The organism is Luteimonas qiangzhengi, from assembly GCF_039548515.1.
In the GTDB taxonomy this organism is placed as follows: Bacteria; Pseudomonadota; Gammaproteobacteria; order Xanthomonadales; family Xanthomonadaceae; genus Luteimonas.
Map to the genome: position 1 here is coordinate 221652 of NZ_JBCLVE010000005.1, position 47957 is coordinate 269608.

Annotated in this window: 43 protein-coding genes and 1 riboswitch (1 of these 44 only partly in view); of the genes, 20 read left to right on the forward strand and 23 right to left on the reverse strand. The window is 67.0% G+C overall.

What is annotated here, in order from left to right; all coding sequences use genetic code 11:
• The 6 genes from ruvX to WCE59_RS05125 all read right to left on the reverse strand — a co-directional run.
• Positions 1 to 125, reverse strand: partial view of a Holliday junction resolvase RuvX gene (ruvX, locus tag WCE59_RS05100; protein ID WP_449284113.1) — the 5' portion only. Its footprint begins 331 nt before the window's first position; only the first 125 of its 456 coding nucleotides appear in the window; the start codon lies at positions 123 to 125; its stop codon lies beyond the left edge, outside the window.
• A 5-nt stretch (positions 126 to 130) separates the two neighbouring features.
• On the reverse strand, positions 131 to 697 hold the full coding sequence (locus WCE59_RS05105) for a YqgE/AlgH family protein (protein WP_343257636.1): 567 nt from the start codon (positions 695 to 697) through the stop codon (positions 131 to 133).
• 62 nt (positions 698 to 759) lie between these two features.
• Complete coding sequence (locus WCE59_RS05110; protein ID WP_343257637.1) at positions 760 to 1218, reverse strand: FKBP-type peptidyl-prolyl cis-trans isomerase; 459 nt, start codon at positions 1216 to 1218, stop codon at positions 760 to 762.
• 145 nt (positions 1219 to 1363) lie between these two features.
• Positions 1364 to 1987 carry a superoxide dismutase gene (locus WCE59_RS05115; protein ID WP_343257638.1) on the reverse strand — a complete coding sequence of 208 codons (624 nt, stop codon included), beginning with the start codon at positions 1985 to 1987 and terminating at the stop codon, positions 1364 to 1366.
• A 114-nt stretch (positions 1988 to 2101) separates the two neighbouring features.
• The gene (locus tag WCE59_RS05120; protein WP_343257639.1) at positions 2102 to 3232 is read right to left on the reverse strand and encodes a PilT/PilU family type 4a pilus ATPase; all 1131 of its coding nucleotides are present in this window, start codon (positions 3230 to 3232) and stop codon (positions 2102 to 2104) included.
• A 12-nt stretch (positions 3233 to 3244) separates the two neighbouring features.
• Positions 3245 to 4282: a type IV pilus twitching motility protein PilT gene (locus WCE59_RS05125; RefSeq protein WP_343257641.1), complete on the reverse strand. Its 1038-nt coding sequence runs from the start codon at positions 4280 to 4282 to the stop codon at positions 3245 to 3247.
• Between the two features lie 217 nt (positions 4283 to 4499).
• Between WCE59_RS05125 and proC the strand changes: the two genes are divergently transcribed.
• Both proC and WCE59_RS05135 read left to right on the forward strand, forming a co-directional pair.
• Positions 4500 to 5345, forward strand: coding sequence for a pyrroline-5-carboxylate reductase (gene proC, locus WCE59_RS05130; RefSeq protein WP_343257642.1), 846 nt, complete (start codon positions 4500 to 4502; stop codon positions 5343 to 5345).
• A gap of 5 nt (positions 5346 to 5350) precedes the next feature.
• Positions 5351 to 5830 (forward strand): DUF4426 domain-containing protein, encoded by a 480-nt coding sequence (locus WCE59_RS05135; protein ID WP_343257643.1) that lies wholly within the window; start codon positions 5351 to 5353, stop codon positions 5828 to 5830.
• On the opposite strand, the gene WCE59_RS05140 is transcribed toward WCE59_RS05135, so the two are convergent.
• The 3 genes from WCE59_RS05140 to WCE59_RS05150 form a co-directional block, all read right to left on the reverse strand.
• A complete protein-coding gene (locus WCE59_RS05140) occupies positions 5827 to 6621 on the reverse strand; it encodes an ABC transporter substrate-binding protein (RefSeq protein ID WP_343257644.1) in 795 nt (264 codons plus the stop codon). The genes WCE59_RS05135 and WCE59_RS05140 overlap by 4 nt on opposite strands.
• Before the next feature lie 8 nt (positions 6622 to 6629).
• A complete protein-coding gene (gene pdxH / locus WCE59_RS05145; RefSeq protein ID WP_343257645.1) occupies positions 6630 to 7232 on the reverse strand; it encodes a pyridoxamine 5'-phosphate oxidase in 603 nt (200 codons plus the stop codon).
• Between the two features lie 118 nt (positions 7233 to 7350).
• Entirely contained in the window at positions 7351 to 7554 is a 204-nt protein-coding gene (locus WCE59_RS05150; RefSeq protein ID WP_343257646.1) for a dodecin family protein, read from the reverse strand.
• A 155-nt stretch (positions 7555 to 7709) separates the two neighbouring features.
• On the opposite strand from WCE59_RS05150, the gene WCE59_RS05155 reads away from it, so the two are divergent.
• The 4 genes from WCE59_RS05155 to hemE are packed head-to-tail and all read left to right on the forward strand — an operon-like array spanning position 7710 to position 10793.
• Complete coding sequence (locus tag WCE59_RS05155) at positions 7710 to 8279, forward strand: shikimate kinase (RefSeq protein ID WP_343257647.1); 570 nt, start codon at positions 7710 to 7712, stop codon at positions 8277 to 8279.
• Entirely contained in the window at positions 8276 to 9376 is a 1101-nt protein-coding gene (gene aroB / locus WCE59_RS05160) for a 3-dehydroquinate synthase (RefSeq protein ID WP_343257648.1), read from the forward strand. The genes WCE59_RS05155 and aroB overlap by 4 nt, the downstream gene beginning before the upstream one ends.
• Positions 9377 to 9433: 57 nt before the next feature.
• The gene (locus WCE59_RS05165; protein WP_343257649.1) at positions 9434 to 9691 is read left to right on the forward strand and encodes a WGR domain-containing protein; all 258 of its coding nucleotides are present in this window, start codon (positions 9434 to 9436) and stop codon (positions 9689 to 9691) included.
• Positions 9692 to 9719: 28 nt separating this feature from the next.
• Positions 9720 to 10793, forward strand: coding sequence for a uroporphyrinogen decarboxylase (gene hemE / locus WCE59_RS05170; protein ID WP_343257650.1), 1074 nt, complete (start codon positions 9720 to 9722; stop codon positions 10791 to 10793).
• A gap of 81 nt (positions 10794 to 10874) precedes the next feature.
• Here hemE and WCE59_RS05175 read toward each other — a convergent pair whose 3' ends face one another.
• Together WCE59_RS05175 and WCE59_RS05180 are read right to left on the reverse strand one after the other, a co-directional pair.
• Positions 10875 to 14399, reverse strand: coding sequence for a hybrid sensor histidine kinase/response regulator (locus WCE59_RS05175; protein WP_343257651.1), 3525 nt, complete (start codon positions 14397 to 14399; stop codon positions 10875 to 10877).
• A complete protein-coding gene (locus WCE59_RS05180) occupies positions 14396 to 17968 on the reverse strand; it encodes a hybrid sensor histidine kinase/response regulator (RefSeq protein ID WP_343257652.1) in 3573 nt (1190 codons plus the stop codon). Before WCE59_RS05180 ends, WCE59_RS05175 begins: the two co-directional genes overlap by 4 nt.
• An 82-nt stretch (positions 17969 to 18050) precedes the next feature.
• Between WCE59_RS05180 and WCE59_RS05185 the strand changes: the two genes are divergently transcribed.
• The 3 genes from WCE59_RS05185 to WCE59_RS05195 are packed head-to-tail and all read left to right on the forward strand — an operon-like array spanning position 18051 to position 19814.
• Positions 18051 to 18668 (forward strand): YceI family protein, encoded by a 618-nt coding sequence (locus WCE59_RS05185; protein WP_449284114.1) that lies wholly within the window; start codon positions 18051 to 18053, stop codon positions 18666 to 18668.
• Positions 18665 to 19273 (forward strand): cytochrome b, encoded by a 609-nt coding sequence (locus WCE59_RS05190; RefSeq protein WP_343257653.1) that lies wholly within the window; start codon positions 18665 to 18667, stop codon positions 19271 to 19273. Before WCE59_RS05185 ends, WCE59_RS05190 begins: the two co-directional genes overlap by 4 nt.
• Positions 19266 to 19814 carry a YceI family protein gene (locus WCE59_RS05195; RefSeq protein WP_343257654.1) on the forward strand — a complete coding sequence of 183 codons (549 nt, stop codon included), beginning with the start codon at positions 19266 to 19268 and terminating at the stop codon, positions 19812 to 19814. The genes WCE59_RS05190 and WCE59_RS05195 overlap by 8 nt, the downstream gene beginning before the upstream one ends.
• Before the next feature lie 7 nt (positions 19815 to 19821).
• On the opposite strand, the gene WCE59_RS05200 is transcribed toward WCE59_RS05195, so the two are convergent.
• A complete protein-coding gene (locus WCE59_RS05200) occupies positions 19822 to 20064 on the reverse strand; it encodes a glutaredoxin family protein (RefSeq protein ID WP_343257655.1) in 243 nt (80 codons plus the stop codon).
• Between the two features lie 44 nt (positions 20065 to 20108).
• Here WCE59_RS05200 and WCE59_RS05205 point away from each other — a divergent pair, with 44 nt between their 5' ends.
• A complete protein-coding gene (locus tag WCE59_RS05205; RefSeq protein ID WP_343257656.1) occupies positions 20109 to 21491 on the forward strand; it encodes an L-serine ammonia-lyase in 1383 nt (460 codons plus the stop codon).
• Here WCE59_RS05205 and WCE59_RS05210 read toward each other — a convergent pair.
• Genes WCE59_RS05210 through metX form a run of 3 tightly spaced genes read right to left on the reverse strand, consistent with a single transcriptional unit; the run spans position 21478 to position 24850 of the window.
• Positions 21478 to 22587: a homoserine dehydrogenase gene (locus tag WCE59_RS05210; protein ID WP_343257657.1), complete on the reverse strand. Its 1110-nt coding sequence runs from the start codon at positions 22585 to 22587 to the stop codon at positions 21478 to 21480. The genes WCE59_RS05205 and WCE59_RS05210 overlap by 14 nt on opposite strands.
• Positions 22584 to 23819, reverse strand: a complete 1236-nt coding sequence (metB, locus tag WCE59_RS05215; protein ID WP_343257658.1) for a cystathionine gamma-synthase — start codon at positions 23817 to 23819, stop codon at positions 22584 to 22586. Before metB ends, WCE59_RS05210 begins: the two co-directional genes overlap by 4 nt.
• Complete coding sequence (gene metX / locus WCE59_RS05220) at positions 23816 to 24850, reverse strand: homoserine O-succinyltransferase MetX (RefSeq protein WP_449284106.1); 1035 nt, start codon at positions 24848 to 24850, stop codon at positions 23816 to 23818. The genes metB and metX overlap by 4 nt, the downstream gene beginning before the upstream one ends.
• Before the next feature lie 93 nt (positions 24851 to 24943).
• Positions 24944 to 25072, reverse strand: a riboswitch (SAM riboswitch).
• A gap of 115 nt (positions 25073 to 25187) precedes the next feature.
• Here metX and WCE59_RS05225 point away from each other — a divergent pair.
• The 6 genes from WCE59_RS05225 (at position 25188) to WCE59_RS05250 (ending at position 31979) form a co-directional block, all read left to right on the forward strand.
• Positions 25188 to 26294 carry a phytase gene (locus WCE59_RS05225; RefSeq protein WP_343257659.1) on the forward strand — a complete coding sequence of 369 codons (1107 nt, stop codon included), beginning with the start codon at positions 25188 to 25190 and terminating at the stop codon, positions 26292 to 26294.
• Between the two features lie 3 nt (positions 26295 to 26297).
• Positions 26298 to 27122 (forward strand): M23 family metallopeptidase, encoded by an 825-nt coding sequence (locus tag WCE59_RS05230; protein WP_343257660.1) that lies wholly within the window; start codon positions 26298 to 26300, stop codon positions 27120 to 27122.
• A gap of 61 nt (positions 27123 to 27183) precedes the next feature.
• Entirely contained in the window at positions 27184 to 28785 is a 1602-nt protein-coding gene (locus tag WCE59_RS05235) for a peptide chain release factor 3 (protein WP_343257661.1), read from the forward strand.
• Between the two features lie 75 nt (positions 28786 to 28860).
• Positions 28861 to 29511 carry a PAQR family membrane homeostasis protein TrhA gene (gene trhA, locus WCE59_RS05240; protein WP_449284115.1) on the forward strand — a complete coding sequence of 217 codons (651 nt, stop codon included), beginning with the start codon at positions 28861 to 28863 and terminating at the stop codon, positions 29509 to 29511.
• 32 nt (positions 29512 to 29543) lie between these two features.
• Positions 29544 to 29936 (forward strand): hypothetical protein, encoded by a 393-nt coding sequence (locus tag WCE59_RS05245; protein WP_343257663.1) that lies wholly within the window; start codon positions 29544 to 29546, stop codon positions 29934 to 29936.
• A gap of 90 nt (positions 29937 to 30026) precedes the next feature.
• Complete coding sequence (locus tag WCE59_RS05250; RefSeq protein ID WP_343257664.1) at positions 30027 to 31979, forward strand: AsmA family protein; 1953 nt, start codon at positions 30027 to 30029, stop codon at positions 31977 to 31979.
• 1 nt (position 31980) lies between these two features.
• On the opposite strand, the gene WCE59_RS05255 is transcribed toward WCE59_RS05250, so the two are convergent.
• The 3 genes from WCE59_RS05255 to mtgA all read right to left on the reverse strand — a co-directional run bounded on the left by WCE59_RS05255 (position 31981) and on the right by mtgA (position 34235).
• Positions 31981 to 32412 carry a CBS domain-containing protein gene (locus WCE59_RS05255; RefSeq protein WP_343257665.1) on the reverse strand — a complete coding sequence of 144 codons (432 nt, stop codon included), beginning with the start codon at positions 32410 to 32412 and terminating at the stop codon, positions 31981 to 31983.
• Entirely contained in the window at positions 32372 to 33403 is a 1032-nt protein-coding gene (locus WCE59_RS05260) for a glycosyltransferase family 2 protein (protein WP_343257666.1), read from the reverse strand. Before WCE59_RS05260 ends, WCE59_RS05255 begins: the two co-directional genes overlap by 41 nt.
• Positions 33404 to 33521: 118 nt before the next feature.
• Positions 33522 to 34235, reverse strand: coding sequence for a monofunctional biosynthetic peptidoglycan transglycosylase (mtgA, locus tag WCE59_RS05265; RefSeq protein WP_343257667.1), 714 nt, complete (start codon positions 34233 to 34235; stop codon positions 33522 to 33524).
• Between the two features lie 125 nt (positions 34236 to 34360).
• Here mtgA and hslO point away from each other — a divergent pair, with 125 nt between their 5' ends.
• From hslO to WCE59_RS05280, 3 genes are all read left to right on the forward strand, one after another.
• Positions 34361 to 35263: an Hsp33 family molecular chaperone HslO gene (hslO, locus tag WCE59_RS05270; RefSeq protein WP_343257668.1), complete on the forward strand. Its 903-nt coding sequence runs from the start codon at positions 34361 to 34363 to the stop codon at positions 35261 to 35263.
• A gap of 139 nt (positions 35264 to 35402) precedes the next feature.
• The gene (locus WCE59_RS05275; protein ID WP_343257689.1) at positions 35403 to 36227 is read left to right on the forward strand and encodes an XOO1806 family protein; all 825 of its coding nucleotides are present in this window, start codon (positions 35403 to 35405) and stop codon (positions 36225 to 36227) included.
• A gap of 172 nt (positions 36228 to 36399) precedes the next feature.
• The gene (locus tag WCE59_RS05280; protein ID WP_343257669.1) at positions 36400 to 39048 is read left to right on the forward strand and encodes a TonB-dependent receptor plug domain-containing protein; all 2649 of its coding nucleotides are present in this window, start codon (positions 36400 to 36402) and stop codon (positions 39046 to 39048) included.
• A 106-nt stretch (positions 39049 to 39154) separates the two neighbouring features.
• Here WCE59_RS05280 and WCE59_RS05285 read toward each other — a convergent pair whose 3' ends face one another.
• From WCE59_RS05285 to WCE59_RS05305, 5 genes are all read right to left on the reverse strand, one after another.
• Complete coding sequence (locus tag WCE59_RS05285; protein WP_343257670.1) at positions 39155 to 39814, reverse strand: TIGR02466 family protein; 660 nt, start codon at positions 39812 to 39814, stop codon at positions 39155 to 39157.
• A 25-nt stretch (positions 39815 to 39839) separates the two neighbouring features.
• Positions 39840 to 41771, reverse strand: coding sequence for an O-linked N-acetylglucosamine transferase, SPINDLY family protein (locus WCE59_RS05290; RefSeq protein WP_343257671.1), 1932 nt, complete (start codon positions 41769 to 41771; stop codon positions 39840 to 39842).
• Positions 41768 to 42709 carry a class I SAM-dependent methyltransferase gene (locus WCE59_RS05295; RefSeq protein ID WP_343257672.1) on the reverse strand — a complete coding sequence of 314 codons (942 nt, stop codon included), beginning with the start codon at positions 42707 to 42709 and terminating at the stop codon, positions 41768 to 41770. Before WCE59_RS05295 ends, WCE59_RS05290 begins: the two co-directional genes overlap by 4 nt.
• A 59-nt stretch (positions 42710 to 42768) precedes the next feature.
• Complete coding sequence (locus tag WCE59_RS05300; protein WP_343257673.1) at positions 42769 to 44568, reverse strand: phosphoenolpyruvate carboxykinase (GTP); 1800 nt, start codon at positions 44566 to 44568, stop codon at positions 42769 to 42771.
• A 131-nt stretch (positions 44569 to 44699) separates the two neighbouring features.
• Complete coding sequence (locus WCE59_RS05305; protein WP_343257674.1) at positions 44700 to 45305, reverse strand: TetR/AcrR family transcriptional regulator; 606 nt, start codon at positions 45303 to 45305, stop codon at positions 44700 to 44702.
• A 153-nt stretch (positions 45306 to 45458) separates the two neighbouring features.
• Here WCE59_RS05305 and WCE59_RS05310 point away from each other — a divergent pair, with 153 nt between their 5' ends.
• The gene (locus WCE59_RS05310; RefSeq protein ID WP_343257675.1) at positions 45459 to 47903 is read left to right on the forward strand and encodes an acyl-CoA dehydrogenase; all 2445 of its coding nucleotides are present in this window, start codon (positions 45459 to 45461) and stop codon (positions 47901 to 47903) included.
• Positions 47904 to 47957: the final 54 nt, after the last annotated feature.

Here is a 47957-nt window from a genome sequence, read left to right on the forward strand (position 1 = left end):
CCGGAATGGACCTGGACCACCGCCACGGCACGCCCGCCCATGCCGAAGCTGCTGCCTGCAGCCACGCCAATCCGTCGGCTGCCCACGTCAAAGCCCAGCACCGTGGCACCGCTGGCCGGGTCCAGGCCGGTCACGCCCGCCCCATGTAGCCGGCCATCTGCAGCATGTCCACGCCGATGCGTCCCGCCGCGGCCTGCCAGCGCGCTTCCAGCGGCATGGCAAACAGCAGTTCGACATCGGCCGGGGCCGTCAGCCAGGTGTTCTCGGCCAGCTCGTGCTCAAGCTGCCCCGCTCCCCAACCGGCACAACCCAGTGCCACCACCACCCGCTCGGGGCCTTCGCCGCGTGCGATCGCATCGAGCACATCGCGCGAAGTGGTCACGTGCAGGTCCGGATGCACCTGCATGCTCGACTCCCAGCGGCGCTCGCCGTCGTGCAGCACAAACCCGCGCTCTGGATGCACCGGCCCGCCTGCCAGCACCGGCTGCGCGGTGACCAGGGGGTTGTCGCACTTGATATCCATCTGCCCGAGCACGTCGCCCAGGGTGTATTCGGAGACGCGGTTGACCACCACGCCCATCGCCCCATCGGGATTGTGCTGACAGATGAGGGTGACCGAACGGGCGAAGTTCGGATCGTCCAATACCGGCAGCGCGATCAGCAACTGGCCGGCGAGTGGGGTGGCTTCAACAGACATGCGGCCATTCTACCGGCATGACCACCCGGTGCAGGCCGCGCTCTGCGGCAGACCGCCGGGGACTACGCGAGCCCGAACTGGATCTCGTCGGGGGTGGCCACCCGCACATCCACCACTTCAAGCCCGGCCTGGAAAGTCCGTCCGGCCAGCGGGTGATTGCCGTCCACCGTCACCGTGTCGCCATCGACCGCAATCACCTTCACTTCCAGCGGCCCGTTGGCGGTCTGCGCGTTGAGCCGGTCGCCCACCTCGGGCGTGGCGCCGTCGCTGATGATGCTGAGCGGGTGACTCTGCACCAGCGATTCAAAGCGCGGCCCAAAGCCTTTTTCAGGCGGCACCGTCACCTCAAACCGATCTCCCGTGCTGCGGCCTTCCAGCGCCTCTTCCAGTCCCTTGGCAATGCTGTCAGTACCGTGCATGTACACCAGCGGATCATGGCCACGGGTGGTGGTGATCGGGCTGCCGTCCTGATCGGTCAGAGTGAAGTGGACGGTGGCGATGCGACGGTAGGCGATTTCCATACGAAGAACATTCCGGTGCTGGCAGGGCTGCCGATCTTGGCGTGCGGGCGCAGGGCACGCAACTGCCACTACGGCCAGCCACTGCCGGAAACAGGAAAACCGGGCAATGCCCGGCTTCCGCTGGTGAAACGATTGCAGGTGAAACTCAGCCTTCGGCAGCCTTCAGGCGACGCTCCACTTCGGCCCAGTCGATCACGTCGAAGAACGCGGAGATGTAATCCGGGCGACGGTTCTGGAACTTCAGGTAGTACGCGTGTTCCCACACGTCCAGGCCCAGGATCGGGGTGTTGCCCGAGCCGATGCTCTTCATCAGCGGGCTGTCCTGGTTGGCGGTGTCTTCAACGGCCAGCTTGCCTTCGCTATCAACGGTCAGCCATGCCCAGCCGCTGCCGAAACGGCCCTTGGCGGCGTTGGCGAACTTTTCCTTGAAGGCGTCAAAGCCGCCCAGGTCGCGGTCGATGCGCTCGCCCACAACGCCCTGCGGCTTGCCGCCGCCGTTGGGCGACATCACGGTCCAGAACAGCGAATGGTTGGCGTGGCCACCACCGTTGTTGCGCACCGCGTTGCGGATCGATTCGGGCAGCGAGATGACCTCGGCCACCAGCGCTTCGATCGCCTTGCCCTCGTGGCCGCTGTCCTTCAGCGCGGCGTTGAGGTTGGTGACGTAGGCGTTGTGGTGCTTGCTGTGATGGATTTCCATCGTCTGCGCGTCGATGTGCGGCTCGAGCGCGTCATAGGCGTAGGGAAGATCGGGGAGGGTGTAGGTCATGGGATCTCCGTGCAAAGTGACAGGACCTCCATTGTCGCCTCCGGGGAGTAAAAAAGGGATCAACCGGGCGCAACGCAACATCCTGTCGCGCCGGAAGCTCGCCAGCGGCGGGGCTCAGTTGGCCTCCGCCACCTCCACACCGTCCAGGCCCTGGCTGAGGGTGCGCGCATCGCCGCCCTGGGCCAGCTTGATCCGCAGCCGCACCTCGTTGGCCGAGTCGGCATGACGCAGCGCGTCCTCGTAGGAGATCTCGCCGGCCTGGTAGAGCTCGAACAGGCTCTGGTCGAAGGTCTTCATGCCCAGGTTGGTGGATTCCTTCATCACTTCCTTGAGCTTGTGGATCTCGCCGTCGCGGATGTAGTCCTGCACCAGCGGCGTGCCGAGCATGATTTCCATCGCCACCCGGCGCGACTTGCCATCCGGCGTGGGGATCAGCTGCTGCGCCACCACGCCCTTGAGGTTCAGCGACAGGTCCATCAACAGCTGGCCGCGGCGGTCCTCGGGGAAGAAGTTGATGATCCGGTCCATCGCCTGGTTGGCGTTGTTGGCGTGCAGCGTGCACAGCACCAGATGGCCGGTCTCGGCGAAGGCGATGGCATGGTCCATGCCCTCGCGGGTACGCACCTCGCCGATCATGATCACGTCCGGCGCCTGACGCAGGGTGTTCTTGAGCGCGTTCTCCCAGCTGTCGGTATCAATGCCGACTTCGCGCTGGGTGATGATGCAGCCATCGTGCTTGTGCACGAACTCGATCGGGTCTTCGATGGTGATGATGTGCCCGGTCGAGTTGGCGTTGCGATAGCCGATCATCGACGCCATCGACGTCGATTTACCGGTGCCCGTGGCGCCAACGAAAATGATGATCCCGCGCTTGGTCATCGCCAGGGTCTTGACGATCGGCGGCAGGTTCAGCTCCTCGATGGTCGGGATCCGGGTCTCGATCCGGCGCAGCACCATGCCTACCTGGTTGCGCTGGTAGAAGCAGCTCACGCGGAAGCGCCCTACCCCGGACACGCCGATGGCGAAGTTGCACTCGTGGGTTTTTTCAAACTCCTCACGCTGCGCCGGGGTCATCACGTTGAGCACCAGGTCGCGCGACTGCTGCGGCGTGAGCGGGTTCTGGGTGATGGGCGAAATCTTGCCGTGGACTTTGATCGACGGCGGCATGCCGGCGGTGATGAACAGGTCCGACGCCTTCTGGTGCGCCATCAGCTTGAGGAACGAGGTGAAATCGATGCTGCTCATAGTGTGCTCCGGTTACTCGAACAGCCGCTTATCCCTGGCGTAGTCCTTCGCCTGGGCACGGGTGACCATGCCGCGCTTGACCAGGTCCTGCAGATGCTGGTCGAGGGTCATCATGCCCAGCGACTGGCCGGTCTGGATGGCTGAATACATCTGCGCCACCTTGTCCTCGCGGATCAGGTTGCGGATGGCCGGGGTGCCCACCATGATTTCCCACGCTGCGGTACGCCCGCCGCCAACTTTCTTCAACAGCGCCTGACTGATCACCGCGCGCAGGGACTCGGACAGCATCGAGCGCACCATCGGCTTTTCGCCGGCGGGGAACACGTCGATGATGCGGTCGATGGTCTTGGCCGCGCTGGACGTATGCAGGGTGGCAAACACCAGGTGACCGGTCTCGGCCGCGGTCAGCGCAAGGCGGATGGTTTCCACGTCGCGCATTTCGCCGACCAGGATGTAGTCGGGGTCTTCGCGCAGCGCCGAGCGCAGGGCCTCGTTGAAGCCGTGGGTATCGCGATGCACTTCGCGCTGGTTGATCAGGCATTTCTGCGCGGTGTGCACGAACTCGATCGGGTCCTCGATGGTGAGGATGTGCCCGTATTCGGTCTTGTTGATGTGATCGACCATCGCCGCCAGCGTGGTCGACTTGCCCGAGCCGGTTGGCCCGGTCACCAGGATCAGGCCCTGCGGCTGGTCGATCAGCTGCCGGAACACCGCCGGCGTGCCCAGGTCTTCCAGGGTGAGCACCTCGGAGGGAACGGTACGGAACACCGCGCCCGCGCCGCGGTTCTGGTTGAAGGCGTTGACACGGAAGCGTGCCAGGCCAGGGATCTCGAACGAGAAGTCGACCTCGAGGAATTCCTCGTAGTCGCGCCGCTGCTTGTCCGACATGATGTCGTAAACCAGCGCGTGGACCTGCTTGTGGTCCAGCGCCGGAATGTTGATCCGGCGTACGTCGCCATCGACCCGGATCATCGGCGGGAGTCCCGCGGACAGATGAAGGTCGGAAGCCTTGTTCTTGACCGAGAAGGCCAACAGTTCGGCGATATCCATGCATGTCCCCTGCGCAGCAGCTGTAGTGATGCGGGCCCGGGCAGCCCCAAGCCTGGCCCAAGCGTACTCCCCGGCCGCAGTATAGCGCCCTACTTGCGTCACATAACCAGCCTCCGCCCCAGGTTGAACGCGGCCCGCCCGCCACACCGGCCACCCGCGGCTTCGCGTGCACGGCGCTCCTACAATGGGGGGCCATGCACTTTGGAAGGATCGAGCCATGACTGCCGACGCCACTGAATCCGACACGTCTGCCATCACCACCTTCATCGGCGGGGGCAACATGGCCCGCAGCCTGATCGGCGGCATGATCGCCAACGGCACCGCGCCCGGATCGATCCGCGTCGTAGCTCCCAGCGAATCGACCCGCCAGCGGCTTGAGCAGGAATTCGGCGTGGCCACGTTTGCGTCCGCCGCTGCGGGTGTCGAGGGCGCCGCAGTGTGGATGTTCGCGGTCAAGCCGCAGGTGATGCGCGAGGTCTGCCAGGAACTGGCCGCAATCGCCCAGACCACCCGTCCGGTGGCGGTCTCGGTCGCCGCGGGCATCACTTCCACCCAGATGGATCGCTGGCTTGGCGGCGACGCGGCAGTAGTGCGGGCCATGCCCAATACACCCTCACTGCTGGGTGCTGGCGTCACCGGCATGTACGCCAATGCACGGGTGGACGCGGACGGACGGGCGCTGGCGGATGCGGTCCTGTCCACGGCCGGGCCCACCGTATGGATCGATGATGAAAGCAGGATGGACGCGGTGACCGCGGTCTCCGGCAGCGGTCCGGCCTATGTGTTCCTGCTGGCCGAAGCGATGGAAGAGGCCGCCCTGGCCCAGGGCCTGCCCGCGCCAGCCGCGCGCACCCTGGTGCTGCAGACCATTCTGGGGGCAGCCCGCATGCTGACTGAATCCGACGAAGCGCCGGCCGAACTGCGCCGCCGGGTCACCTCCCCGGGCGGCACCACCCACGCTGCCATCCAGACGTTCGAGGAAGGCGGCCTGCGCGAACTGGTGGCACGCGCCATTGCCCGGGCCACCGAGCGCGGCGGTGAACTGTCCGCCGCCAACGACTGATGTCCATGCGCGCCCCAATCTTCGCCCTGTTGCTCTGGACCCTGCTGACTGCCTGCGGCGGCGGATCCGACCCCGGTACGGGCGGCCAGCCGCAGGTCGACGCAACGGCGGAAGAGCTGCTGGGCCACGACATGCTGATCCAGGCCAGCGTGACGCATACCGGCTCCCTGCCGGAGGCCATCGCCGCAAGATACGGCGTGCGGCGACACCGCCACGGTTTCATGCTGGTGGTCAGGCTGACCCCGCCGGACGGGGGTGAGCTGGCATCGCCGCCGTCCCACGTCAGCGCCAGCGTGCGCGACCTGCGCGGAGTGGAGCAATCGGTCACCCTGGAACAGGCTGCCCCGCCTTCCAGCGCTGAGTACGTCGGCACCTTCCAGGTACAGCCGCCGGACACGCTGACACTGCAGGTAGACGTGGCCTCCGCGGAAGGTCACACCTCCACGCTGCGTTTCAGCAGGGAAATCATGCCGGCCCAGCGCTAGCGCTGGTTGACGCCCCAGGCGCGGATGATCCGGGCCAGCTCATGTACGCCGTCGGTCAGCGCCGCCGGCCCCGGCTGCAGGATCAGCGGCGACTTGATCTCGTGCAGTTCGCCGTCGCGTACTGCGGGAATCACGTCCCATCCGGGTCGCGCCGCGACTTTCTCCGGGCGGAACTTCTTGCCACACCAGGAGCCCAGGATGATGTCGGGCGCCCTGCGCACCACTTCCTGCGGCTCTGCAAGGATCCGACCGCGGGCCAGCGGCTCAGGCGCGCGTTCGGGGAAGATATCGTCGCCGCCGGCAATCCCAACCAGCTCTGAAACCCAGCGGATGCCGGTGATCTGCGGGTCATCCCATTCTTCGAAATACACCTTCGGCCGGCGCGGCAGCGACGCCGCCTCGTTGGCAATGGCGTCCAGCCCGCGCTGCAATTGATCGGCATAGGTGTTGGCGCGCTCCGCCACGCCCACCATTGCCCCGAGGCGGCGGATGTAATCGATGGTTTCCGCCACGCTGCGGTGATTGGCGATCCAGACTTCCACCCCGCTGCGTACGAGTTCAGCGGCAATGTCGGCCTGGATATCGGAGAAGCCAATCGCAAGATCGGGCTTCAGCTTGAGGATCTCGCCGACCTTGGCGCTGGTGAAGGCGCTGACCTTCGGCTTCTCCTTGCGCGCGCGCGGCGGGCGCACGGTGAAGCCGCTGATGCCGACGATCCGGTCCTGCTCGCCCAGCGCGTACAGCGTTTCGGTGGGCTCTTCGGTCAGGCAGACGATGCGCTGTGGTCCCATCGACCGACTCACGGAAACAGCATCCGCCGCGTCCAGGCGCCATCGGTCCCACGCTCGTAGAGCTGGCGCTCATGCAGCCGGTACTGGGCGCCGTACCAGAACTCGATCCTTTCCGGACGCACCCGGAAGCCACCCCAGCGCGACGGCCGGGGCACGGCACGACCTTCGAATTCGCGCTCGCGCTCAGCCATCCGCTGATCAAAGGTCTCGCGCGAATCCATGGTCTCCGACTGCGCCGAGGCCCACGCTCCCAGCTGGCTGGCGCGCGGGCGGGAGGCGAAATAGGCGTCCGCCTCGGCATCATCGACAATCGACACCCCGCCTTCGATCCGCACCTGCACACCGGCGCGCACCCGCGGCCAGTGGAACAGCAGCGCGGCCCGCGGGTTGTCCTGCAGTGCGCGACCCTTGCGGCCGTCCAGGTGCGTGTAGAACACGAAGCCGCGGGCGTCGTGCGCCTTCAGCAACACCATGCGCGCGGTCGGCAGGCCGTCGGCATCGGCGCTGGCCACCACCATGGCAGTGCGATCGGGTTCACCAGCCGGTCCGGCCTCGCTGAACAGCAGGTCGAATGTGGCCAGGGCTTCCAGGTACAGGGCGTGGTCATTCATTCGGCTATTGTGGCGCGATGGCGCCGCCCATGCACCCGAGCCCCGTTGCGGCAAGTCCACCCTGGTGCGGCTGGATGCCAGCCGCCGCCCGGCCTGGCCGGCATGATCAAGCGGCTGCCTACGTCACCACGAAGGTGATGCGCAGGTTGACCCGCCACTCGGTGATCTCACCGCCCTCACCGCAGACGGCCTTGACCTCGTTCACCCACGCGCCCTGGATCCCCTTGACCGACTCGCTGGCCTTGGCCAGGCCACGCTTGACGGCATCTTCCACGCTGGTCGGCGAAGACGCGCTCAACTCGATGACTTTCGCTACGGACATGATCGACTCCTTGTGGGTTGTCATCCGGCCGGTCGACCGGAACGGCTGAGCATGCCGGGCGGTCTGTAACGCCGGCGCGAAAACCGGCGTCGCCGCCGCAGCCGAGCCGCAGTCTCAGCCGCATCTCAGCGATCAGGCGCTGTTAGCATCGCTGCATGAATCCGGCTTCCAACCTCGTCCTGGTCGGCCCGATGGGCGCGGGAAAATCCTCGATCGGCCGCTACCTCGCCCGCGGTTTCGGCCTGCAGTTCGTGGATCTGGACCGCGAAATTGAACGCCGTACCGGCGCCAGCGTGCGCATGATCTTCGACTGCGAGGGCGAAGCCGGCTTCCGGGTGCGCGAACGCACCGCGCTGGCTGATGTGCTTGCCGGATCGGGCCGGGTGCTGGCGACCGGCGGCGGCTCGGTCCTCGATGACCGCAACCGCTCGCTGATGCGCGAACGCGGCTACGTGGTGTACCTGATGGTCAGCGTGGCCGGCCAGCTGCAGCGCCTGGGGCGCGACCGCAGCCGGCCGCTGCTGGCCGGCGCGGACCGGGAGGAGGTATTGCAACGCCTGGCCGGCGAACGCGGAGCGCTGTACCGGGAAGTGGCCGATCTGGAATTCGACACCGGCAGCGCGGCCGCTGCCACGGCCGCGACACGGCTGGCGGGCCTGCTTGAACAGCACTGGCAGCGCGGAGCCGGGGCTTGTGGCGCACCACGGGGATCGAGAACTGCATGAACCCATCCACCCATACGGTCCAGGTCGCAGGCGCGAGCCCGTACTCCATCCATATCGGCGCCGGCCTGCTGGCCGATGGCGCTGCCCTGACGGAACGCCTGCGTGGTCGGCAGGTGCTGCTGGTCAGCGACGATGTGGTGGCCCCGCTGTATGCGGATCGGGTCGAGACGGCGCTGGGCGACGCGCTGCCGGGACTTTCCGTGGCCCGGCTGGTGCTGCCAGCGGGCGAGGCTTCCAAGACTTTGGCGTCCTTCAGCCTGGTGATTGATGCGCTGGCCGGACTGGGCGCGCGCCGCGACGCCTGCGTGTTCGCCCTGGGCGGCGGCGTGATCGGCGACCTGGCCGGCTTTGCCGCTGCGTGCTGGATGCGCGGCATCGACTGCGTGCAGCTTCCGACCACGTTGCTGGCCATGGTGGATTCCTCCGTGGGTGGCAAGACCGCCGTCGACCTGCCGCAGGGCAAGAACCTGGTGGGCGCATTCCACCCGCCGCGCGCGGTGCTGGCCGATACATCCACCCTGGCCACCCTGCCCGCCCGCGAACTGCGCGCCGGACTGGCCGAGGTGGTCAAGTACGCCGCCATCGCCGATGCCCCGTTCCTGGACTGGCTTGAGAGCCACGCCGACGCACTGCTGGCCGCCGACCCGAAAACACTTGCCGAGGCCATCGCCCGCAGCTGCGCGCACAAAGCCGCGATCGTTGCGCGCGACCCGTTCGAGCAGGGGGAGCGTGCCCTGCTCAACTTCGGCCACACCTTCGCCCATGCGATCGAGACCGCCCAGGGCTACGGCGGCCTCAATCACGGCGAAGCGGTCTCCACAGGAATGGTGCTGGCCGCACGCCTGTCGGAACGCCTCGGCCTGGCCGCGGCGGTCGATGGCGATCGCCTGCTCGCGCTGGTGCAGCGGCTGGGACTTCCGACCGCCGTGCCACCTGGCCTGGAGCCCGAGCGGCTGGTGGCGCTGATGCGCCTGGACAAAAAGGCGCTCGCCAGCGGCCTGCGCTTTATCGTCTGGGAAGGTGTTGGACGCGCGCGGATCCAGGATGACGTGTCCGAGCAGACCGTTCTCGCCACCCTGCGCGAGGCGGGCCACTGAGATCTTCCAGGCGGCTGGTTTACTTCCGGGAACGGCCGCAAGCCTTACAATTGACAGATGCGCCTGCTCCTGCAACAACGCCCCGAGGGCACCGAATCTCCAAGGTTCGTGCAGCTGATGCTGCAGCCGGACCTGCTGGGGGCGTGGACCCTGGTGCGTGAAACCGGCCAGGTCGGCGGCCGCAGTACCGTCCGCCGGCAGCAGTTTTTCGATCAGGCCGAGGCAGTCGCGGCGCTGGAACAGGCCCGCGACCAGCAGCTCAAGCGCGGTTATCAGCTCATGTTCGCGCGCGGCGCGAATACCCCACGCGGCTGAGCATCGCATCATTCCAGAGGCCAGAATCTTGACCCAGACCCCACAGAACGACCGTTTCCTCCGCGCACTGCGCCGTGAGCCCGTGGACCGCACGCCCGTCTGGCTGATGCGCCAGGCCGGACGCTACCTGCCCGAGTACCGCGCCACCCGTGCGCAGGCCGGCAGCTTCATGGGCCTGGCCACCAATCCGGAGCTGGCCTGCGAAGTGACCCTGCAGCCGCTGCGCCGGTTCCCGCTGGATGCGGCGATCCTGTTTTCCGACATCCTCACCATCCCCGACGCCATGGGCCTGGGGCTGTACTTCGTCGATGGCGAGGGCCCGAAGTTCAAGCGCCCGCTGCGCGACGCTGCATCGATCGCGAAGCTTGGCGTGCCAGACATGGAAAGCGACCTGGGCTACGTGATGGAAGCGATCCGGGTGATCCGCCGCGAGCTCGACGGCAAGGTGCCGCTGATCGGCTTCTCCGGCAGCCCGTGGACCCTGGCCTGCTACATGATCGAAGGCGGCGGCAGCAAGAACTTTTCCATCATCAAGGCCATGGCCCACAACGACCCCAAGGCGCTGCACGCGCTGCTGGAGGTCACCACCCAGGCGGTGATCCAGTATCTGTCCGCACAGCGTGCCGCCGGCGCCCAGGCGCTGCAGGTGTTCGACACCTGGGGCGGGATCCTGTCGCCCCGCATGTACCGCGAATTCTCCCTGCCCTACCTCACCCGCATCGCCCACGAGCTGGAGCGCGGCGAGGGGGCGGAACGCACCCCGCTGATCGTATTTGGCCGCGGCAATGGCGCTTATCTGGGCGAACTGGCCGATACCGGTGCCGAAGGCGTCGGCGTGGACTGGCTGATCGACCTGGGTGACGCGGCCCGCGTGACCGGCGGCAAGGTGGCGCTGCAGGGCAATCTGGACCCCTCCACCCTGTATGGATCGCCCGATGCCGTCCGTGCCGAAGTCCGCCGTGCGCTGGACAGCTATCGCGACGGCAATGGCGGCTCGCGCGAAGGCCACGTGTTCAACCTCGGCCACGGGATGTCACCGGACATGAATCCGGATCACGTCGGGGTACTGGTCGACGAGGTGCATTCGTACAGCGCACGCTGAGCGGGCCCGTGCCGGCCCCGGGCTGGCACTGGTAAAAACAGGGCGGGTCAGCACAACGCTGGCCCGCCCTTTTTCCATCCGTCAATCGGCGGCCGGTGCCACGCCATCCAGCGCGCCGGCCAGGATCGTGCCGGTCACCGGCTTGCGTACAAACCGGTCGAAACCCGCTTCCATTGCCTGCGCTTCAACTTCGGCATCCGCGCGGGCCGTCAGTGCAATCAGGGTCCCGGCAAATCCCTGCGCACGCAGCTGACGGGCCAGGGCAAAGCCGTCCAGGCCGGGCAGATCCAGATCCAGCATTGCGGCGTCGGGAATACTGTCCGCCAGCGCCGTCAGTGCCGCCAGGCCATGGGCTGCGTGGGTGACCGAGTGGCCCTGGCCGCGCAGCAGGCCGCCGATGACCTCGGCCACCGTCGGGTCGTCTTCCACCAGCAGCAGCGCAAGCGGAGCAGTCCGCGCACTGGGCGTCGCGGTCGCCGCCGTACTGACCGGGCGCGTGGCCGGTAGCGGAAGTTCGACGTCAAACCGGGTGCCCCGGCCCAGCCCGCTGTCCACCATGATCCTGCCGCCCATGCCCGCGGACAGCTCCTGACAGATCGCCAACCCCAGGCCGCTGCCGCCATACCGGGCAGTGTGCTGCGGGCCTTCGGCCTGCTCAAAGCGACGGAACAGACGCTCGCGCTGGTCCGCGTTGAGGCCCGGGCCGGTATCGATCACCACGAAACGCACCACGTCGCCTTCACCGCGCTCGGCGCGCAGCTCAACGTGGCCGCGCTCGGTGAACTTGACCGCGTTGCCCAGCAGGTTGAGCAGGATCTGGCGCACCCGCACGACGTCTCCGACCACCCATTGCGGAAGGTCATCAGCAATCTGCTGGCGGAATTGGAGGCCGCGCTCCTGCGCGATCGGGGCGGTGAGCCCGGCGGTTTCCTGCAGCAATTTGCGCAGGTCGAAGGGCTGCCGCTCCAGGTGCAGTTTGCCGGCCTCGATCCGGGCCAGGTCCAGGGCATCGTCCAGCAGCCGCAGCAGATGATCGCCGGCGGTGCGTATGGATTCGGTGTAACGGCGCTGTTTGTTCCCGAGCTCGGTCCCCAGCAGCAGCTCGCTCATGCCGAGCACGCCGGTCATCGGAGTCCGCACCTCGTGGCCCAGCGTCGCCAGGAAGCGCGATTTGGCCAGCGACGCCTGCTCGGCGACATCGCGCTTGTGTTCGGCCAGCTGCCAGGCATGGCGGCGCTTGAGGCGCTGCCGGTACGCATGGGCAAGCCACCAGAGCAGCGCCAGCGCGCACAGGGCGAACAGCCACATTGCCCATGCTGTACGCCACCACGGCGGCGTCACCCGGAACTGCATGGTGCGCACTTCCGACCACAGTCCATCGGCGTTGCGGGCCGTCACCTCCAGCTTCCAATCGCCGGCCGGCAGCTGGGAAAACACGCGCTCTCCCAACGCACCTACATCCACCCAGCCATCGTCATAGCCCACCAGGCGGAACCGGTACAGGTTGGCCGAAGGATTGCGGAATGACAGCAGTCTCGCCGTCACCCGCAGATCCCGGTCACTGTGCCGAAGCGCGAACGGGCCGTCCGGTACGAACGCGGGTTGGCCCCGCACCTGGGCCGTGGAAATCATCAGGTTCGGAGTGCGCCCGACCCGTTCCAGCAGTGTCGGATCAAACACCACCAGCCCGTCGGGGGTGCCGGCAAGGATCAGTCCGCTGTTCGGGTCCCGCGCCGGCGAGTGCCGCACGTCCTGGCTGGGAAGGCCGTCGCCGACCGACCAGGTCCGCACCGTTCCGGCTTCCGGATTCACCCGTATCAGACCGCGTGTACTGCCCAGCCACAGCGACCGGTCAGCATCGACAATCAGCCCGTTGAACGTCACCGTCGGCATGCCGTCAGCCCCGGTCAGCGAATGCGTCCGCTGCAACCGGCTGCCATCCCAGCGCCAACCATCCAACCTTCCCACGCCGCTGGTCCAGACCGAATCCCCGTCCACCGCCGCGGCCTCGGCAACCGTTCCATCCGTGCCCGGCACCGGCTCCCAGCCGCTGCCATCGGCGGTCAGGCGACGCAGGCCGCGGCTTGTTGCCAGCCAGGGACGGCCATCGGGCCCAATCATCAGGTGGTAGAGACTCTCGCCCTCATCCAGACCCGACCCGTCGCCGGTGGCGAAGGCATTCACCACGCGCCCATCCAGTTCACGCGCCTGCAGGTGGGAGTGGCCGCTGAGCAGCCACAGCCGCTCATCCACCTCGATGAACCCACGCGGTTCCAGACGGCTCGACATTGAATCCTGTGCCTGCTCGACACCCCAGCGCCGGACCGCCCGGGTCGCCGGTTCGATGCGTGCCAGGCCCGCCGGGTAGCCGACCCACACGTGGCCGCGACTGTCCTCGAACACCTGGGTCAGGACGACTCCCTCGCCGACGTCTTCCATCAGCCGATCGACCCGGCCGGTGCTGGGCTCGAAGCGGTCCAGCACTCCGCTGCTGCCCACCAGCCACATGCCTCCCTGTGTGGCCGGCGCCATTCCGCGCACCGCTGCGTTGCCCAGCGTCTTTGGATCCCCAATGCGGCGCGAGTGGATGACGAACCTGCGCCAGGCGGCAGGCACGTACCAGAGCGCATGACTGCCGCTGATCAGCCAGACGCCGCCTTCCCGATCCTCATGCGCCCCGGCCCAGTAGGGGCGCACTTCGTCGCGCGTTGCATCGCTGTACAGGGCAACCACGCCCACCGGCTCACCTGCCGCGTCGGCAAACCCGAGGCCGGCACGGATGTCCAGCCAGAAGTTGCCGCGACTGTCCTGCAGCAATACCTCGATCACATTGCGCTCGACGCCCTCGCCCCAGGCCACCTGCTCAACCGTGCCGTCAGGCCGACCCACGGCCAGGCCCGCGGCGGTTCCCACCCACAGCGTTCCGTCGCTGCCAAACGACAGGCCATTGACCCTTTCATCGGGCAAGGCCGACCTGGGCAGCCGCTCGAAATCCATTCCCGTCCAGCGCGCGATCCCGTTGCGCGTGCCCGCCCACACCGATCCATCCGGACCGATGCGGATCGCATTGACCTCTTCGGATGGCAGGCTGCGCTCATCACCGGATACAGGCAGGAACCGTTCAACCCGGCCTTCCACATCACGTCTGTACAGTCCACCGCCGGCGGTGCCGAACCACACGTTGTCCTCCGCGTCCACGGCGACCGACCACACCTGCTTGCCTTCGATCTCGGCAGCGCTGACCCCCGCTGGCACCGAGAAGCTGTCGCTGACCGGGTCGTAGCGAATCAGCCCGGCCAGGGCGCTTCCCAGCCAGATCACCCCGCTGGAATCGATGTCGATCGACCAGAGCACGGCGTCAGGCAGGCCATCTTCCATCCTCCAGACCTGGAACCCGATGCCGTCGTAGCGGGCCAGCCCATCGACCGTGCTCAGCCACAGATATCCAGCCTGGTCCTCGGCCATACCCGAGACGCGATTGGTGGGCAGCCCATCGGCCACGGACAGCTGTCTGGGCCGCGGCAGCTCGGAGGCGCCATGGGCGGATGGCACCACCAGCATCGCCAGCATCAGCAACGCCGGCAGCCACCACTTGATCGTCGTCATCGTCCGGCCCCTGGGCCGCCCCTGTTCACCATGTCCGCCAAGGGTAGCGCGCCGTCATGCCGATGCGCCTGGTCCAGCACCTTGCCGATCTGTGCAGCCAGCATCGCGCCGCTGACCGGCTTGCGCAGGAAAGCATCGAATCCCGCTTCATGCACGATCTGCTCCACCGCGCTGTCGGCACGCGCAGTGATCGCGACCAGCGGCCCGTGCCAGTCCTGGGCACGCAGCTGGCGCGCAAGCGCGATGCCATCGATCCCGGGCAGATCCAGATCAAGCAGCGCCAGCGCGTAATCCTGGCGTCGCACTTCGGTCAGTGCCGCCAGGCCGTGCGCCACGTGGGTCGGCAGATAGCCGTGGGCTGCCAGCAGCGCGGAAATGACTTCAGCCACGGTGGGATCATCCTCGACCAGCAGGATCCGCACCCCCGCTGCAGGCGCCTTCAACGGCGCTTCCCCATCCACGCGCACCGGTGGCGGTGCGTCCGCGGTAGGCAGCGGAAGCGTCACCACGAAGCTCGAACCCTTTCCCGGCGTGCTCTCAACCGTGATTTCCCCACCCATTTCAGCGGCCAGCTCCTGGCAGATCGCCAGTCCCAGCCCACTGCCGCCGTAGCGGGACGCAGTGCGCGCGCCCTGGGCCTGTTCAAACCGCTGGAACAGGCGCTGGCGCTGCTCCCGGTTCAACCCCGGTCCGGTATCGGACACGGTCAGGCGCACACCGCCAGATTTCGCCGACTGCATCGTCAACTCCACCCGGCCAACCTCGGTGAACTTGATCGCGTTGCCCACCAGGTTCAACAGGATCTGGCGGATCCGCACCTCGTCCCCGCACAGACCTTGGGGAACGTCCGCATCCACCAGCGCCCTGTATTGCAGCCCGCGATGCTCGGCCAGGGGCGCCATCAGCGCGCCTACTTCCTCCACCAGCGTCCGCGGGTTGAACGGCTGGGGATCCAGTTCCAGCTTGCCTGCCTCGATCCGGGCAAGATCCAGCGCATCGTTGACCAGGCGCATCAGGTGTCCACCGGCCCGGTGGATCGCCTCGGTGTAGCTGCGCTGGCGCGTGTCCAGTCGGGTCCTGAGCAGCAGCTCGCTCATTCCCAGCACGCCGGTCATGGGCGTTCGCACCTCATGCCCCAGCGTGGCCAGAAAGCGCGTCTTGGCATCGGACGCCTGGCGGGCCAGCTCGTGCTCGTGTTTTGTCCGCTGCCACGCCAGGCGCCTTCGCACCCGCAGGCGCACCGTGTGCACCGCCCAGCCGCCAAGCAGCAGGGCCACGAGCACGTAGGCCACCTTGGCCTGTCGCGTCCACCACCACGGCGCGGCGACCTCCAGCATGAAACTGGTCGGCTCGGACCAGAGGCTCAGCGGGGTCCTGCCCATGACTTCCAGCCGGTAGCGGCCCGGATCGAGCGCGGGAAACACGCGCTCACCAGCGGCCCCAACTTCCACCCAGTTGCTGTCGTAGCCATGCAGGAAAAACCGGTAGCGGTTGTACCGGGCGGAATTGAAACCCGCCACGCGCGCATGCACCCGCATTTCATGATCGCGGTAGCCCAGCCGCAACGGGCGGTCCAGTTCAAGCTGCCGCACGCCATCGCGCCCCCGCACCTCGATCGCCTTGATGGCCAGGTCCGGCATGGTTTCATCCGGCCGCACCTGATCCGGATCGAAGATCACCAGGCCGGCCCCGGTAGACACGTGGATACGCCCATCGGGTCCCGGCACCGGGGCGGTTGTCATATCCTGCGCAGGCAGGCCGTGGCTGACGCCGAACACATGCACCATCCGCCGCCCGGGCTCCACCCGCACCAGCCCGCGGGCACTGCTGAGCCAGACCACGCCCCCCACATCCACCGTCAAACCCTGGAAGGCAAGGTCGGGCATGCCGTCTTCCACGCCCAGCTGCGACTCCAGCGCCAGCTTTGCACCATCCCAGCGGTAGGATTCCAGCGCGCCGGACCTGGTGAGCCAGATCCGGTCCCGCCCCTGCAGGGCGAAGACTCCGGTCGACTCGGCCGGCGCGCCCGGAACCGGTTCAAAACCGCGCGTGCCCGAATTCCACATCAGCAGGCCCTGCTCTCCCGAAACCCACAGTCCTCCGTCGGGCGCCCGCTCCGCATGCGCCAGCCGCCGGCCCTCTTCCAGCCCGCGCCCGCCACCAGGCAGCACCGTTTCCTGCAGCGTGCCATCGCGATCCCGCGCCTGCAGACCGTGGTAGGCGGACACGTTCCACACCAGTCCCCCGCTGGCCTGGACGACGGCCTGGCAGGCACCGGAGGGCACCGGATCCGCTGCATCGTCGGCCTGCCATACACGCATCAGGCCGGTCCCGGGCTCGTAGCGGCCCAGCCCACCGTGGAAACAGAGCCAGACATTGCCCGCATCATCTTCCAGCAGACGATCGGGCACGTAGTCACCTTCGGCGTGGAAGACGCGCTGCACCGCCCCGGTTGCCGGCTCCAGCCGGTCGACGACGCCGCTGTTTCCAACCAGCCACATGGATCCATCCGCTGACGGCGCGATCGCGGTCACGTCCACATTGCCCAGCGATTGCGGCGCATCATCGCCACTGTGCTGCAGCACCTGGAACCGGCGCCAGGTGGGCGGCAGGTACCACAGCCCGGAATCCACGCTGCCCAGCCACAGCCCGCCTTCATGGTCTTCGTGTGCCGTCGACCAGTCCGGGGTCACCGCGCCCTGGTGCAGGTCACTGTACGTGCGCACCGGACTGATCCCCGACGCATCGGCCAGGGCCAGTCCGCCGCTTGCATCGATCCAGTACATCCCGCTGCGGTCGCGCAGCAGTACCTGATAAAGCCGTCCGACAGGCGCGTGCTCAAACCAGGGCGGCGCAGCAGACAGTCCGCCATCGGGTTCCACCACACCGAGGCCCTGTGGCAGGCCGACCCACGCGCGCCCATCCGCCGCCGGCGTCACCCCCAGCAGCATGGCCTCGGCAGGCACGCCGGGTACGGCTTCAAAATCCCGGCCATTCCAACGCACCAGTCCATCGCGGGTGCCCACCCAGAGCCTTCCATCCTCGTCGGTCACCAGGATCGGCACGCCTGCGGACGGCAGGCTGCGTGGGTCATCTGCGTCGGGCATGAAGTGGCGCACGCTGCCATCCGGGTCGATCCGATACAGCCCGGAAGTCGCCGTGCCGAACCAGATCGCGCCGTCTGCGGTGCCGGTGACGCTCCAGACAATGTCGCTGGTGTACTGGCGAAAATCATTGCGGGCCCGGTCCAGCATCGCCAGGCCACCGCTGGTGGCGATCCAGAGCCGGCTGCGGGCATCCACGTACAGGGCGGATACCTCGTTGTCCGGCAGGCCGTCTTCCTTGCGCCAGATCCGGAAGGCGACGCCGTCATAGCGGGCCAGACCGTCGCTCGTCCCGATCCACAGGTGCCCGCCGTGGTCCTCCGCCAGTGCATGCACGCGGTTGGAAGGCAGGCCATCGGCTACCGTCAGCTGGCGCAAACGCGGATTGCCGGCCGGACTGGCGCTGCCACTCCCCGGTGCGAGCGCCATGACAAGCAGCCCGATGATCGCTACCTTGCGCAACATGCTCCCTGCATCCCCTCACCTTGCGGTGTCCCGGCATCCTCGCAACGTCGCGCGGCCTGTGCAAGCGGCGGGCCGGGCGCGGATATCGCCGGCAATCCTGGCCTTCGTGCTGTGCGCGCTGCTCGGCGCCGTGGCGAACGCCGCCGGGCAGGTGCGCACCTACGCACTGGACCCGGTGCATACGCGGGTGATGGTGGCGGTCGACCACGCCGGCTTCTCACGTGCGCTGGCGACCGTTTCCGGCAGCACCGGCACCCTGCGGTTTGATCCCGACGCCTGGGAGAGCGCACGCCTGGAGGCCAGGGTGCCGCTGCAGCAGCTGGACCTTGGTGATCCGGACTGGAACCGCGCCGCCCTGGCATCGGGACTGCTGGATGCTGGCAGACACTCGGAGGCGGTCTTCATCTCCCAACGCGTGGAACCACTCAGCGCCAGTCGGGCGCGTATCCACGGTGAGCTGACCCTGCGCGGCGTGACCCGGCCGGTCACCCTGGAGGCCACGTTGAACGCGCTCAAACGCCACCCGATGCCGCCGTTCCGACGCACCGCCGGATTCTCCGCAGTGGGCATGCTCAGCCGCTCCGACTTCGGCATCACCGCCTGGCCGGGCGTGATCGGCGACCTGGTCGAGCTGCGGATCGAAGTGGAAGCGGTGCACGCTCCAGACGCCACTTTCAGCGACGAGGAGGCAACGCCATGAGCCTGAAAAATACCCGCGAACGCTGGGGCAGCGTGAGCCAGGCACTTCACTGGCTGGTGGCTCTTCTGATCCTGCTCCAGGGCCCGCTCGGCATCGTGATGGTTGCCCTGCCCAACAGTCCCGACAAGATCCGGCTGTACGCGCTGCACAAGTCGATCGGCCTGACCATCCTTGCCCTGGCGATGCTGCGGCTGGGCTGGCGCCTGTATGCCGGCGCCCCGGCGCCGCTGGCCGACGTGCCCGGCTGGCAGCAGGCAGCCGCACGGTTCTCACACCGGTTGCTGTACGTACTGCTGTTCGCCATTCCGCTCAGCGGCTGGCTGTTCAATTCCATCGCCGGGTTTCCGCTGCAATGGTTCGGCCTGTTCAATCTGCCCGCCATTGCCGATGCGGATCCGGCGCTGCGCGAATTCACCGGCAATCTGCACCTGTGGCTGTTCTGGCTGCTGGTTGCGGTCACCCTGGTGCACGTGGCGGCCGCTATCCAGCATCATCTGATCACCCGCAATGCCACGCTGACGCGCATGCTGCCGCGCGGCTGGCTGCATCCCTCCAACCCCTCCAATACTTCCAAGCCCTCCGGCAAGGACACCCCGAATGCGTAGCCTCATGCTGCTTGCTGTCCTGACCCTGTGCGCCCTTCCGGCAGCCGCCACCGACTGGGTCCAGGCGCCGGGTTCGAGCCTGGTGTTTGCCGGCAGCTACCAGGGCGAAATCTTCAACGGCCACTTTCCGGGCTTCCAGACCCGGCTGCGCTTTGATCCCGCCAACCCGTCGGCGGGCCGGCTGGAGGTGGACATCCCCATGACCGGCGTGACCAGCGGCAATCCGGATTACGACGAAGAGATGCGCGGCCCCGCGTTCTTCGACATCAAGCGCTATGCGCGGGCCCGCTACATCGCCGAGGGGTTCCGTGCGCTTGAAGACGGACGCTACGCAGCCGACGGCCGGCTGGAACTGCGCGGTAACAGCCAGCCGGTCACCCTGACCTTCACCTGGCAGGAAGGCGAGCATCCAACCCTTGCCGGCCGGGCCACGGTGGAACGGCTGGCTTTCGGCATCGGTGACGGCATGTGGGCGGATACATCGATGATCCCCGCACAAATCGCCATCAGCACGCGCGTGGTATTTCGCCCCGCGCCCTGATCACCCCTCAGCCTGCAAGGAATGCCCTGACAGCATCCGCGTCGAACGGCCAATCAAGTTCGCGTCCGTCAGGCCCGCTGCACAGCACCGGCACCCGGATCCCGTAGCGCGCCTCGAGCACCGGGTCATCATCGATCCACACGGTCTCGAAATCCGGCGTGCGCGCCTGCGCCAGCACGTGCAGCGCCTCGTCGCACAGGGGGCATTCATCGCGCTGGTACAGCGTCATGACTGGAACGGACTGCTGCATCGGGCCACCGGGGAATACCTTGCAGGACTGGATAGAATAGCCGCATGGCAGTCAGCACATTCGACCTTTACAAGATCGGCATCGGGCCGAGTTCCTCCCATACCGTCGGGCCGATGCGTGCGGCTGCACGCTTCGTCGACCGCTGGCTGGTCCAGGCCGGCCGGCTGGATGACGTCGCCCGCGTGCGCGCCGAGGTATTCGGCTCGCTGGCCCTCACCGGGCGCGGCCACGGCACCGACAAGGCGGTCATGATGGGCCTGGAAGGCCACATGCCGAACCTGATCGACCCGGACATTATCACCCCGGGCGTGGAGCGGATCCGCAGCGGGTCCGTGATCCGTCTGGCGGGCCTGCGCGAGATCGCGTTCGAGGAAAAGCGCGACCTGTTGATGAACAAGCGGCAGAAACTGCCGTACCACACCAACGGCATGCGCTTTGCCGCCTATGACGCCGATGGCAACGAGATTGCCAGCCGCGACTATTACTCGGTCGGCGGCGGCTTCGTGGTCAACCAGGACGAAGCGGCCGAAGACCGGATCGTGGCCGACACCACCACCGTGCCGCATCCGTTTTCCAGCGGCGATGAGCTGCTGGCACGCGCCCGGGAAACCGGCCTGTCGATCGCGCAGATGATGTTCGAGAACGAGCAGTGCTGGCGTTCCAAAGATGAAATCCGCGACGGCCTGCGCGAACTCTGGGCGGCCATGCAGTCCTGCGTGCAGCGCGGAATCCAGCAGGGCGGCACCCTGCCCGGCGGACTCAATGTCACCCGCCGCGCCGCTGCCATGTACGCCGAACTCTCGGCCCGCCCCGAGGCTGCCCTGCGCGATCCGCTGACCACGCTGGACTGGGTCAACCTGTACGCGCTGGCGGTCAACGAGGAAAACGCCGCCGGTGGACGCGTGGTGACCGCGCCCACCAACGGCGCGGCCGGCATCATGCCCGCGGTGTTGCACTACTACGACCGCTTCTGCCCCGGCGCGAACGAACAGGGCGTATTCGACTTCCTGCTCACCGCCGCCGCAGTTGGCATCCTCTACAAGGAAAACGCTTCAATCTCAGGCGCCGAAGTCGGCTGCCAGGGCGAGGTGGGCGTGGCCTGCTCGATGGCCGCCGCCGGCCTGACCGCAGCGCTCGGCGGCACCCCGATCCAGGTCGAGAACGCGGCCGAGATCGGCATGGAGCACAACCTCGGCCTGACCTGCGACCCGATCGGCGGCCTGGTGCAGATTCCCTGCATCGAGCGCAACGCCATGGGCTCGGTCAAGGCGATCAACGCCTCACGCATCGCCTTCCGCGGCGACGGCACGCACAAGGTCAGCCTGGACAAGGTGATCAAGACCATGCGCGACACCGGGCGGGACATGAAGGACAAGTACAAGGAAACCTCGCGCGGCGGACTGGCGGTCAACGTCATCGAGTGCTGACCCGCAGGACCCCCAGCACGTCATCCAGCAGCGCCGCCGCGGTCACACCCGCCCCGGCGCCGGGCCCGCGGATCACCAGCGGCTGGTCGCGATAGCGGCAGCTGGCAATCGCCACCACGTTGTCGGTCCCTCCGCCCGCGCACAGCGGATGATCCCCGGGCAGCGTGCGCAGTCCCACAGTGGCTCCGTCCGCATCCACCCGGCCGATGAAGCGCAGCTTGGCGCCCGCGTTCCGCGCGGCCAACGCACGGGCAGCCAATGGCCCGTCCAGGGTGGGCAGCAGGGCATCGACTTCGGACAATGCCGTCGCGGCCAGTGCGTCCGGCACCAGCGAATCGACCCGCACTTCGTGCGCCTGCAGCGGCATTCCCGCAGCACGCGCCAGGATCAGCAGCTTGCGGCGCACATCCTCGCCGGATAGATCCAGACGGGGATCGGGTTCGGTGTACCCGCTGTCGCGGGCCTCGCGCACCAGCTGCGAAAACGGCTGCGATCCGTCGTAGCGATCGAACAGCCACGCCAGCGATCCGGACAGCACGCCCTCCACTGAATGGATCCGGTCGCCTCCCGCCGCCAACTCCCGCAGCGACCGCAGCAGCGGCAGCCCTGCACCCACCGTGGCGCTGTCGCCATAGACACCGACGCGTCCACCTCGTCCGGCGCTGGCGCCCGCGATCGCCTGCGCCCGGGCCAGGTCTGCCCCGACGCCGAGCTTGTTGGCCGTCACCACGTGCACCCCGCGCCCCAGCCATTCGGCGTGCCAGCCGGCCACTGTGTCGCTGGCGGTGGCATCCACCATCACATCACCCGGGCGCAGGCTCTCCGCCTCCACCCACGGTGCCCATCTCCCGGTAGTGGCGGGAGCGGTCCGAGCATCTTCCAGCGCCTGCAGCGGATCCCCGTCGCCGGGACGCAGCGCGCGTGAATTGCACAGCCAGGCGATCCCGGGCACGGCGATGCCCTGCTGACGGAGCCGCTGCCAGCGCGCCACAAACGCCGCGCCCACGGTCCCGGTCCCCAGCAGCGCCAGCCGCGGCGCGGGTGCAGGACGGTCTCCGCTGCGGCCGGGTCTGGACAGCGCAACAACCGCACTCATGACTCCACCCCGCCGCGTGCCACCACCGGACGCACCACCGGCCGCACCGCCTGCGCGCGCGCCAGGCCGGTGGTCAGGTCGGCCTGCAGATCCGCCATCGCCTCGATCCCCACCGAAAGCCGCAACAGCCCGTCCGCAATGCCGGCAACCGCCCGCGCCTCTGCGCTCATCGCGGCGTGGGTCATGGTGGCCGGATGCGCCACCAGGCTCTCAACACCACCCAGGGATTCGGCCAGGCTGAAGCACTGTAGGCCGTCGATGAACGCACGCGCCGCCTCCACCCCACCCTCCAGCTCAAGACTGATCATCGCCCCGAAGCCGTGCTGCTGGCGCTGGGCGATCGCGTGACCGGGATGGGATTCCAGCCCCGGCCAGTACACCCGGGCCACCGCTGGATGGGCCTGCAGCTGGCGGGCAATGGCCTCGGCATTTTCCTGATGCACCCGCATTCTTGCGTCCAGGGTGCGCAGCCCGCGCAGGGCCAGAAAGCTGTCAAAGGGTGATCCGGTCAGGCCCAGGGCATTGCCCCACCAGGCGAAGCGCTCGTGCAGCTCCGGCGTGGCAGCCACCAGCGCGCCACCCACCACATCGCTGTGGCCGTTGATGTACTTGGTGGTCGAGTGCAGCACCGCATCGGCGCCGAAGGCAATGGGATTCTGCAAGGCCGGGGAAAGAAAGGTGTTGTCCACGGCCACCAGCGCCCCCGCGCGCTGGGCGGCGCCGATCACGAAGCGCAGATCGGTGATGCGCAGCAGGGGATTGGAAGGCGTTTCCACCAGCACCAGCTTCGGCCGGGTCGCAAGCGCCTCGGCCAGCGCGCGCGGACAGGTCAGGTCCGCCGTGACCAGTTCGAAGTGCCCCTTGCGCGCCAACGCCTCGAACAGCCGCCAGCTTCCGCCGTAGGCATCGTGCGGAACCACCAGCCGATCGCCCGGCTCCAGCACCGCATGCAGCAGCAGGGTAATGGCCGACATGCCGGTTGAGGTCACCACGCCCCCGGCGCCGCCTTCCAACTTCGCCAAAGCATCCCCCAGCAGGTCGCGGGTGGGATTGCCGCTGCGGGTGTAGTCGTACTGGCGCGGCTGGCCGAAGCCCTCGAAGCTGAAGTTCGACGAGAGCACCAGCGGCGGAACCACCGCGCCCCAGGCGGGATCGGTGTCGATACCGGCCCGCACCGCGCGGGTAGCGGGCCGAGGGGATTCCCCACTGCGATGGCTTTCAAACCCGCTCATGCCAGACCCCCTTTGCCACCCAGCGCCGCGCGCAGGATGGCGTCGACCTTGCCGTGCTCTTTCAGGAATGCATCGTGGCCGTAGGCCGAGCGCAGCACACGCAGCCGGCCAGGCGAGCCCAGACATTCCACCAGGACCACCGAATCAGCCAGCGGCGCAAGCCAGTCTCCTTCGACAGCCACCACTGTGGTGGGCACCCGGATCGCTGCCGGGTCCACGCGATGCAGGTCGATCGATTCGGACAGACGCAGCCACGCGGTCACCGACGTGCGCGAAACAAAGCGCGCACCGGCAGCGTCCAGATAGTCCTCCGCAGCCACCCGCACCCGGCCGTTGATGATCTCCGGCGGCGCTTCGAAACGCTCGGCGAATTCCTCCGGCGTGCGGTAGCTCAGCATCGCGAACTGGCGCGCCAGCCCGAGTCCCTGGGCATCCGAGCACTGCAGTTCACCCAGGCCAACGGCCCGCCGCTGCAACGCGCGCCAAGCGGCGGCATAGGGATGGGCGCGATGGGCGCCACTTACCGCCACCAGCCGCCCAAGCTTCCGCGCATGCCGGGCGGCGAACTGCAGGCCAACCAGCGCGCCGTAGGAATAGCCGACGAACGTATCCACGCGTCCGATTCCGAGCCCCGCGAGCAACGCCGCGGCGGCATCGGCCTGGTCAGCGGTATCGATCGGCGCATCCAAGCGGCCATCGGCACCGACAAAATCAAAAGCCAGGATGCGTCGGCGCGCTGGATCCAGCGCGCGATCGGCTCCGACCAGCCCGTCCAGCCATCCGCGCTCCGGGAAGGCGGCGCTGGCAGCTACGTGCCGGTGGGCGGAAATGCCGCCGGCCACCAGCACCACCGGCGCGTCCACGGGGCCCTGGCTCTCCCAGACGAGGGTCACGCGGCGACGCCCCGCATGGCGCATCTCCAGATCCACCTGCAGCTCGCCGCGCGCCGCCGGCACGGACATCGCCGTGCCCTGTACGGACAATGTGGACGGGATATCGGGAATCGCAACCGCAGCTTCAAACAGGCTCATGACGCATCCGCCTCCGGAGTGAGAGAGGCCATCGATGCATGCGGGAAGCCGGTAAGGATGTCGACACCGCCGCGCTCAAGCGGGTGTGCCCGACAACCATCTTCCGGTGGACGCAACAGGTCCCCGCAGGACTTGGCACCTTTCTCCATGGAGCGCGCTGCGCTCCGCAAAGTGGTTGCCCCGGCATCAAAGGGCCTGTCCCTCCGCCGGTCTCGATGGATGCAGGCATCCTGCCGGGGACAAATCCGCATGTCAATCCTTTCATGCCGATAGAGCGATGGAATGCCACAACACCCTGGCCATTTCGAAACCAGCGGGGCTTCGCCATAATCCTGCAATGACAACCCCCCGCATCCTGCTCGCGCTGCTCGCCAGCGCCTTCGCCGCGTCCTGCGCCACGACTCCCCAGCCCTCCACCCGTGCCTCGGCCGACCGGATCAGCGGCCATGCGGGGGCCAGCGTGGAAGTCACGGAAACCTTTGTCAGCGCACCTTCGCCCGATGACGAGCTGGACTCGCTGGCCACGTGGGTCGCCCCGGACGGGCAGGTGCTGGTGCTCGCCACGGCCAAGTCCCGCCATCGGCTGGCGGTGTACGACGGCGCCACTGGCGAGCGCCTGGGCGAAGCCGGCGACCAGGGCAGCGCTGCGGGACAGTTCAAACGTCCCAACGGCATCGCCGTCTTTGCCGACCTGGTGTTTGTCACCGAGCGCGATGCGCCACGCGTGCAGGTACTGGCCCTGCCGGGCTTCGAGCCGGTCGGCAGCTTCGGCGAAAACATTCTGCGCAGCCCGTACGGGATCTGGCTGCATGAGGCAGCGCCAGGCGAACTGCAGGTCTACGTGACCGACAGTTTCATGTACGGCAAGGACTTCAGCGAAGTGCCGCCGCTGCACGAATTGGACCAGCGCGTGCGCCGCTTCCGCGTGCAGCTGGCCGACGAGGGCGGCATCGACGCTGCCTATCTGGGCTCGTTCGGTGACACCAGCCAGGCCGGCGCGCTACGCATGGTTGAATCGCTGTGGGGCGATCCCGCCCATGACCGCTTGCTGGTGGCCGATGAGGACCGGCGCCATGTTTCCGCCCTGCGCGAATACACCCTGGACGGCCGTTACACCGGCAGCAGCCTGCCCGCCAGCTTCGCCGGCGAAGCCGAAGGCGTGGTGCTGTGGGACTGCAGCCCTGACGAGGGCTACTGGATCGCCGTGGATCAGCTGGTACCGCACTCCCTGTTCCACGTCCATGACCGCGTCAGCCTGGAGCATCGCGGCAGTTTCCGTGGCCAGGTCACGACCAATACGGACGGCATCGCCCTGCATCTCGCACCGATGGCGCGGTTTCCCGCAGGGGTGATGTACGCGGTCCACGATGACCGGTCGGTCAGCGCGTTCGACCTGGGCCAGGTGATCCATGCGCTGGACCTGGACCGCGCCTGCCTGCACTGAGCCATGTCCGGTCACGCCACCGTCCTGGCCTGGGCCACCGGCCTTCTGATGCTGCTCGCCGTGTCCGGTGCGACCGCGCAGGAGGCGCCCGCGCAGGAACCGTCGCGCATCGCACGTCTGCACCTGGAACCCACTGAAGGCGGCCTGCTGGCGTGGGCCGAGAACCTGGTGGCCGGACCGATCGAGGTCATGCTGCATGGCGACGGTCATTCGCCCGCGGCCCACCCTGCCCTGCCCGCCCGGGCTACGGTGCCGGCGTACGGACGGGTGCTTGTGTCGCGGATCGGAGCGGCCGGTGCCGCGGGCGTGCGCTTCAGCCTGGAGGCGGTGCCCGGTCATCCCAGCACGCGCCCCCGGGACGTGGAATATGCCTGGCCCCTGGCCGGCGTTCCGCTGCAGATCACCCAGGGCTGGGGCGGGGGGTTCAGCCATGCAGGCGCTACCAACCGTCATGCGGTGGATTTCGCCACGCCGGTCGGCATCCCGGTGCTGACAGCGCGCGACGGCACGGTGATGCAGGTGGAGTCGGGCTTCTCCACCGCCACACTGGATCCGCATCTCGACGGGCGCGCCAACCAGGTCCGCATCCTCCACGAGGACGGCACCATGGCCCTGTACGCGCATCTGGATGCCAATGGCGTCTTCGTACGTCCGGGCCAGCGGGTCCGGCGCGGCCAGCGTCTGGGTCTGTCCGGAAACACCGGCTTCAGCGCCGGCCCGCACCTGCACTTCGTGATCCAGGTGAACCGGGGCATGCGCCTGGAATCCATCCCGTTCCGCATGTTCGGGCCCGGTGGCGTCCTGCGCTTCCACGAACCCACCCACTAGGGCGGCAACGTATAATTTCCGGTTTCCCCAAGGTCCCGGCGCCCGCGCGGCGGGAATCATCATGCCCGACGTTTCCAGAGAAGCCGCCCGCCGCCGGACCTTCGCGATCATTTCGCACCCCGACGCCGGCAAGACCACGCTGACCGAAAAGCTGCTGCTGTTCGGCGGAGCGATCCAGATGGCCGGCGCGGTCAAGGGCCGCAAGGCCGCCCGCCACGCCACCAGCGACTGGATGAAGCTGGAGCAGGAGCGCGGCATTTCGGTGACCAGCTCGGTCATGCAGTTCCCTTACCAGAACCACGTGGTCAACCTGCTCGACACCCCCGGCCACGCCGACTTCGGCGAGGACACGTATCGGGTACTGACCGCGGTGGACTCGGCGCTGATGGTGATCGACGTGGCCCGTGGCGTAGAGGAGCGCACCATCAAGCTGATGGAGGTGTGCCGCATGCGCGACACGCCGATCATGACCTTCATCAACAAGCTGGACCGCGAAGGCCGCGAGCCAATCGAGCTGCTGGATGAAGTGGAAAGCGTGCTCGGCATCCAGTGCGCGCCGGTGACCTGGCCGATCGGCATGGGCACGCGCCTGAAGGGCGTGGTGCACCTGCTGACCGGCGAAGTGCATCTGTACGAGAGCGGTCGCAAGTTCACCCGTCAGGATTCCACCATCCTGCCGTCGATTGACGACCCGGAGCTGGAGAAGCGGATTGGCGCGCAGGCGCTGGCCGAGCTGCGCGACGAACTGGAGCTGGTACAGGGCGCCAGCCATCCCTTCGACCCGGAGGACTACCTGGCCGCTCGCCAGACGCCGGTGTTTTTCGGTTCGGCGGTGAACAACTTCGGCGTGCAGCCGCTGCTGGACTTCTTCGTCCAACATGCGCCCTCGCCCCAGCCCCGCCCCACCACTGGCCGAGATGTAGCGCCGTCGGAAAACCAGCTCACCGGCTTCGTGTTCAAGATCCAGGCCAACATGGATCCGCAGCACCGCGACCGGGTGGCGTTCATGCGCGTGTGCTCGGGCCGCTTCCACGCCGGGATGAAGACATTCCACGTGCGCAGCGGCAAGGACATGAAGCTCGCCAACGCGCTGACGTTCATGGCCAGCGACCGCGAGATTGCCGCCGAAGCGTTTCCGGGCGATGTGATCGGCATCCACAACCACGGCACCATCTCGATCGGCGACACCTTCACCGAGGGCGAAGCGCTGTCGTTCACCGGCATTCCCAGCTTCGCCCCGGAGCTGTTCCGCCGCGCCCGCCTGCGTGACCCGCTCCGGCTCAAGCAATTGCAGAAGGGCCTGGCCCAACTGTCGGAAGAAGGCGCCACCCAGTTCTTCCGCCCGCTGATGGGCAACGACCTGATCCTGGGCGCGGTGGGCGTGCTGCAGTTCGACGTGGCCGCTTACCGGCTCAAGGCCGAATATGGGGTGGACGCGATCTTTGAACAGGTCGGCGTGGTGACCACCCGCTGGGTGCACTGCGACGATGAGAAGAAGCTGGAGGAGTTCCGCGACAAGAACGCCGTGAACCTGGGCATCGACGCCGCCGGCGAGCTGGTCTACCTCGCCCCCTCCCGGGTCAACCTGCAGCTGGCCCAGGAGCGCTGGCCGGATATCCAGTTCGACGCCACGCGCGAACACGCCCACGTCCCCACGGAGTGATCCGCGGGCGGCCTACTCAGTACGGGCGCGTACGGTCATAATCGGTCGGCACCCTCCACCCAGGCCCGGCCGATGATCACCGCCCCCATGTCCCCACGCCAGCAGCGTGAGGAATTCGCCAGCGCACTGACCCATGGCATCGCCGCCGTGGCGGCCGTGATCGCCGGCACCGTGTTGGTCAGCCTTGCCGCCATCCACGGCGATGGCTGGCAGTTGGGCGCGGCCATCGTTTTCTCGGCCAGCCTGCTGCTGCTCTATCTGGCGTCGACGCTTTACCATTCGTTCCGGCAGCCGGCACTCAAGCGGCGGATGAAGGTGCTTGATCACTGCGCGATCTACCTGCTGATCGCCGGCACCTATACCCCCTTTACCCTGATCGGGCTGCGCGGACCGTGGGGCTGGGGGCTGTTTGCAGCCATCTGGACGCTGGCCCTGGCCGGGGTGGTGTTCAAGCTGTTTTTTACCGGGCGTTTCAAGCGCCTGTCGACGATGATCTACGTGGCCATGGGCTGGATGGTGCTGGTGGCGATCAAGCCGGTGATGGCCGCGCTGGATGGCTGGACCCTGGGATGGATGATTGCCGGCGGGCTGTTCTACACCCTGGGCACGGTGTTCTACCACCGCGAGTCCATCCCCTATTCCCACGCGATCTGGCACCTGTTCTGCATTGGCGGCAGCCTGTGTCACTACGTGGCGGTGATGGCGCAGGTGGTGACACCGGCTTGAAGCAGCGCAGTATGATCACTTCATCGCACTGCATGAATGTGAATCCCATGAACGCCTTCCGCCTGTTGATTCCCGCCTGCCTGCTGCTGGCGGCCTGCCAGCCACAGACACCCCTGCCCGCCGCATCAGTGGAGCCAACCCCGGATCCGGCCCGGGAAGCGGCACTGGAAGCCGCACTTGCCGCGGATGGAGACATCGTTGCCAGCTATGCCTGCGCGGAAGGCAACAGGGTGGAGCTGGTTCGCGAGGGACGCGTCGCCCGCCTGTCGCTCAGCGACGGGCGCATCATCCGGCTCGGCGAGATGTCCGGCAGCCAGCCGCGCACCTGGTCCGACGTGGGACTGCGCTTCATCATCGATGAGGATTTTGTCGAGTTGAGCCAGTCCAACGGCGAGCGCAACCTGGCCTGCGAACCGGCCGAATAGCGCCCGACGGCGCTGAACCGCCGCCACCATATTCACTCCGGTTATACCCACAGGTCGCGATGCTGGACGCCTGTCCACACCGAGCACGCCATGCCAGCGTCCTCCCGCCCCCGGCAGGCACCCCTTGCCGTCATTACCCGTCATCCGTGGCTGACCGCGCTCGCCGCGGTGGCGATCGCAGTGTTGGTACTGGTGCTGATCTGGGACTGGAACTGGCTCAAGGGCCCAGTGGAGCGCACGGTCCAGGCGCGCACCGGCCGCAGCTTCGATATTGGTGGCGACCTGGATGTAAACCTCGGCCGCACGGTCACCATCAGCGCCGGCGCGCTGCGGCTGGGCAATGCGGAGTGGTCACCGGAGCCGGAGATGGCCCGCGCCGATCGCGCCCTGATCCGCGTGCATCTGCCCTCCCTGCTGCGACGCCAGACGCTGATTCCGGCGATCGAACTGGTCAACCCGCGCCTGCGCCTGGAGCTTGGCGCACAGGGCGGCAACTGGAACCTGTTCGAGTCGTCCGGCGATGGCACGCCGGCGCGCATCGAACGGCTGTGGATTGAAGGCGGCGAGCTGGTGTTCCTGCACCCGGCGGATGACACCCGCATCGAGGTTTCACTGGACAGCGAAGAGTCGGCCCGCGCCGAGACCGCCCCGCCCGTAGCCGTCGCAGGCAGCGGCCAGTGGCGCGGCAATGACTTCAGCCTGGAAGGGCGCATCGCATCGCTGCTGGATCTGCAGCAACAGGAGGACCAGGCCGGTTACGGGATCGACCTGGAAGCCACGGCCGGCCGTACCCGTGCTCACGCCCGCGGCCTGCTGTTCAATCCGTTCCAGCTGCAGCGCTTCGATCTGCAGATGGCACTGTCGGGCGCCAACCTGGCCGACCTGTATCCGCTGCTCGGCGTGGCCCTGCCCGACACCCCGCCGTACACCCTGGATGGCCGCTTTGGGCGCGATGCGAACACCTGGACCTATCGCGACTTCACCGGCGAGGTGGGCGACAGTGACCTGGCCGGCGAAGTCACCTTCACGGCAGGCGGTGAACGTCCGCATTTCTCGGCGGACCTGATGTCGGAGATGCTTGATTTCGATGACCTGGCCGGCCTGGTGGGCGCGGCCCCGGATACCGGTCCGGGCGACACCACCAATCCCGAGCTGCAGGCCCGCGCCGAGCAGCGCGCGGCGAGCGGCCGGGTCCTTCCGGATACACCTTACGAACTGGACAAGCTGCGCGCGATGGATGCCAACGTGCGCCTGCGCGCGACCCGGATCGAATCCCCGGTCCTGCCCCTGGACAACATGGATGCCCGCCTGACCCTGGAAGACGGCCTGCTCACCCTGCAGCCGCTCGCTTTCGGCATGGCTGGCGGCAGGATCGATTCCGGCATCCACATGGATGCGCGCGGGGAAGCCATCCAGACCCGGCTGGATGCAAGCATCAGCGGCGTTGACCTGGAGCAGCTGTTCCCGACCCCGGAAATCGCCCGCGATGCCGTGGGAGCAATCAGCGGGGAGATTTCACTCGCCGGCACCGGCAACTCGGTGGCCCACATGCTGGGCAGCGCGGATGGCGACGTGGCGCTGGGCATGGGCAGCGGCCAGGTCAGCAACCTGGTCCTGGAGCTGGCCGGGATCGACATCTTCGAAGCGGTGCGCTTCCTCATCACCGGCGATCGCCTGGTGCCGGTGCGCTGCGCATTCGCCGATTTCAGCGTGCAGGATGGCGTCATGCAGACCCGGGCACTGGCCTTCGACACCACCGACACGCTGATCGTGGGCGAGGGCAGCATCGATCTTGGCGAAGAAACCCTGGATCTGGAGCTGCGCCCGCGGCCCAAGGACCGCAGCCTGCTGAGCCTGCGCTCGCCGCTGGTCATCGATGGCACGTTCGCCGACCCGGGCTTTCGCCCCGACATGGGTCGGCTGGGCGTGCGCGGCGCAATCGCACTGGCGTTGACCAGCATCGCCCCGCCCGCCGCCCTGTTGGCCACGCTGGAACTGGGCCCGGGCGAAGACGCCGGCTGCGGCGGCGAATACGCGGAATAGCTCAGCCGGAGATGTAGCTGTGCAGCTGCTCCAGTTCGATCTGCTGATCCTCGATCACCGCCTTGACCAGGTCACCGATCGATACCAGCCCCAGCACCGTACCGCCCGCATCGACCACCGGCAGGTGGCGGATACGCTGGCGGGTGACGATTTCCATGCAGTGCGGCACGTGGTCATCCAGGCCCACCGTGATCACCTCGCGGGTCATGATTTCCCGCACCGGCGTGGTTTTCGATGACAGGCCTTCCAGCACTATCTTGCGGGCGTAGTCGCGCTCGGAAAGCATCCCCTCCAGGGCGCCCGCGCGCATGACCAGCAAGGATCCGACCTGCTTTTGCGCCATCAGCCGGATCGCGTCGATCACCGCCGCGTCCGGATCAACGGCAAACACCTCATGCCCCTTCACCTCCAGCACATGCCTGACCGTTCGCATCGTGCACTCCTCCGGTTGACTGGGTTGCGCTCCACTGTACCCGTTCGGCGGGAAGCCATGCATCCACCAGATACAGGGGTCGCTGTTTGGACTCCAGGTACAGCCTGCCCAGGTACTCGCCGATCAGCCCCAGGGCGATCAGCTGGGTGCCGCCCAGGAACAGGATCACCGCCATCATCGTTGGCCAGCCGGCCACCGCATCGCCGTACAGCAGCGCTTTGAAAATGATCCACACCCCATAACCAAAGGCCACCAGCGCAGTCATCAATCCCACGTACGTGGCCGCGCGCAGCGGCGCCGTGGAAAAGCTGGTCAACCCCTCCAGGGCGAAGTTCCACAGTCGCCAGATGCTGTATTTGCTGCGCCCCGCCGATCGCGACTGGCGCTCATAGGGGATGGCGATGCTGTTGAAACCCACCCAGCCAAACAGCCCCTTCATGAAGCGGTGGCGCTCGCGCAGCTGGCGCAGCGCTGCCAGGGCGCGCGGCGACAGCAGGCGGAAATCGCCGGTATCCACCGGGATGGGGGTCTTCGACAGGCGCTGCATCACCCGGTAGAAACTGTGCGCGGAAGCGCGTTTGAACCAGCCTTCCCCCTCGCGCAGGGTGCGGGTGCCGTAGACATCGTCATAGCCCTCCCGCCAGCGGGCGACGAATTCGGGCACCAGTTCCGGCGGATCCTGGCCGTCGGCATCCAGGATCATCGCCGCCCCCTCTTGCACCAGGTCCAGGCCGGCGGTCAGCGCCGCCTCCTTGCCGAAATTGCGCGACAGCCGCAGCAGCGATACGCGCCGGTCACCAGCAGCGATGCCCTGCAACACCTTCCAGGTGCCATCGCTGCTGCCATCGTCCACATACAGCACCCGCCCGTGCACCCCGTGCTCGCGCAGCAACCCGTCCAGCACCGCGGCAACACGCGGATGCAGCTGCGGCAGCGCCTCGGCCTCGTTCCAGGCCGCCACCACCATCGTCAGCATTTCTGCATTCTTCATCGGCTCATCGTAACCCCGCCCCCCCCCTGCCCGAGCCCCTCGAATCCGGCGGTCACGTAGGTCGGGGCTACGCCCCCGACGCGAATTCTGCGTACCGGCGATTACTGCGTACCGGCGATCAATCAAGCAGGTCCAGATAGGCCTCACCCCCGATCTGCCGCATCTGCCGCTGGATCTGGCCGGTCCGCCGCTGCACGTAAGGACCCGGATTGCCCGCACTGTAGCGCGCCGGATTGGGCAGCACGGCAGCCAGGCGGGCCGCCTCCGCACTGGACAGCGCATCAGCGTCCTTGCCGAAGAACGCCTGCGCGGCGGCCTGGGCGCCATAGACGCCTTCGCCGAACTCCGCCACGTTCACATACATCTCCAGGATCCGCTGCTTGGACCACAGCAACTCCATCAGCACCGTGTACCAGGCCTCCAGCCCCTTGCGCACCCAGCTGCGCCCACTCCACAGAAACACGTTCTTGGCGGTCTGCTGGCTGATGGTGCTGGCCCCACGCAGCCGCCCACCGCGGGTACGCTCTTCCCGCGCGCGCTCGATCGCTTCCAGATCAAAGCCGCGATGGATCGCAAAGTTCTGGTCCTCGGCCGCGATCACCGCCAGCGGCAGCGCCGGCACAATCCGCTCGATATCACGCCACTCACGGCGCAGGCGGAAGTCGCGGTTGCCGTCGATCCAGGCCTGCACCTGATGCTCCACCATCACCATCGAGCCCGGCGGATCAATGAATCGCAGCACCAGCACCTGCAGCACGCTGAACAGGACCAACAGCAGCGGCGCGAGCACCAGCCACCGCAGCCAGCGGCGTCCGCTTCGACGCGCGCTCATTTCCGCCCTCCAGGCTTGCCCATCAGGTCAGCTGACCCCATCTTTGTCCGTTCGGCATTCATGGCCTCCATTATGCGAGCGCCATCGTCACTTGCCAGCCACCTGCCCGGACACACCATATAGATATGAATACAGCCGCCGCCGACAGCGACCGTCTCACCCGATTCCTCCTGCCCCAGGCCGATGTACGCGGCGTGCGCGTCCACCTGCGCGACACCTGGAACACCATCCGCTCCCACGACGAGCACCTGCCCGGTGCCAACGCACTGTTGGGCCAGGCGGTGGTGGCCTCGGCGCTGTTCACTGCCCACGCCAAGATCGATGGGCGCCTGTCGGTGCAGCTCAGTGGACTCCAGCAAATCCGCACCCTGTTCGCCGAATGCACCTCGGCGGGCACCCTGCGCGGCATCCTTCGCCTGCAGGACCCCCAACAGCCCCTGCCGGACGACCTGCGCGAAGTCACCAGCGGCGCCACGCTGGCCATCACCATTGAAGGCCCGGGCATCGGCTCGCGCGAGCCCACCCGCTACCAGGGCCTGGTCGAGCTGTCGCAGCCCACCCTGTCCGCAGCGTTCGAATCGTATTTCCTCCAGTCCGAGCAGCTGCCGACCCGCATCCTGCTGGCGGCCGATGACCAAGGCGCGGCGGGCATCATGCTGCAGCAGCTGCCAGGCTCGGATGGCGATGCCGACGGCTTCACCCGCGCCAGCGCCCTGCTCGAGACGCTGTCCCCGGCGGAGCTGCTGGCCTGGGACAACGACACCCTGCTGCACCGCCTGTTCCACCAGGAAGCCCCCGAGCTGATGGGCGAGCGACCGCTGCGCTTCGGCTGCTCCTGCTCACGCGAGCGGGTGTCCGCCATGCTGCAGTCGCTGGGCGAAACCGAGGCCCAGGCCGCAGTGATCGATGGCCACGCCAGCGTCCGCTGCGAGTTCTGCGCGCGGACGTATCTGTTCGAACCCGCCGATATTGACGCGTTGTTCACGGGCAGGCAGGCTTCAATGGACGGCCCGGAACGCTTGCAATAGCGTTTCGGGCATGTTCGGGGATTGTTAAAGAAACATAAACGGGATAAAGTCGGAGGCCCTCGCCAAGGAACTTCCGACTCCTCGAAAGGGTCGACTGTTCACGATGACACTGCGCCCTGCCAAGCTCGTGCTTTCCGCCCTGCTCGCCCTCGGCGCAGCAGCGGGTGCGCATGCCCAGGGCAGGAACGCTGGCGACCAGGCTGTTCTGCCCGTGTGGAACAACAGCGGGCAGATCGAAGCCCTGCTGGTGCTTGAGCCGACCGACGAGGGCGCCAGGGCCGGTACCCGCTGGCGCTTTGGCAGCAACAGCTTGGACACCATGTTCGGGCTGGAATCGGGCGACTCGCTGGCCCTGCTGTGCAATCACCAGGGCGGCCTGGCCGCCCAGCTGGGCAACCTGGCCCACAACTGCTCGCTCGCGGCGCTTGACGACGACGCGCCTGCAAGCCAGCGCAGCACCGCAACCGCCTCGTTCAACACCGGCTCTGCGCGAGTTGGCGTGACCGTGGGCGACACTCAGGGCACCTTGCCCGCATGGTTGACTTCGGGGAGCCGCGGCGTCGCCGGTCAGGTGGACGGCAACGATCTCACCGTGTTCGCCCAGAAGAACATCAGCGACCAGGGCTTTGTGTCCATCGCGGGCACCGTCGCCAAGGCACGCCTGATTCCCTACGCCCAGGCCCCCGTCGGCCTGACCGACCGCTGGGACAGCAAGAGCCTGAGCGTGGGCGGTGGCTACGGCAACTTCGGTGCCAGCGTCATCGGCCAGGTGATCGACACCCCGGGCCGCGAGCGCTTTGAAGGCGTCGGCCTTGGCCTGACCTGGCGCACCCCGTGGAGCGGTCAGCTCACCGTCGGTGCCGAAAACGTGGTCACCCGGGGCAAGAACCCCTTCTCGCCGCGCGGCGAAAATGGCGAGGACGAGGGCACCGTTCCCTACGTCCGCTACGAGCAGGATCTCTAGGATCCCTTGCTGTCCCGTCCCGTTTACCGGAATAGGGACGATTTGTTAACGACACTTTAATTTCTCTCCAATGGGGGCTACTATCGGCCCCGGCCTTGCCGACTTTGGCATCTGTGTTGATGCCATACGCGGGGTTCCCATGGGATTTCCCAAGACACACTTGGAGAGAGAGATGACTTTGAAGACCACCAAGCTCCGCGACGCGATTACTTTCGCGCTCGTAGCGGGCGCAACTGCCGTCACCGGCACGGGCGTTGCATTCGCCCAGGATTCCGGTACGGAAGCCACCACCCTGGACCGCATCGAGGTCACGGGTTCGCGCATCAGCCGCGCCGAAATCGAAGGTCCGGCCCCGGTCACCGTGATCAGCCGCGAACAGCTGGCGGTCAGCGGTCAGCCGACGGTCGCCGAGTTCCTGCGCAACCAGACCTTCAACACGGTGGGCTCGTTCGCCCCCAGCTCCGGCAGCTCCTTCCAGTCCCAGGCGCAGATCAACCTGCGCGGCCTGGGTGCCAACTACACCCTCATCCTGCTGGACGGGCGGCGCATGACCCAGTCGCCGATCACCGGCGGCGGCGCGGCCAACCTGAACCTCATCCCGATGGCCGCGGTTGAGCGCATCGAGGTGCTGAAGGAAGGCGCGGGCGCCATCTACGGCGCGGACGCCATCGGCGGTGTGGTTAACGTCATCCTGCGCAAGGACTTCGAAGGTCTTGAGTTCACGGTCGGTCGCGAATGGCCGAAGTACGGCGGCGACGGCTCCGAAGCCAGCGACGCCTCGGTAGTGGGCGGCATCAGCTCCGACCGCGGCAACATCACGTTCGCGCTGGATCACACCTCGCGCGGCCTGATGTACAACCGCGACTATCGCGAGCTCATTCCGGACGCGTTCTACAACGCAGCCGGTTACAGCTCGTACAACTCGGTCGCCAACTTCGCCGGCCCGAGCGGCTACCAGTCCATCGCCAACTGCGACTTCGCTGAAAACAGCGTGATGCTGGCCGACGGCACCTGCGGCTTCGACCACATGGCCACCTCGGCCAACGAAGCCTCCGTGCGCAGCGACTCGCTGCTGGTGACGGCCAACTACGACATCACCGACAACGTCAGCTTCTTCAGCCGCATCATCACCGCGCGCAACCGTTCCTTCGGCGTCTACGCCTCCGCGCCGGTCGACAACAACGGTCAGGGCATGCTCCCGACTATCGCTGCGGACAACCCGAACAACCCGTTCGGGGAAGCCGGTACGCTGTACTACCGTTTCACCCCGCTGGGTACGCGCGACAGCATCGTGCGTGACGAGTCGCTCGACATCAACATGGGCCTGCAGGGCTACAACGACTGGTTCGGCGGCACCAACTGGGAGATCGGCGTCACCCACGGCCGTATCACCGGCACCAATACCGGCTTCAACTACGGTATCGGCAGCGCGCTCCAGGAGCTCATCGACAGCGGTGTGTTCAATCCGTTCGATCCGACCGACCCCGGTACGCAGGCAGTTGCCCCGCAGGTTGGACACACCACCCTGACCACCTCCGAGCAGCGCATGCTGCTGGTCGACGGCAACATCGGCTTCGATCTGTGGACCACCAATGCGGGAACCGCCGGCTTCGTGACCGGCTTCGAGTACCGCGACGACCGCATGGAAGTCCTCTACGACGCCCAGAGCGCCGCGGGCAACGTGTTCGGTTCGGCCGGCTCCAACACCGGCGGCGAGCGCGCGTCCTACTCGGTCTACGCGGAAGCCCTGATTCCGCTGATGTCCACCCTGAGCCTGACCGCCGCCGCACGCTACGACAGCTACAACGACATCGGCAGCAAGACCACGCCTCGCGTGGGGCTTGAGTTCCGTCCGATCGACTCCCTGCTGGTCCGCGGCTCGTGGGGCAAGGGCTTCCGCGCACCCACCATGGATGACCTGTACGGCGCATCCGGCACCACCAACGTGGCCATCACCGAAATTCCGGGCGTCGTGGCCGGCAACGACGAGCTGGCCTGTCAGGCGCTTCAGGGCGTCGGCATCACCGGCTACCAGCCGTACCCCGTCGATCCTTGCGGCGCGGGCAGCCAGTACCAGTTCGTCGTCGGCTCGAACCCGAACCTGACGGCGGAAGAGTCGGAGAACTGGGGCGTGGGCGTCGTATTCAGCCCCACTCCGGATTTCTCGGCCAGCCTGGATTACTACTCGGTTGACCTGGAAAACGTCGTCACCACCGCACCGAACGCCTTGGCCCTGCGCTACGGCAACGAAGGGCGTGAAGACTTCGGCGTGATCCGTGGCGGCGACATCATCGCTCCGGACGGCACTGTGCTGCCAGGCGCTCCGATCTCGATCCTCTCGCCGCTGTTCAACGGTGCCGCGCGCAAGATCACCGGCCTGGATCTGGATGTCCGGTACGGCTTCGACACCGATGTGGGTCGCTTCAACACCGCCCTGTCGTGGTCGCGCCAGCTCACCAACGACCTGCAGCCCCTGCCGGAACTGGACACCATCGAACGTGAAGGCCTGTTCGGATATCCGAAGGACCGCGGCCAGCTCTCCGCGGGCTGGTCCAGCGGCGACATCGGCGTGAGCGCCATCGCAAACTACATCGGACCGAACCGCAACCCGACCGGCGCCAACAATGTCGGCTCGTGGACCACGGTGGACCTGCAGACGAACTTCGAGCTGCCGTGGAACAGCCGCATCGAGTTCGGCGTGCGCAACGTCGGCGACAAGACCGCTCCGATGCGCCAGGCCTATGGTGCTCCGTTCTACGATCAGAGCCTGTACAACATCTACGGCCGTACGCCGTACCTGCGCTTCACCCAGCGCTTCTGATCAGAGCGCACCTGCCAACGTTCGCGGCGGCGACCTTGCCGCCGCGCTCCGAAGCAAACCCCCCGGCATCAGCCGGGGGGTTTTTCGTTTCAGGCAGCCGGTTTCGTCAGCCGGGCTTGCGCACCGCCCAGGCGTTGAAAGCCACGATGATCCGCGGCCGCTGCCCGCGGTAGACAAATATCTCGTGGTAGAGGTACGAAGGAAACATGATCAGGCTGCCGGCCTTGTGGACCCGCTGGACGGGCTGGACCTGATAGGGAAACGCCATCGCTTCGTTGGCGGGATCCTTGTACATGTCAGCGCCCGCACGCGGATCGCGGAACCGGACCACGCCGCTGTCGGCGTCCTGCTCCGCGTCCCCCGGGTCAACGCAATAGATGCCTGACCAGCTCGCGTTCGGGTGGTTGTGCGTGCCCTGGTAGCCGCCTGGCCGGGTCACGTGGAACCACATGCTGTACTCCAGCGCAAGGGCGTCGCCGCGGACCTTTCCGCCGCTCAGGCCCGCGACCAGATCGCGCAACACGCCATCAATGAACCCAAACAGGCTGGCCACAGCCGGTTCCTTGCGCGTGTGCAGATAGAAGTTGCTTTCAAACACCCGCGACAGCGTGTCGCGTGCCACCGTGTCGCGATGCATCTCCCCTTCCGCTTCAAGGCCCAGGAACAATCCCCGCAGCTCTGGATTGATCTGCTCGGCGCCTGGCAGTGTTGCCTCGAGCATCGGGACGGCAAAAATCGGAAACACCTGAGCACTGCTTTCGTTCATTGAATCCTCCATCGGTATCCACTTGTCATGGGGCCCACCTGGACGCGATTTTCTCCACTGCATCAGCGATCCGACGCCCCTGCCTGAATCCTGATCGATCCACGGCTTCATGCAGGCGTGAGCGTAGTCCCTTCCTCGCCCTGGCCGCAGCAACCGCGCGATCCACGTAGTCGGCCGGGGTCGCAGCCACCAGGCTATCCATGCCCAGGAAGCGGTTGAGGCTGGCTGCCATCCGCGCCACCGGCGCGGCCCCCTGCATCGTAAGCACCGGCAGCCCCTGCATGATGGCGTCCACCGACGTTGCCCCGCCGCCATAGCGGAAGGTGTCCAGCATGAGATCGCTGGCGCGCAGCCGCGCCATGTACTCGCCAGCTGAGGTGCGCGGCACGCAGACGAGGCGCTCGCGCGGGCCTCCCTGGCTTGTCCAGGCGGCCTCCAGGGCCGGAGCGGCCTCTGCATCGGCGTAGAGCATGAGCACGCCATCATCCAGCCGTCGCATGATTTCGACCCAGCAGTGCAGCACCTGCTTGTCGATCTTGTAGGCATTGGCGAAACTGCACATCAAAAATGACGTGTCAGCGATTCCAGCGCTGCCACGCAGCCAGTCCTGGTCCGCTTCCGGCCCAATATCACAGGCCGGCGGGAACATCGTCCCGGGCAGGTCGATGACCTTGTTCATGAAGCCGGCGCGCATTTCCGGGGTCGCAACCACAGAGTCCAGGATCACGCCGTCCAGCCAGGGAGCACGGTGATCATGGATCAATCCCAGGTAGCTGACCTGTCGCGGAGCCGGCCTGGCCGCCAGGACTTCCGGCTTGGCTCCGTATGTGTAGCCGTTGAGATCGATCAGCAGGTCGAGCCCATCGCTGCGGATTGCGTCGACAATCGCGGCTGCGGACAGCCCGTCAAGGTCCTGGAAGGTTTCCACCCGCGTGCGGATTGCAGCTGCGACCTGATCGTCGGATCGGCGCAATGAATAGGCGTGTACGTGGGCCCGTTCCCGGTCATGATCGCCGACGTAGCCGGCGAAAAGGCGCCCAACCGCGTGGCCGCAGAAATCAGAGGATAGATAGCCGATGCGCAGCCTGTCCGCCTGCCGTCGCACCCTGCGGGTAGGTTCCGTCGGCACGGGCGGCCTGGCCGACAGGGCGCTGCCTGCGGCCATGTCGAACACCCTGCGGGTGGCGTCGGCGGACAGTGGCGCATACAGCGCAACCAGCGGGTCGGGGCGGCCCCGGGGCGCTGCGCTGCGCAGCGCCTCGTCAAGGAGGCTGGCGTATTTCCGCTCAGCGTCAAAAGCGCAGCGCATCGCCGACACCTCGACCAGTCGCGAAAGAATCGATACGTCATCGGGAGCCAGGCGGGCGGCGCGTTCGAGCAATCCAAAGGCACGGCCATAGCGATGCAGTCGCTGCTCGCACATTGCCATGTTCGACAGCAACCCCGGCTCATCGCCCCCCTGAGCCAGCGCACTGTCGTAGTACTGCAGCGCCTCGGACCAGCGTCCCTGGCGATGCAACACGAAACCCAGCCCATACAGAGCAAGCCGGGAGCGATCACCGCATGCGATCGTCCTGCCCAGTGCCACTTCCGCCTGGGCGTCCATGTTCAGGTGGACCAGCGCCTGCCCCGCCTGCAGCCAATCTCGAGGTGAGGACGACCGTATCTGCAACAGCGCGTCCGCCTCCGACCGCGCCGCATCCCACTGGCCAAGCGCAGCCAGGCACAACACAAGCCCGGTCGTGACCGCCAGCGATTCGGATATTCCGGCCGCTTCCCGAAGCAGCGGCAATGCTTCCTGGTTCCGGCCCACACCCAGCAACAGGGTGCCCAACCCGTAGAGCGCCGCCTGCGATCGATCGATCGCCAGCGCCTGGAAGTAGAGTCGCCCGGCGTTTTCGACATCCCCCCTGGACCGGGCATGCTCGGCTTGCGCGAGAAGATCATCCAGGGTCATCGTTTGGCAACGAGCGTGTAGGCCATCAACTGTCCATGCTGGTGCAGCGAACCGGTCACCACCCCCATGCCGGCAGCGCCGAGACGGTCCTCGACCCCACGTACCTGGTCCGTCGTTCGTGCAGCGGCCAACTGTTCCTGTAGGCGCGCTGTTTCATCCTCAAGTTCAGCGGGCAGGCTTTTGAATGCTGCGATCTCTTGCGCACCCGCCCCGGAAGCGGCTGCCGCAAGCGCGCGCTGGACCACAATTGCCGCGCGCCCCAGGACGTCTCCCATTTTTTCCTGATCCAGCTTGCCGATCAAATCCCTGGCGACATCGTTATAGCGTCGCCGGACCACCACATGGGAACCATCGTCAAGCCCGGTGGTGCGGCGCGATTCAATCACCTGGATCATGCTGTGCGCCGAGTCAAGGAATCCGCCCGGGCGCCGGAGCCATTCCATCTGCCCCAGTTGAGCCCGTGACACAGCGCTGATCTGGGAGTCGTGCGCATGCATGACCAGCGCGATCCGCCCTTCCGGGGCGAGCACGCGGAGCGCTTCGTCCAGCGATGACGGGATATCCGAGTACTCCAGCGCAAATTGCGCGGTAAGGACATTGATGCTGGAACTGTCGAACGGCAGTTGCTCGGCAACAACTCCTGACATGAATTCCACACCGGCCAGTTCGTGATGCCGAGTTGCTTCAGGATGGATCTGGGCCGCGTCTATTCCATATATCGTTGCGCGGTTTCCGAGGCAGCGCGTGGCCAGAAGCGGAATCAGGCCATTCCCCGTGCCAACGTCGACAAGCCGCACGGGGCCTTCAATTCCTGCGAAGAAATCCCTCCAGAACTCTTCCGACAAGGAGCCGCCACTTTTATCGGATATGCACGAATGCAAAGCGCCGGTGCGCCAGTAACGGCTCCAGGGTCCGGAAGATTTCTCGGCGGGCCTCATGCCCCAAGTTTACCGCAAGCATGCCGCTGTAAACCCCGGGACGCAGGCTCCGCCTGCGTCTATCCGTGCAGCTTCGAGGCGATGGCCCCGTGCTGCACCTGCAGCGGCTCCGGCAGGCGCTCGCCGAATCCGTCCAGAAACCCGGCAAGCGCGTCGAACTCATCGCGCCAGCCGTCCGTATCCACGTGCAGCAACGCCTCGCGGTCGGCTTCAGACAAATCCGAGCCATTCAGCGACAGCGCGCCATCGGCCGGCAGCAGCCCCACCGGGGTTTCGACCGCGCCCGCGCTGCCCGCAACCCGGCCGATGATCCACTCCAGCACGCGCAGGTTGTCGCCAAAGCCCGGCCACATGAAGCGGCCGTCGTCATCCTTGCGGAACCAGTTGACGTGGAAGATCCCCGGCAGCTTTGCTCCCGGCCTGTCGAACGAGAGCCAGTGGTTGAAGTAGTCGCCGAAGTGGTAGCCGCAGAAGGGCTTCATCGCCATCGGGTCGCGGCGTACCACCCCCACCGCGCCGGTGGCGGCGGCGGTGGTTTCAGACGCCATGGCCGCGCCCACCATTACCCCGTGGGCCCAGTCGCGGGCCTGGAACACCAGCGGCACCAGCGACGCGCGGCGGCCGCCGAAGACGATCGCGGAGATCGGCACGCCCTGCGGATCCTCGGCGTGCGGCGAGAAGGTCGGACACTGGCTGGCTCTGACGGTGAAGCGCGCATTCGGATGCGCGGCCGGGCCGTTGGCCGGGTCGTAGGGACGGGCCTGCCAGTCGAAGGCCGGCACCCGGTCGTCCAGGCCTTCCCACCACGGCTGGTTGTCTTCGGTCACCGCCACATTGGTGAAGATGGTGTCGCGCTGGATCGAGGCCAGCGCGTTCGGGTTGGACTTCGCCGAGGTGCCTGGCGCCACGCCGAAAAAGCCCGCTTCTGGGTTGATCGCCCACAGCCGGCCGTCCTCGCCCGGGTGCATCCAGGCGATGTCATCGCCCACCGTCCACACCTTCCAGCCGTCGCGCTGGTAGCCCTCCGGCGGGATCAGCATGGCCAGGTTGGTCTTGCCGCAGGCGCTGGGGAAGGCCGCAGCCACGTAATGGGTTTCGCCCTGCGGGTTCTCGATGCCCACGATCAGCATGTGCTCGGCCAGCCAGCCTTCCTGGCGCGCCTGCCAGGAGGCGATGCGCAGCGCGTGGCACTTCTTGCCCAGCAGGGCGTTGCCGCCATAGCCGGAACCGTAGGACTTGATCGCCAGCTCTTCGGGGAAGTGCATGATGTAGCGGCGCTCCGGATCCAGCTCGCCGATCGAGTGCAGGCCTTTCACGAACGGCTTGCCCGCGGCGCCTTCGCGCTCGATCCGTTCCAGCGCAGCCGCGCCCATGCGGGTCATCAGGCGCATGTTGGCCACCACGTACGGCGAATCGGTGATTTCCACCCCACAGCGGGCCAGCGGCGAATCCACCGGACCCATGCAATAAGGAATAACGTACAGGGTGCGGCCCTGCATGCAGCCTTCAAACAGCGCGTCGAGCTTGCCGTGTGCTTCGTCCGGGGCCATCCAGTGGTTGTTCGGGCCGGCATCATCGCGCTCGCGGCTGCAGACGAATGTCAGGTGTTCCACCCGGGCCACGTCGTCCGGATCGGACCGGTGCAGCCAGCAGCCGGGGTGCGTCTCCGGGTTGAGCGGCAGCAGCGTGCCATCGGCCTGCATGGCCTCCAGCAGCGCCTGGTATTCGGCATCGCTGCCATCGCACCAGTGGATGGCATCGGGGCGCGTCAGTGCGGCGACCTGCGCCACCCACTCATTGAGCGCGGCAAGTGCGCTGGCATTCGCAGGCGCGGCCTGCTGGCTGGAAACTGCGTTCATCAAACCTCCGGAAAAGCGGCACCGCTGTGCAGATAGGGCGGGAAAACCGCCAGTCTAGTCGTTGCGGCTATTCGCGGCCTCGCTGCAGTGCAGCAATCCCGTCCCGGAACGTGGTCCGGATCACGCCGGGATCACGCCGGGATCAGGGTGTCCATGACGTGGCCGATGTATTTCTCGTAGGTTTCGTGATCCAGCCGCGACTGCGGCAGCTGCGATGAGAGCTGCAGGAAACCCACATAGGCGCTGTAGGCCAGACGCGCCCGGTGCTTGGCCTTGGCCTCCTCGAAACCGACCTGGCAGAACGCACTGGTCAGGTATTGCAGCCGGCGTTCGGACACCCGGCCGATCACCGGCTGCACGATGGGGTGGTCCAGGGCCTGCAGCAGTGCGCTGTAGATGGCGTGCGACTGGATCTCCACCGCCACCATCTGGATCAGGTTGCGCAGCCGCTCGTGCGGATCGGTGATGCGCTCGAGCGCGCCGAACAGGGCTTCCTGCTCCACGCTTTCCCAGCGCTCCAGCGCTGCCTGGAGCAACGCATCGCGGGAGGGAAAGTGCCAGTAGAAGCTGCCCTTGGTCACTCCGAGCCGGCGGGCCAGGGGCTCCACGGCCACTGCGGCCACGCCCTGCTCGGCGATCAGGTCCAGCGCGGCCTGGGCCCAATCATCCGTACTCAGTCGGGCGTTACGCTCCCGCGACTTTGGTTTCGGCACCTTGCCGGGAGCTGTTTTTTCCATTGCCGCAGTGTATCCATACGCCGCCGTCTCGTCATGCGCAGCCGAGCCGTGCCGTGCGATTGACACGGCCCGGCAGCATTCCCATACTGGCCCGTATGGTAAATATGCGGCGCGCAGGCAGCCTGGCCGGCACGCCCTCCCCAGGAGCCCGTAATGAGCGTTGCAATACCGTTCCTCGTCCTGATCCTCACCGGCACCTTTGCCGCCTACCACCGCCTGCGCCTGGCCACCTGGATTGCCATTGGCACCACCGGCCTGGTGGCCTGCTGGCTGCTGGGCAGCCATCCCGGCGCCACCGTGGTTGCGGCGGCGCTGCTGGCACTGGTCGCGGCGCTGCTGTTGATCGGCCCGGTACGCAAAGCGTTGATTACCACGCCGCTGCTGAAGTTCTTCCGCAAGGTGCTGCCGCCGCTGTCGCAGACCGAGCGGATCGCACTGGAAACCGGTTCGGTCGGCTTTGAAGGCGAACTGTTCACTGGCGATCCGGACTGGAACACCCTGCTGAACTATCCGAAGCCGGAATTGACCGCCGAAGAGCAGGCCTTCCTGGACGGGCCCACGGAAGAACTCTGCCTGATGGTGGACGAGTGGCAGATCAACCACGTGCACGCAGACCTGCCGCCGGAGATGTGGGAGTTCGTCAAGAAGAACCGCTTCTTCGGCATGATCATTCCCAAGGAATACGGCGGCCTGGGCTTCTCCGCCCTTGCCCACCACAAGGTGATCCAGAAGCTGGCCACGGCTTCCAGCGTGGTCAGCTCCACCGTGGGCGTGCCCAACTCGCTGGGCCCGGGCGAACTGCTGATGCACTACGGCACCCAGGAGCAGAAGGAGTACTACCTGCCGCGCCTGGCGCTGGGTGAGGAAGTGCCCTGCTTCGCGCTGACCGGACCGTTTGCCGGCTCCGATGCCACCTCGATTCCCGACTACGGCATCGTCTGCAAAGGCGAATGGAACGGCGCCCAGGTGCTGGGCGTGCGCCTGACCTTCGACAAGCGCTACATCACCTTGGCACCGGTTTCGACCCTGATCGGCCTGGCCTTCCGCATGTACGACCCGGACGGCCTGATCGGCGACACCCGCGACATCGGCATCACCCTGGCGCTGATGCCGCGCGACACCCCCGGCGTGGAAGCCGGTCGCCGCCACTTCCCGCTCAACTCGCCGTTCCAGAACGGACCGGTGCGCGGCAAGGACGTGTTCATTCCGCTCAGCCAACTGATTGGCGGCGTGGAGAAGGCCGGACTGGGCTGGAACATGCTCAACGAGTGCCTGGCCGTGGGCCGCTCGATCACCCTGCCCTCGACCGCCAGCGGCGGATCCAAGTTCGCGGCGGTGGTGGTGGGCGCCTATGCGCGCATCCGCAAGCAGTTCGGACTGTCGATCGGGCGCTTCGAGGGCGTGGAAGAAGCCCTGGCCCGGATTGGCGGGCGCGCCTATGCCGCCAGCGCCCTGTCGCAGGCCACGGCGGCGGCGGTGGACCGCGGCGACGTGCCGTCGGTGCCTTCAGCGATTGCCAAGTACCACTGCACCGAGATGGGCCGGCAATCGGCCAGTGATTTCATGGACGTGGTGGGCGGCAAGGGCATCATCCTTGGGCCGCGCAACCTTGGCGGCCGCGCCTGGCAGGCCTCGCCGATCGCGATCACGGTGGAAGGCGCGAACATCATGACCCGCAGCCTGCTGATCTTCGGCCAAGGCGCGATCCTGTGCCATCCGTGGGTGATGAAGGAAATGAAGGCCGCGCAGAACCCTGACCATGCGGAAGGGCTGCGCGACTTTGACCGCAACCTGTTCGGCCACATGGGCTTTGCGATCTCCAACGCGGTGCGCTCGTTCTGGTTCGGCATCACCGCGGCGAAGATTGGCGCCGCGCCGGGCGATGACTACACCCGCCGCTACTTCCGCAAGCTGGATCGCTACTCAGCCAACCTGGCCCTGATGGCCGACGTGTCGATGCTGATGCTGGGCGGCAAGCTGAAGTTCAAGGAGTCGCTGTCCGGGCGCCTGGGCGATGTGCTCAGCCACCTGTACATGACCAGCGCCATGCTCAAGCGCTACCACGACGAAGGTGCGCCGGAAGCCGAGCAGCCGCTGCTGGCGTGGGCCTTCCACGACAGCGTGCACAAGATGGAAACCTCGCTGTCCGCGGCCCTGCGCAACTTCCCCATCCGGCCGGTGGGCTGGTTGATGTGGCTGCTGGTGTTCCCGCTGGGCCGTCGCGCGGTGGCGCCGGGTGATCGCCTGAGTCATCGCGTGGCCGCGCTGCTGATGTCGCCCAATGCGGCCCGTGACCGCCTGGCCAAGGGCGTGTTCCTCACGCCTGGCCCGAACAATCCGGGCGGACGGATCAACAGCTACCTGGCCAAGGCCATCGCCGCCGAGCCGGTGGAACGCAAGCTGATGAAGGCGCTCAAGAACAGCAACATCGAAGCGCTCGATTTCGCTTCACAGCTGGACGAAGGCGTGCGCGAGGGCTGGATCACCGAGGCCGAGCGCGCCCAGCTGGAAGAGCTGCGCGAGCTCACCCTGGACACCATCACCGTGGACGACTTCGACGCCGAAGACCTGCGCTCAGCCGGCTACCGCGCACAGTAGGAAAAGCACGAAGCCACGTGAAACCCCGCGCTGCCCCTGCTCCGGCAGGGGCAG

Excerpts from the sequence above, each read along its gene's own strand:
- WCE59_RS05140 (WP_343257644.1), bottom strand. The coding sequence starts at position 6,621 with ATGGGACCACAGCGCATCGTCTGCCTGACCGAAGAGCCCACCGAAACG.
- metX (WP_449284106.1), bottom strand. The coding sequence starts at position 24,850 with ATGAGCCTGTTTGAAGCTGCGGTTGCGATTCCCGATATCCCGTCCACA.
- WCE59_RS05180 (WP_343257652.1), bottom strand. The coding sequence starts at position 17,968 with ATGTTGCGCAAGGTAGCGATCATCGGGCTGCTTGTCATGGCGCTCGCA.
- aroB (WP_343257648.1), top strand. The coding sequence starts at position 8,276 with ATGAACCCATCCACCCATACGGTCCAGGTCGCAGGCGCGAGCCCGTAC.
- hslO (WP_343257668.1), top strand. The coding sequence starts at position 34,361 with ATGAATACAGCCGCCGCCGACAGCGACCGTCTCACCCGATTCCTCCTG.
- WCE59_RS05245 (WP_343257663.1), top strand. The coding sequence starts at position 29,544 with ATGAATGTGAATCCCATGAACGCCTTCCGCCTGTTGATTCCCGCCTGC.
- proC (WP_343257642.1), top strand. The coding sequence starts at position 4,500 with ATGACTGCCGACGCCACTGAATCCGACACGTCTGCCATCACCACCTTC.
- WCE59_RS05290 (WP_343257671.1), bottom strand. The coding sequence starts at position 41,771 with ATGACCCTGGATGATCTTCTCGCGCAAGCCGAGCATGCCCGGTCCAGG.
- WCE59_RS05190 (WP_343257653.1), top strand. The coding sequence starts at position 18,665 with ATGAGCCTGAAAAATACCCGCGAACGCTGGGGCAGCGTGAGCCAGGCA.
- WCE59_RS05250 (WP_343257664.1), top strand. The coding sequence starts at position 30,027 with ATGCCAGCGTCCTCCCGCCCCCGGCAGGCACCCCTTGCCGTCATTACC.
- WCE59_RS05230 (WP_343257660.1), top strand. The coding sequence starts at position 26,298 with ATGTCCGGTCACGCCACCGTCCTGGCCTGGGCCACCGGCCTTCTGATG.
- mtgA (WP_343257667.1), bottom strand. The coding sequence starts at position 34,235 with ATGAGCGCGCGTCGAAGCGGACGCCGCTGGCTGCGGTGGCTGGTGCTC.
- metB (WP_343257658.1), bottom strand. The coding sequence starts at position 23,819 with ATGAGCGGGTTTGAAAGCCATCGCAGTGGGGAATCCCCTCGGCCCGCT.
- WCE59_RS05115 (WP_343257638.1), bottom strand. The coding sequence starts at position 1,987 with ATGACCTACACCCTCCCCGATCTTCCCTACGCCTATGACGCGCTCGAG.
- WCE59_RS05285 (WP_343257670.1), bottom strand. The coding sequence starts at position 39,814 with ATGAACGAAAGCAGTGCTCAGGTGTTTCCGATTTTTGCCGTCCCGATG.
- WCE59_RS05195 (WP_343257654.1), top strand. The coding sequence starts at position 19,266 with ATGCGTAGCCTCATGCTGCTTGCTGTCCTGACCCTGTGCGCCCTTCCG.
- WCE59_RS05110 (WP_343257637.1), bottom strand. The coding sequence starts at position 1,218 with ATGGAAATCGCCTACCGTCGCATCGCCACCGTCCACTTCACTCTGACC.
- pdxH (WP_343257645.1), bottom strand. The coding sequence starts at position 7,232 with ATGAATGACCACGCCCTGTACCTGGAAGCCCTGGCCACATTCGACCTG.
- WCE59_RS05205 (WP_343257656.1), top strand. The coding sequence starts at position 20,109 with ATGGCAGTCAGCACATTCGACCTTTACAAGATCGGCATCGGGCCGAGT.
- WCE59_RS05300 (WP_343257673.1), bottom strand. The coding sequence starts at position 44,568 with ATGAACGCAGTTTCCAGCCAGCAGGCCGCGCCTGCGAATGCCAGCGCA.
- WCE59_RS05295 (WP_343257672.1), bottom strand. The coding sequence starts at position 42,709 with ATGAGGCCCGCCGAGAAATCTTCCGGACCCTGGAGCCGTTACTGGCGC.
- WCE59_RS05210 (WP_343257657.1), bottom strand. The coding sequence starts at position 22,587 with ATGAGTGCGGTTGTTGCGCTGTCCAGACCCGGCCGCAGCGGAGACCGT.
- WCE59_RS05105 (WP_343257636.1), bottom strand. The coding sequence starts at position 697 with ATGTCTGTTGAAGCCACCCCACTCGCCGGCCAGTTGCTGATCGCGCTG.
- WCE59_RS05225 (WP_343257659.1), top strand. The coding sequence starts at position 25,188 with ATGACAACCCCCCGCATCCTGCTCGCGCTGCTCGCCAGCGCCTTCGCC.
- WCE59_RS05120 (WP_343257639.1), bottom strand. The coding sequence starts at position 3,232 with ATGAGCAGCATCGATTTCACCTCGTTCCTCAAGCTGATGGCGCACCAG.
- WCE59_RS05305 (WP_343257674.1), bottom strand. The coding sequence starts at position 45,305 with ATGGAAAAAACAGCTCCCGGCAAGGTGCCGAAACCAAAGTCGCGGGAG.
- WCE59_RS05310 (WP_343257675.1), top strand. The coding sequence starts at position 45,459 with ATGAGCGTTGCAATACCGTTCCTCGTCCTGATCCTCACCGGCACCTTT.
- WCE59_RS05150 (WP_343257646.1), bottom strand. The coding sequence starts at position 7,554 with ATGTCCGTAGCGAAAGTCATCGAGTTGAGCGCGTCTTCGCCGACCAGC.
- WCE59_RS05260 (WP_343257666.1), bottom strand. The coding sequence starts at position 33,403 with ATGAAGAATGCAGAAATGCTGACGATGGTGGTGGCGGCCTGGAACGAG.
- WCE59_RS05280 (WP_343257669.1), top strand. The coding sequence starts at position 36,400 with ATGACTTTGAAGACCACCAAGCTCCGCGACGCGATTACTTTCGCGCTC.
- WCE59_RS05135 (WP_343257643.1), top strand. The coding sequence starts at position 5,351 with ATGCGCGCCCCAATCTTCGCCCTGTTGCTCTGGACCCTGCTGACTGCC.
- WCE59_RS05175 (WP_343257651.1), bottom strand. The coding sequence starts at position 14,399 with ATGACGACGATCAAGTGGTGGCTGCCGGCGTTGCTGATGCTGGCGATG.
- WCE59_RS05200 (WP_343257655.1), bottom strand. The coding sequence starts at position 20,064 with ATGCAGCAGTCCGTTCCAGTCATGACGCTGTACCAGCGCGATGAATGC.
- WCE59_RS05155 (WP_343257647.1), top strand. The coding sequence starts at position 7,710 with ATGAATCCGGCTTCCAACCTCGTCCTGGTCGGCCCGATGGGCGCGGGA.
- WCE59_RS05165 (WP_343257649.1), top strand. The coding sequence starts at position 9,434 with ATGCGCCTGCTCCTGCAACAACGCCCCGAGGGCACCGAATCTCCAAGG.
- WCE59_RS05125 (WP_343257641.1), bottom strand. The coding sequence starts at position 4,282 with ATGGATATCGCCGAACTGTTGGCCTTCTCGGTCAAGAACAAGGCTTCC.
- WCE59_RS05255 (WP_343257665.1), bottom strand. The coding sequence starts at position 32,412 with ATGCGAACGGTCAGGCATGTGCTGGAGGTGAAGGGGCATGAGGTGTTT.
- WCE59_RS05235 (WP_343257661.1), top strand. The coding sequence starts at position 27,184 with ATGCCCGACGTTTCCAGAGAAGCCGCCCGCCGCCGGACCTTCGCGATC.